The organism is Bradyrhizobium sp. CCGB01 (assembly GCF_024199795.1).
Taxonomy (GTDB): Bacteria; Pseudomonadota; Alphaproteobacteria; order Rhizobiales; family Xanthobacteraceae; genus Bradyrhizobium.
Genome location: NZ_JANADK010000001.1, coordinates 3,304,429 through 3,361,055, shown reverse-complemented (window position 1 = coordinate 3,361,055; position 56,627 = coordinate 3,304,429). Strand labels below are relative to the sequence as shown.

Annotated in this window: 52 protein-coding genes, 2 pseudogenes and 1 riboswitch (2 of these 55 only partly in view); of the genes and pseudogenes, 21 read left to right on the top strand and 33 right to left on the bottom strand. The window is 65.0% G+C overall.

Going from position 1 to position 56,627, the window contains the following annotated elements; genetic code table 11:
- The 14 genes from NLM25_RS15360 to NLM25_RS15295 form a co-directional block, all read right to left on the bottom strand.
- Nucleotides 1-1,195, bottom strand: partial view of a bifunctional [glutamine synthetase] adenylyltransferase/[glutamine synthetase]-adenylyl-L-tyrosine phosphorylase gene (locus NLM25_RS15360; RefSeq protein ID WP_254137489.1) — the 5' end (the start) only. 1,793 nt of this gene lie to the left of the window's left edge; the window shows 1,195 of its 2,988 coding nt (coding positions 1-1,195); the start codon lies at nt 1,193-1,195; its stop codon lies beyond the left edge, outside the window.
- Entirely contained in the window at nt 1,192-2,646 is a 1,455-nt protein-coding gene (locus NLM25_RS15355; protein ID WP_254117750.1) for an ATP-binding protein, read from the bottom strand. Before NLM25_RS15355 ends, NLM25_RS15360 begins: the two co-directional genes overlap by 4 nt.
- The gene (locus NLM25_RS15350; RefSeq protein WP_045006564.1) at nt 2,630-3,310 is read right to left on the bottom strand and encodes a response regulator transcription factor; all 681 of its coding nucleotides are present in this window, start codon (nt 3,308-3,310) and stop codon (nt 2,630-2,632) included. Before NLM25_RS15350 ends, NLM25_RS15355 begins: the two co-directional genes overlap by 17 nt.
- A 275-nt stretch (nt 3,311-3,585) precedes the next feature.
- Nucleotides 3,586-5,166 carry a Do family serine endopeptidase gene (locus NLM25_RS15345; protein WP_254117749.1) on the bottom strand — a complete coding sequence of 527 codons (1,581 nt, stop codon included), beginning with the start codon at nt 5,164-5,166 and terminating at the stop codon, nt 3,586-3,588.
- Nucleotides 5,167-5,386: 220 nt separating this feature from the next.
- On the bottom strand, nt 5,387-6,730 hold the full coding sequence (locus NLM25_RS15340) for a methyl-accepting chemotaxis protein (protein ID WP_254137488.1): 1,344 nt from the start codon (nt 6,728-6,730) through the stop codon (nt 5,387-5,389).
- A 108-nt stretch (nt 6,731-6,838) separates the two neighbouring features.
- Nucleotides 6,839-7,321 carry a cytochrome c-type biogenesis protein gene (locus tag NLM25_RS15335; RefSeq protein ID WP_254137487.1) on the bottom strand — a complete coding sequence of 161 codons (483 nt, stop codon included), beginning with the start codon at nt 7,319-7,321 and terminating at the stop codon, nt 6,839-6,841.
- Between the two features lie 4 nt (nt 7,322-7,325).
- The gene (locus tag NLM25_RS15330; protein ID WP_254137486.1) at nt 7,326-9,305 is read right to left on the bottom strand and encodes a heme lyase CcmF/NrfE family subunit; all 1,980 of its coding nucleotides are present in this window, start codon (nt 9,303-9,305) and stop codon (nt 7,326-7,328) included.
- A complete protein-coding gene (gene ccmE, locus NLM25_RS15325) occupies nt 9,302-9,811 on the bottom strand; it encodes a cytochrome c maturation protein CcmE (protein WP_254117745.1) in 510 nt (169 codons plus the stop codon). Before ccmE ends, NLM25_RS15330 begins: the two co-directional genes overlap by 4 nt.
- Nucleotides 9,812-9,847: 36 nt before the next feature.
- The gene (gene ccmI, locus NLM25_RS15320; protein WP_254137485.1) at nt 9,848-10,978 is read right to left on the bottom strand and encodes a c-type cytochrome biogenesis protein CcmI; all 1,131 of its coding nucleotides are present in this window, start codon (nt 10,976-10,978) and stop codon (nt 9,848-9,850) included.
- Nucleotides 10,979-11,109: 131 nt separating this feature from the next.
- Entirely contained in the window at nt 11,110-11,379 is a 270-nt protein-coding gene (locus NLM25_RS15315; protein ID WP_254137484.1) for a hypothetical protein, read from the bottom strand.
- Nucleotides 11,380-11,478: 99 nt separating this feature from the next.
- Entirely contained in the window at nt 11,479-12,882 is a 1,404-nt protein-coding gene (locus NLM25_RS15310; RefSeq protein ID WP_254117743.1) for a hypothetical protein, read from the bottom strand.
- A 161-nt stretch (nt 12,883-13,043) separates the two neighbouring features.
- Nucleotides 13,044-14,420, bottom strand: coding sequence for a sensor histidine kinase (locus tag NLM25_RS15305; protein ID WP_254137483.1), 1,377 nt, complete (start codon nt 14,418-14,420; stop codon nt 13,044-13,046).
- A 92-nt stretch (nt 14,421-14,512) separates the two neighbouring features.
- Complete coding sequence (locus NLM25_RS15300) at nt 14,513-15,187, bottom strand: response regulator transcription factor (RefSeq protein WP_254117741.1); 675 nt, start codon at nt 15,185-15,187, stop codon at nt 14,513-14,515.
- 229 nt (nt 15,188-15,416) lie between these two features.
- On the bottom strand, nt 15,417-15,572 hold the full coding sequence (locus NLM25_RS15295; protein ID WP_254117740.1) for a hypothetical protein: 156 nt from the start codon (nt 15,570-15,572) through the stop codon (nt 15,417-15,419).
- 234 nt (nt 15,573-15,806) lie between these two features.
- On the opposite strand from NLM25_RS15295, the gene NLM25_RS15290 reads away from it, so the two are divergent.
- From NLM25_RS15290 to NLM25_RS15275, 4 genes are all read left to right on the top strand, one after another.
- The gene (locus NLM25_RS15290; protein ID WP_254117739.1) at nt 15,807-16,805 is read left to right on the top strand and encodes a Ku protein; all 999 of its coding nucleotides are present in this window, start codon (nt 15,807-15,809) and stop codon (nt 16,803-16,805) included.
- Nucleotides 16,806-16,863: 58 nt separating this feature from the next.
- Nucleotides 16,864-17,100 (top strand): hypothetical protein, encoded by a 237-nt coding sequence (locus NLM25_RS15285; protein WP_254117738.1) that lies wholly within the window; start codon nt 16,864-16,866, stop codon nt 17,098-17,100.
- A 184-nt stretch (nt 17,101-17,284) separates the two neighbouring features.
- Nucleotides 17,285-17,458, top strand: coding sequence for a hypothetical protein (locus NLM25_RS15280; protein ID WP_254117737.1), 174 nt, complete (start codon nt 17,285-17,287; stop codon nt 17,456-17,458).
- Between the two features lie 200 nt (nt 17,459-17,658).
- Nucleotides 17,659-17,823, top strand: coding sequence for a Flp family type IVb pilin (locus NLM25_RS15275; protein WP_254117736.1), 165 nt, complete (start codon nt 17,659-17,661; stop codon nt 17,821-17,823).
- A 442-nt stretch (nt 17,824-18,265) separates the two neighbouring features.
- On the opposite strand, the gene NLM25_RS15270 is transcribed toward NLM25_RS15275, so the two are convergent.
- On the bottom strand, nt 18,266-18,508 hold the full coding sequence (locus tag NLM25_RS15270) for a hypothetical protein (protein ID WP_254141371.1): 243 nt from the start codon (nt 18,506-18,508) through the stop codon (nt 18,266-18,268).
- Between NLM25_RS15270 and NLM25_RS15265 the strand changes: the two genes are divergently transcribed.
- Entirely contained in the window at nt 18,402-18,788 is a 387-nt protein-coding gene (locus NLM25_RS15265) for a hypothetical protein (protein ID WP_254141187.1), read from the top strand. The two genes, NLM25_RS15270 and NLM25_RS15265, sit on opposite strands and share 107 nt — an antisense overlap.
- A gap of 9 nt (nt 18,789-18,797) precedes the next feature.
- Here the strand turns inward: NLM25_RS15265 and NLM25_RS15260 are convergent, their stop codons facing one another.
- Nucleotides 18,798-21,305: a cation-translocating P-type ATPase gene (locus NLM25_RS15260; protein ID WP_254137482.1), complete on the bottom strand. Its 2,508-nt coding sequence runs from the start codon at nt 21,303-21,305 to the stop codon at nt 18,798-18,800.
- A 9-nt stretch (nt 21,306-21,314) separates the two neighbouring features.
- Nucleotides 21,315-22,139 (bottom strand): universal stress protein, encoded by an 825-nt coding sequence (locus NLM25_RS15255; protein WP_309143598.1) that lies wholly within the window; start codon nt 22,137-22,139, stop codon nt 21,315-21,317.
- 302 nt (nt 22,140-22,441) lie between these two features.
- Between NLM25_RS15255 and NLM25_RS15250 the strand changes: the two are divergent.
- The 3 genes and pseudogenes from NLM25_RS15250 to NLM25_RS15240 all read left to right on the top strand — a co-directional run.
- Nucleotides 22,442-24,085: pseudogene (locus NLM25_RS15250) on the top strand (thiamine pyrophosphate-requiring protein); the annotation flags it as partial.
- Between the two features lie 86 nt (nt 24,086-24,171).
- On the top strand, nt 24,172-26,679 hold the full coding sequence (locus NLM25_RS15245) for a GAF domain-containing protein (protein WP_254137479.1): 2,508 nt from the start codon (nt 24,172-24,174) through the stop codon (nt 26,677-26,679).
- A gap of 21 nt (nt 26,680-26,700) precedes the next feature.
- Nucleotides 26,701-28,398, top strand: coding sequence for an alpha/beta-hydrolase family protein (locus tag NLM25_RS15240; RefSeq protein WP_254137478.1), 1,698 nt, complete (start codon nt 26,701-26,703; stop codon nt 28,396-28,398).
- Here the strand turns inward: NLM25_RS15240 and NLM25_RS15235 are convergent, their stop codons facing one another.
- Together NLM25_RS15235 and NLM25_RS15230 are read right to left on the bottom strand one after the other, a co-directional pair.
- Nucleotides 28,399-29,982: an MDR family MFS transporter gene (locus NLM25_RS15235; RefSeq protein ID WP_254117729.1), complete on the bottom strand. Its 1,584-nt coding sequence runs from the start codon at nt 29,980-29,982 to the stop codon at nt 28,399-28,401.
- 155 nt (nt 29,983-30,137) lie between these two features.
- On the bottom strand, nt 30,138-30,653 hold the full coding sequence (locus NLM25_RS15230; RefSeq protein ID WP_254117728.1) for a YcgN family cysteine cluster protein: 516 nt from the start codon (nt 30,651-30,653) through the stop codon (nt 30,138-30,140).
- A 293-nt stretch (nt 30,654-30,946) separates the two neighbouring features.
- Here NLM25_RS15230 and NLM25_RS15225 point away from each other — a divergent pair, with 293 nt between their 5' ends.
- The 3 genes from NLM25_RS15225 to NLM25_RS15215 are packed head-to-tail and all read left to right on the top strand — an operon-like array spanning nt 30,947 to nt 34,401.
- The gene (locus NLM25_RS15225) at nt 30,947-33,232 is read left to right on the top strand and encodes a transglycosylase domain-containing protein (protein ID WP_254117727.1); all 2,286 of its coding nucleotides are present in this window, start codon (nt 30,947-30,949) and stop codon (nt 33,230-33,232) included.
- 9 nt (nt 33,233-33,241) lie between these two features.
- The gene (locus tag NLM25_RS15220) at nt 33,242-33,820 is read left to right on the top strand and encodes a DUF1214 domain-containing protein (protein ID WP_254117726.1); all 579 of its coding nucleotides are present in this window, start codon (nt 33,242-33,244) and stop codon (nt 33,818-33,820) included.
- Complete coding sequence (locus NLM25_RS15215; RefSeq protein ID WP_254124237.1) at nt 33,817-34,401, top strand: DUF1254 domain-containing protein; 585 nt, start codon at nt 33,817-33,819, stop codon at nt 34,399-34,401. The genes NLM25_RS15220 and NLM25_RS15215 overlap by 4 nt, the downstream gene beginning before the upstream one ends.
- A gap of 141 nt (nt 34,402-34,542) precedes the next feature.
- Here NLM25_RS15215 and NLM25_RS15210 read toward each other — a convergent pair whose 3' ends face one another.
- From NLM25_RS15210 to purU, 4 genes are all read right to left on the bottom strand, one after another.
- On the bottom strand, nt 34,543-35,898 hold the full coding sequence (locus NLM25_RS15210; protein ID WP_254137477.1) for an MFS transporter: 1,356 nt from the start codon (nt 35,896-35,898) through the stop codon (nt 34,543-34,545).
- Nucleotides 35,899-35,997: 99 nt separating this feature from the next.
- Nucleotides 35,998-36,903 carry a bifunctional methylenetetrahydrofolate dehydrogenase/methenyltetrahydrofolate cyclohydrolase FolD gene (folD, locus tag NLM25_RS15205; protein WP_254137476.1) on the bottom strand — a complete coding sequence of 302 codons (906 nt, stop codon included), beginning with the start codon at nt 36,901-36,903 and terminating at the stop codon, nt 35,998-36,000.
- Nucleotides 36,904-36,912: 9 nt separating this feature from the next.
- Entirely contained in the window at nt 36,913-38,193 is a 1,281-nt protein-coding gene (locus tag NLM25_RS15200; RefSeq protein ID WP_254137475.1) for a glycine cleavage T C-terminal barrel domain-containing protein, read from the bottom strand.
- 19 nt (nt 38,194-38,212) lie between these two features.
- Entirely contained in the window at nt 38,213-39,085 is an 873-nt protein-coding gene (gene purU, locus NLM25_RS15195) for a formyltetrahydrofolate deformylase (protein ID WP_254137474.1), read from the bottom strand.
- 230 nt (nt 39,086-39,315) lie between these two features.
- On the opposite strand from purU, the gene NLM25_RS15190 reads away from it, so the two are divergent.
- Complete coding sequence (locus NLM25_RS15190; RefSeq protein WP_254117721.1) at nt 39,316-40,308, top strand: LysR family transcriptional regulator; 993 nt, start codon at nt 39,316-39,318, stop codon at nt 40,306-40,308.
- 166 nt (nt 40,309-40,474) lie between these two features.
- Here the strand turns inward: NLM25_RS15190 and NLM25_RS15185 are convergent, their stop codons facing one another.
- The 5 genes and pseudogenes from NLM25_RS15185 to NLM25_RS15165 form a co-directional block, all read right to left on the bottom strand.
- Complete coding sequence (locus NLM25_RS15185; RefSeq protein WP_254137473.1) at nt 40,475-41,221, bottom strand: TSUP family transporter; 747 nt, start codon at nt 41,219-41,221, stop codon at nt 40,475-40,477.
- 178 nt (nt 41,222-41,399) lie between these two features.
- Nucleotides 41,400-42,089, bottom strand: coding sequence for a hypothetical protein (locus tag NLM25_RS15180; RefSeq protein WP_254137472.1), 690 nt, complete (start codon nt 42,087-42,089; stop codon nt 41,400-41,402).
- Nucleotides 42,090-42,150: 61 nt separating this feature from the next.
- Nucleotides 42,151-42,748: pseudogene (locus NLM25_RS15175) on the bottom strand (superoxide dismutase).
- A gap of 28 nt (nt 42,749-42,776) precedes the next feature.
- Nucleotides 42,777-43,673, bottom strand: a complete 897-nt coding sequence (locus tag NLM25_RS15170; RefSeq protein WP_254137471.1) for a DUF1259 domain-containing protein — start codon at nt 43,671-43,673, stop codon at nt 42,777-42,779.
- A 106-nt stretch (nt 43,674-43,779) separates the two neighbouring features.
- A complete protein-coding gene (locus NLM25_RS15165; RefSeq protein ID WP_254137470.1) occupies nt 43,780-44,013 on the bottom strand; it encodes a hypothetical protein in 234 nt (77 codons plus the stop codon).
- On the opposite strand from NLM25_RS15165, the gene NLM25_RS15160 reads away from it, so the two are divergent.
- Both NLM25_RS15160 and NLM25_RS15155 read left to right on the top strand, forming a co-directional pair.
- Complete coding sequence (locus tag NLM25_RS15160) at nt 44,012-44,182, top strand: hypothetical protein (RefSeq protein WP_254137469.1); 171 nt, start codon at nt 44,012-44,014, stop codon at nt 44,180-44,182. The genes NLM25_RS15165 and NLM25_RS15160 overlap by 2 nt on opposite strands.
- A 268-nt stretch (nt 44,183-44,450) precedes the next feature.
- Nucleotides 44,451-45,518, top strand: a complete 1,068-nt coding sequence (locus NLM25_RS15155; protein WP_254137468.1) for a Cj0069 family protein — start codon at nt 44,451-44,453, stop codon at nt 45,516-45,518.
- A 153-nt stretch (nt 45,519-45,671) separates the two neighbouring features.
- Here the strand turns inward: NLM25_RS15155 and NLM25_RS15150 are convergent, their stop codons facing one another.
- Complete coding sequence (locus tag NLM25_RS15150) at nt 45,672-46,097, bottom strand: hypothetical protein (RefSeq protein ID WP_254137467.1); 426 nt, start codon at nt 46,095-46,097, stop codon at nt 45,672-45,674.
- Between the two features lie 188 nt (nt 46,098-46,285).
- Here NLM25_RS15150 and NLM25_RS15145 point away from each other — a divergent pair, with 188 nt between their 5' ends.
- The 3 genes from NLM25_RS15145 to NLM25_RS15135 all read left to right on the top strand — a co-directional run bounded on the left by NLM25_RS15145 (nt 46,286) and on the right by NLM25_RS15135 (nt 48,067).
- A complete protein-coding gene (locus NLM25_RS15145; protein ID WP_254137466.1) occupies nt 46,286-46,534 on the top strand; it encodes a hypothetical protein in 249 nt (82 codons plus the stop codon).
- A 215-nt stretch (nt 46,535-46,749) separates the two neighbouring features.
- A complete protein-coding gene (locus NLM25_RS15140) occupies nt 46,750-47,304 on the top strand; it encodes a hypothetical protein (RefSeq protein ID WP_254137465.1) in 555 nt (184 codons plus the stop codon).
- A 76-nt stretch (nt 47,305-47,380) separates the two neighbouring features.
- Nucleotides 47,381-48,067, top strand: a complete 687-nt coding sequence (locus tag NLM25_RS15135; protein ID WP_254137464.1) for an ATP-dependent Clp protease proteolytic subunit — start codon at nt 47,381-47,383, stop codon at nt 48,065-48,067.
- Between the two features lie 2 nt (nt 48,068-48,069).
- Here the strand turns inward: NLM25_RS15135 and NLM25_RS15130 are convergent, their stop codons facing one another.
- On the bottom strand, nt 48,070-49,026 hold the full coding sequence (locus NLM25_RS15130) for a methyltransferase domain-containing protein (RefSeq protein WP_254141186.1): 957 nt from the start codon (nt 49,024-49,026) through the stop codon (nt 48,070-48,072).
- Between the two features lie 346 nt (nt 49,027-49,372).
- Nucleotides 49,373-49,581, top strand: a riboswitch (cobalamin riboswitch).
- 196 nt (nt 49,582-49,777) lie between these two features.
- Between NLM25_RS15130 and NLM25_RS15125 the strand changes: the two genes are divergently transcribed.
- Complete coding sequence (locus tag NLM25_RS15125; protein ID WP_256570936.1) at nt 49,778-52,153, top strand: TonB-dependent receptor domain-containing protein; 2,376 nt, start codon at nt 49,778-49,780, stop codon at nt 52,151-52,153.
- 143 nt (nt 52,154-52,296) lie between these two features.
- Entirely contained in the window at nt 52,297-52,704 is a 408-nt protein-coding gene (locus NLM25_RS15120) for a GFA family protein (protein ID WP_254137462.1), read from the top strand.
- Between the two features lie 134 nt (nt 52,705-52,838).
- Here NLM25_RS15120 and NLM25_RS15115 read toward each other — a convergent pair whose 3' ends face one another.
- The 3 genes from NLM25_RS15115 to NLM25_RS15105 form a co-directional block, all read right to left on the bottom strand.
- On the bottom strand, nt 52,839-54,008 hold the full coding sequence (locus NLM25_RS15115; RefSeq protein ID WP_254137461.1) for an MFS transporter: 1,170 nt from the start codon (nt 54,006-54,008) through the stop codon (nt 52,839-52,841).
- 81 nt (nt 54,009-54,089) lie between these two features.
- A complete protein-coding gene (locus NLM25_RS15110) occupies nt 54,090-55,457 on the bottom strand; it encodes an NAD(P)-binding domain-containing protein (protein ID WP_254137460.1) in 1,368 nt (455 codons plus the stop codon).
- 50 nt (nt 55,458-55,507) lie between these two features.
- On the bottom strand, nt 55,508-55,825 hold the full coding sequence (locus NLM25_RS15105; RefSeq protein WP_254137459.1) for a helix-turn-helix transcriptional regulator: 318 nt from the start codon (nt 55,823-55,825) through the stop codon (nt 55,508-55,510).
- A gap of 133 nt (nt 55,826-55,958) precedes the next feature.
- On the opposite strand from NLM25_RS15105, the gene NLM25_RS15100 reads away from it, so the two are divergent.
- Together NLM25_RS15100 and NLM25_RS15095 are read left to right on the top strand one after the other, a co-directional pair.
- On the top strand, nt 55,959-56,321 hold the full coding sequence (locus NLM25_RS15100) for a helix-turn-helix transcriptional regulator (protein ID WP_254117704.1): 363 nt from the start codon (nt 55,959-55,961) through the stop codon (nt 56,319-56,321).
- A gap of 66 nt (nt 56,322-56,387) precedes the next feature.
- On the top strand, nt 56,388-56,627 hold the start of the coding sequence (locus NLM25_RS15095) for an MIP/aquaporin family protein (RefSeq protein ID WP_254141185.1). Its footprint extends 462 nt past the window's final position; the window shows 240 of its 702 coding nt (coding positions 1-240); it begins with the start codon at nt 56,388-56,390; the stop codon falls past the right edge of the window.

The window sequence follows — 56,627 nt, the reverse complement described above, 5'->3', positions numbered from 1 at the left end:
CAGAGGTGATCCAGTTGCTGGAGGCGAGAATATCGAGCGCGGCGAGCGTCGGCCGCACCCGCAACTCGGGATGGCGGCCGCCGGCGATGAGCTGCTGCGTCTGCGCGAAAAATTCGATCTCGCGAATGCCGCCACGCCCGACCTTGACGTTGTGCCCCTCCACCGCGATCTCGCTCTGGCCGCGATAGGTCTGCATCTGCCGCTTCATGTCGTGGACGTCGGCAAGCGCGGCGAAGTCGAGATGCTTGCGCCAGACGAAGGGCGCGATCTCCGCGAGCAGCGCCTCGCCCGCTTTGGCATCGCCGGCGCAGGCGCGCGCCTTGATCATCGCGGCGCGCTCCCAGGTGCGCCCCTCCCGCTCGTAATAGTTCAGCGCGGCGTCGCGCGAGATCGCCACCTGCGTCGAGGACGGATCGGGACGCAGCCGCAGGTCGACGCGGAAGACGTAGCCGTCATAGGTGCGCTGCTGGAGAATGCGCGCCATGCCCTGCGTCACCCGCACGAAGAACGGCTGCGGCTCGATATCGGGCGCGAGCGTCGTGGCCTCGGGATCGAAGAACACGATGAGGTCGATGTCGCTGGAATAGTTCAGCTCGCCCGCCCCCATCTTGCCCATCGCGAGCACGATCAGGCCGCAGCCCTGTTCCGGAGCTTCGGGATCGGGCGGCAGGATCTTTCCGCGTGCGGCTTCCTGCCGCAGCTGGTACTGCAGCGCCGCCTGCACCGAGGACACCGCGACATCGGTCAGCGCCGCCGTCACCCGCATCACCGGCCAGACGCCGCCGATATCGCACAGCGCGGTAAGAAGTGCCGCTTCCGCCTTCATCCTGCGAAGCCGCCGCATCACCTCGGCTTCATCGGTCGCCACGAGGACCGCGTCCCTCGCCTCGGCGATGAGCGTGGCCAGATGCGCGTCCGGATCGCATTCGAGCAGCCGGATCAGGCGCGGCACATCGGCGCGCACCAGATCGAACAGATAGGGCGAGAACTCCGCGATGCCGGCCAGAATATCCCGCGCGAAGGGATGAACCAGCAGGGCGTCGAGACGGGCCAATTGCGCCGGCTCGAGTTCGGCCAGCCAATCTTCAAAACGTCGTTCTTCAGTTGCGGAAGCGGCAATATGGGGAGCCTCCGCGAAGCGTGCGGCGAGGCTCTCACCAGTCTTGTCCGCGTTTCCCGGCGCGGAGTGGTTCATGCCACCTTCTGTGGCACATCCGGTATTGGCGGAGCAACCCTGTCGCCCGCGCGGGCCGGCAGCACCAGCGTGGCAACGAGCCCCGGATGGGCATCACCCAGCCGCAATTCGCCGCCATGAAGCGTGGCAACCGCGGACGCGAGGCTGAGGCCAAGGCCCGAGCCCGGCAGCGTGCGGCTGGCTTCCAGACGCACGAATCGCTCGATGGCATGCTTGCGATCGGCTTCGGGGATGCCGGGTCCGCGATCGGTGACGCTGAGCAGTACGTGATCGCCGTCGCGCTTCGCCTCGATCGTGATCTGCTTCGTGTCCATGCTGACCACGGTTCCGCCCGTCTGCGTGACAGGCTTGCCGTATTTGATCGCGTTCTCGACGAGATTGGCGAGCGCCTGGCTGATCAGCTCGCGATTGGCGTGAACCGGGGTCGGCTCGGCCTTGACCTTGAGCGTCATTCCGTCATCCTCGGCCAGCGGCTCGTAGAGCTCGTGGATGCCGCCCGCGACGTCGGCGGCATCGAAATCGTCCATGTTACCGCGCGCCTGCCCGGACTCGGCGCGCGCGATCATCAGCAGCGCGTTGAAGGTGCGGATCAGCCCGTCGGATTCCTCGATGGTCCGCTCCAGGGCAGCGCGATAATCGGCCTCGCAGCCCGATCTCGCCAGCGCCTCCTCGGCGCGGTTGCGCAAGCGCGTCAGCGGCGTCTTGAGGTCGTGGGCGATGTTGTCGGAGACCTCCTTCAGCCCCGCCATCAGCGCCTCGATCCGCTCCAGCATGGCGTTGAGGTTTTCGGCGAGACGATCGAGCTCATCGCCGCTGCGCCCGACCGGCAGACGCTCGCTGAGATCGCCGGTCATGATGCGATGCGCCGTGCCGCTCATCGCATCGATGCGCGTGAGCACGCGCCGCGCCACGAAGATGCCGCCGCCGAGACCCAGCACGAAGACGATCAGGATCGACCATTGCGCGGCCTTGGCGACGATGCCGAACAGCCGCCGCCGCTCGTCGAGGTCGCGGCCGATCAGGAGACGGAAACCGTTTTCGAGTTCGGTGACGCGCACCAGCGCGCGATGGTTGCGTTCGTCCGTGTCCTCGATCCGCCTGTAGGCCGTCTCCGACCAGCCGCGCGTCGCCATCACGCCGGGCGCCAGCGAGCCGACATTGCCAGCAATCGCCTGCCCGGTCGGCGTGGTCACGAGATAGAGGTTGGCGCCCGGACGCAGCGCGCGATACTCGATCGTCCGCACGAGGCCGACCAGGCCACGACGGTCGTAGATCTCGCTGATCTCCGAGGTCTCGGCATTCACCGTCTGCGTGATTTCCTCGGTGATCAGCCGCCGCGTATTCCAGGCGAAATAGCCGAGCAGCGAGGCCGCGAAAATCGCAAACAAAAACAGGTAGACCAGCGTCAGCCGGAACGCCGTGGTGCGGACGAGTTTACCGAATGCCGTCACGGATCATGTACCCGGCGCCGCGGATCGTATGCAGCAGCGGCCGCTCGAAACCCTTGTCGATCTTGGAGCGCAGCCGCGAAATGTGCACGTCGATCACGTTGGTCTGCGGATCGAAATGATAGTCCCAGACGTTCTCCAGCAGCATGGTGCGCGTCACCACCTGGCCGGCATGCTTCATGAGGTATTCGAGCAGGCGGAATTCGCGCGGCTGCAGCGTCAGCTCGTCCTTGCCGCGGGCGACGCGATGGGACAGCCGGTCGAGCTCGAGATCGCCGACGCGGTAGAGCGTGTCCTCGGCAGGTCCCCCGCGGCGGCGCGACAGCACCTCGACCCGGGCCAGCAGCTCGGCGAAGGAATAGGGTTTCGGCAGATAGTCGTCGCCGCCGGCGCGCAGGCCCTTGATGCGGTCGTCGACCTGTCCGAGCGCGGAGAGAATCAGCACCGGCGTCGATTCGCCCTTGTCGCGCAGCGCGCCGATCAGCGACAGGCCGTCGCGCTTGGGCAGCATGCGGTCGACCACCAGCACGTCGTAATCACCGTTCTCGGCCATGGCGAGGCCTTCCTCGCCGTCGGCGGCGTGGTCGGCGATGTGTCCGACTTCGCGAAATGCCTTCACGAGGTAGTCGGCGGATTCGCGGTCGTCTTCGATGATGAGGAGGCGCATCGTGCGTTCGGCGGCGGTCAAGGGGGTCAACCTTCTCTGAACATGGCGCGAGCGGCAATCGCATGCAAGCCAAGCGAACGGGACTTGGGTAGGCAAAAAGGCGGGCGGTGAAGCTGGGGGGACCTCACCGCCCTAGGCCTTCCGACGGAGGGGGGCGTATTTCCACCGGAAGGTAGACTGGGGAAGCGAGCCTTGCGCTGCTTCCCCGAGGGACGTCGGCGGCGGGGGCGACTGATGCCGGCGACATCCCTCATCTCGTAGGCCTCCTGAAGGCGTCAGCCTTTGGCGATGGGCACGGCGACGAAGCGCGACTGGCCGCCGCTCTTCACGCGCATCAGGACGCTGTTCTTGTTGTCGGTCCGCGCCGTGCTGATGGCGTCGCGGACTTCGCCGGCGGTGCTCACGCTCTTGCCGCCGACTTCGAGGATCACGTCGCCCTCCTTGAAGCCGCGTTCGGCCGCGGCGCTCTTCGGATCGACCTGGGTGACGACGACGCCTTCCTTGCCGGCGCCGGCCACGGAGTCGGCGGGCGCGACGGTCATGCCGAGCTTGGGCACGTCGGTACCGCGGCTCGCACCCTTGCCGCTATCCTTGTCGGTGTCGGCCTTGGCCTCGACCGTGTTCGGGAGCTGGCCGAGGGTGAGGTTCACGACCTTGTCCTGGCCCTTGTGCAGCACGTTGAGCTTCACGGTCGCGCCGGGCGCCATGCCGCCGATGGTGCGCGCGAGCTCGCGGGCATCCTTGACGGATTCACCGTTGACCGACGTGATGACGTCACCGGACTCGATGCCGGCCTTCGCCGCCGGACCGTTCGCCTGCGGCTCCGCCACCAGCGCGCCTTCGGCCTTCTTCATGCCGAGGCTGTCGGCGATGTCGGACGTGACGGGCTGGATCTGCACGCCGATCCAGCCGCGGCTGACCGAGCCCTTGTCCTTGAGCTGGGCCACCACGCTCTTCACGGTGCTGGCAGGGATCGAGAACGCGATGCCGACGCTGCCGCCGGAAGGCGAATAGATCGCCGTGTTGACGCCCATCACCTCCCCGTTGGTGTCGAAGGCGGGACCGCCCGAATTGCCCTTGTTCACGGGCGCATCGATCTGGATGAAATCGTCATACGGACCGTTGCCGATGTCGCGGCCGCTGGCCGAGACGATGCCCGCGGTGACGGTGCCGCCGAGGCCGAAGGGATTACCGACCGCGAGCACCCAGTCGCCGATCCGCGGCTTGCTGTCGGCGAGCTTGGCGAACGGGAAGTTCGAGCCACCCTCGACCTTGATGAGGGCAAGGTCGGTGCGCTGGTCGGTGCCGATCACCTTGGCGGTATAGGTCTTGCCGTCGTCGGTCGTGACCTCGACCTTGTCGGCACCGTCGACCACGTGATTGTTGGTCACGGCAAAACCGTCGGCCGAGATGAAGAAGCCGGAGCCCTGGCCCTGCACGACGCGGCCGCGGCCACCGCCCTTCAGACCCGGAACTCCGTCCGGACCGCCGAAGCGGCGGAAGAAGCGCTCCATCGGCGAGCCCGGCTGGAACGGCGACTGCGCGTCGTCGCCGTCATCGTTGCTCGCGGTCTTCTCCTTGATGTTGACCTTGACCGAGATCACCGACGGCTTCACGCGCTCGACGATGTCGGCAAAGCCGACCGGACGCTCAACCTTCCGGACCTCGTTGTTGACCTGCGCATGCGCCGGGCTCGAGAACAGGTCGCTCGGCGAGGTCGACGGGCTGAAGCCGTGGACGGCAATGCCGAGGCCGGCGACGACCGAGGCCATCAGCGCGATCCTGCGCGCGGAGAAAACCGACCGGCGGGGCTGCCGGTAGGACGGAAGGTTCGTGAGGTCGGGACGGTCAGTCATGCATGAATCTCCAGGGCCGCTGAATTCTTTTGGTGCCGGGGCGGCACCTTACGAACCTGAAGATGGGGGCTCCCGCCTTACCGTGCGCTGGCGGCGGGGTTAAACTTTTGTAATGAAGGCCGGCGCGAATGCGGCAGTTTAGCGCAGGCGGAAAATCGTGATCTGGCAGGAACTTAGTCGAGTTCCTCGGACCGGCGCCCAACCCCGTTTTTTGGTTCCCTCAGCCCGCGCGGACACTGACGATGAATTCGTCGACTTCCCGCTTCAGGGTTGCGGCCTGCTGCGACAGATCGACGGCGGAATCGCGCGCCTCGGCCGCCATGCGTCCGGTCTCGGCCGAGGTCGAGGTGATCTGGACGATGTGATTGGAAACGTCGAGTGTTCCGTGTGCGGCGTCCTGCGCGCTGCGGGTGATGTCCTGCGTCGCGTTGCGTTGCTGGGCGGTGTCGACCTCGATGCCGGACATGATCGACGAGATTTCCGACAGCGTCCGGGAGATGCCATCGATCGCGCCGCGGGTCTCCGCGGTGATGCCCTGGATGCTGGCGACGTGCGACGTGATCTCTTCGGTGGCTTTGCTGGTCTGATGGGCGAGGCTCTTCACTTCGGAGGCGACCACGGCAAATCCCTTGCCGGCGTCGCCAGCCCGCGCCGCCTCGATGGTGGCGTTGAGCGCCAACAGGTTGGTCTGCGATGCGATCGCCTGCACGAGCTGCACAACCTCGCCGATCTTGTCGGCGGCATCCGACAGCGTGTGGATGGTATCGCGGCTCTTCTCGGCTTGCGTCGCTGCGCCCTCGGCGCGCTGGGTGGCATCCGTGACGCGGCGGCTGATCGTGCCGATCGAATTCGTCATCGCCTCGGCGGAACCCGCGACCGTCTGGACGCTGGCGCTGGCCTGGCTCGCCGCGCTCGCGACCGCATTGGCCTTGGTGCTGGTGTCGTTGGCCGTCCGCGACAAGGTTTCCGCGTTGCTCTTCAGATGCACGGCCGAGGACGCCACGCTGTCGACGACGCTGGCGACGAGATCGTTGAAACGCTTGATGCGTGTGTCCAGGAATTTCGACCGCTCGGCCTGATACTGCGCCTCGTGGAGCTGCTGCTCGGTCAGGCGCCGCCGCTCCAATCCGTTGGTCTTGAACACCTCCAGCGCGCCGGCGAGCAGGCCGATCTCGTTGGTGCCGCCGAGGCCCGGAACTGATGTCTCGAACTTCTGATCGGCGACCTCGCGCATGGCATGCACGATCGCGGCCAGCGGACTGAGGATGCCGTTACGCACGGCGAACCAGGTGGTGAGGCAGATCGCGACGGCGACCACCGCGATCACACCGCAGGCGATCAGGAACCAGGAGAATGCCGTCTGCGCCTGCTGGTAGATCAGCATCGCGTGGTCGCGCGCCGGGCCGCTCAGCGCGGCGAAGTCCGACGACAGGCTGGTGATCTCGTTGTTGAGATAGAGCACCGCGACGAATCCGGTACCGCCGCCGATGCCCAGCAGGAACAATAATGCAGCGACGACGGCGCCGACCAGGAAGCGGATCGTGAGATTGCTGTTCGTGAACATCGCTGAGGACTCAAAAGTCTGGAATCGAATTGCGCGACAAGCTTCCAGACAAAAGTCAACAGAGCATGAAATACGCTGCGCCCGGCAGCCTACGTATCATTACGTAGGCTAGGACGATTTGGCTTCGTCCGACATCAGCGCTGCGAGCCGCGCCTCTTCCTCGGGCGTGAGCGGCGGAGCGGGTACGTCTGCACCACTTCGCGCGCGCCGGCGGATTTGCAGCCACAGCGCCAGGCCGCCGCCGATCAACAGCAGCGGCGCGAGCAGCCACAACAGCATGGTCTGCCGCTCGAAGCGCGGCTTGAGCAGCACGAACTCGCCATAGCGCGCGACCAGGAAGTCGAGCACCTGCGAATTGCTGTCTCCGGCCGCGATCCGTTCGCGCACCAGCAGCCGCAAATCGCGCGCCAGCGGCGCATCGGAATCGTCGATCGACTGGTTCTGGCAGACCATGCAGCGCAGCTCGCGCGACAGCTCGCGCGCGCGCGACTCCTTCACCGGATCCGACATGATCTCGTCGGGCTGCACGGCGTGCACCGCGGGCAAAGCCAGCAGCATCAGCGCGACAATCGTGGCCATCATCCGCCGCATCGGATCATTCCGCCGGCTGGAGGCGTTGCTTGGCCCGCGCGGGCTTCGGCGCGCCGACGCGCAGACGCCGGTCGGACAGCGACAGCATGCCGCCGAACGCCATGAGCACCGGTCCCCACCAGATCAACAGCACCAGCGGCTTGTGATAGATGCGCACCGCAATGCCGCCCTCGGCGGTGGCGTCGCCGAGCGAAACGTAGAGCTGGCTTGCGCCGCGCGTCAGCAGCGCGGCCTCGGTGGTCGAGGACCCCCGCGTGGTGAAGCTGCGCTTGGACGGCGTCATGACGCTGACCTTCTCGCCGTCGCGGCTGACGTTGAACTCGGCGATCATCTCGCGGAAGTTCGGGCCCTGGCGCGAAAACAGCCCGTCGAGCTTGAGGTCGTAGCCGGCGACATGGGCGACGTCGTTCTGCTTCATGGTCGCGATGTATTCGCTGTTCCAGGTGGTCTCGCAGACGATCCCGATCAGGGCGACGCCGAGCCCGGCATGCGCGAACGCCGCGCCCCAGGCCGAGCGCGGCAGGCCGCGGGCCCGGTGCAGCGTCGTTGCGAACCGCAGGCGGAACAACCCGGTCCGTTCGGCCAGATCCGTCACCGCACCCGCGATGACGAAGACTCCAAGCCCAATTGCCAATGGCGCGAGCGTGCTGCCCCCGCTCGCCCAGCCCCAGACAATGGCGACCGCGACGAGCCCGGCAACGCCGGCCGCGAGCAAGCGCTGGGTCACGCCGAGCAGATCGCCGCGCTTCCACGCCAGCATCGGCCCCAACGGCACCGCGAGCAGCAGTAGCGCGAATAGCGGGGCGAAGGTGAGATTGTAGAACGGCGCGCCGACCGAAATCTTGAGGTCGAGCGCTTCCATCGCCAGCGGATAGAGCGTGCCGAACAGCACGACTGCGCAGGCCACGCTGAGCAGCAGGTTGTTCAAGACCAGCGCCCCCTCGCGCGAGATCGGCGCGAACAGGCCGCCCTGCTTCAGCGAGGTCGCGCGCCCTGCGAACAGCGACAGGCTGCCGCCGATGAACAGGCAGAGGATCAGCAGGATGAACACGCCGCGCGTCGGATCGGTGGCGAAGGCGTGCACCGAGGTGATGACGCCCGAGCGCACCAGGAAGGTGCCGAGCAGCGACAGCGAGAAGGTCAGGATCGACAGAAGGATGGTCCAGACCTTCAGCGCGTTGCGCTTCTCCATCACCAGCGCCGAGTGCAACAGCGCCGTTCCGGCAAGCCACGGCATCAGCGAAGCGTTCTCGACCGGATCCCAGAACCACCAGCCGCCCCAGCCGAGCTCGTAATAGGCCCAGTAAGAGCCCATGGCGATGCCGAGCGTCAGGAAGATCCAGGCCACCAGCGTCCACGGCCGCACCCAGCGCGCCCAGGCCGCGTCGATCCGCCCCTCCAGCAGCGCCGCGATCGCGAAGGAGAACGAGATCGAGAAGCCGACATAGCCGAGATAGAGCATCGGCGGATGCACGGCGAGGCCGATGTCCTGGAGCACCGGATTGAGATCGCGCCCCTCGATCGGCGGATTGGCAATGCGCAGGAACGGATTCGAGGTCACCAGGATGAAGAGATAGAACGCACTGGCGATCCAGGCCTGCACGGCCAGCACATGCGCGCGCAGCGACAGCGGCAGATTGTTGCCGAAAGCGGCGACCAATCCGCCGAACAGCGCCAGGATCGACACCCACAACAGCATCGAGCCTTCATGGTTTCCCCAGACGCCGGTGATCTTGTAGAGCAGCGGCTTCATCGAATGGGAATTCTCGTAGACGTTGGCGACCGAGAAATCCGAGTCCACGTGCAGCATCACGAGCGCGATGAACGACGCACCGACGAACAGCAGCTGCGCCAGCGCGGTGGAGCGCGACACGTTCATCAGCGCGTCATCGCGCAAGCGCGCGCCGATCAGCGGCACGATGGACTGGATCAGCGCCAGCGCGAGCGCCAGCACCAGCGCGTAATGTCCTGACTCCGCGATCACCGCACAGCTCCCTGCGGATTGCCCTGCGCGGTCGTGGCCGCAGGCTTGACGCCACCGGAAGCCTGGGCGCCGTAATCATCCTTCCAGTGGCCCTGCTTCTTCAGGGCATCGGCGACGTCCTTGGGCATGTAGGTCTCGTCGTGCTTGGCAAGCACCGTGTCGGCCTTGAACACGCCGTTGGCATCGAGCGCGCCTTCGGCAACAACGCCCTGCCCTTCACGGAACAGGTCGGGCAGGATCCCCTTGTAGGCGACCGGGAGCTTTGCACCGCCGTCGGCGACTTCGAAGGTCACAGCGAGATTATCTCCGCGCTGGAGCGAGCCGGGCTGCACCAGGCCGCCGAGGCGAAACCGCTTGCCGGGCTCGACGTGCTTTTCGGCGACCATCGTTGGCGTCGAGAAGAACACGATGGAGTCGCGCAGCGCGTTGAGCACGAGCGCGGCCGCAAGCGCGAGCACTGCGAGGGAGCCGCCGATGATGGTCATACGTCGCTGCTTACGCGTCATGGCGTATCCGTTCTCCGCCGTCTCGCCCCAGGATCGTCATCCGTCGACCCCGAGCGTCTTGAGGCCTTCGTTGAGCTGTCGCAGCCGCGCGGCATCGTTGGCGACCGCCTGGCGGGCATCGCTCGATGCGCCCACCGCCTTGTCGCGATCGCCCATCACGAGATAGGCGCGCACCAGACGCAACCAACCCTCGACGTCGTCGCCGTTCTGCTTGAGGCGTGTGGCCAGGCGCTCGACCATGCCGCGAACCATCGCGTTGCGATCGCCCTCGTTCATGTCCTTGGACGCTGCGATCGTCTCGTCCGACAGCGCCGGCATCGTCGCGCCACCGCCGCCGACCCGCGCGAGCGAGGTCTGCACGAGCGCACGCCACGGCGCATCCGCCGGCGCTTTCGCCAGCAGCGTGCGCCAGATATTGGCGGCATCGTCCTTGCGGCCGTCCTGCTCGGCGGCAAGACCGAGGAAATAGTTCGCCTTGGGATCGTCGGCGTTCAGTGCGTGCGCGCGCTCGAATTCGGTCTTGGCCTCGGCAGTCACCACGCCGCTGGCGGCGGCCGCGATCGCCTCGCCGAGATCGGACCGGCGCTCCGCGCTCTCGCCATTGTAGGTGAGCGAGTTCCGATAGGCGCGCACCGCATCGTCGAAGCGGCCGAGCCGCTCCAGCACCGGCGCGAGCACGTTCCAGCCGCGTCCATCGGTGGGATTCTTTTCCAGATGTTGCTCGACCTGCACGACGAGGGTCTCGAGCGACCGCGCCATGCCGGACCCGGAGCCCTGCTCCCGCTGCGCCAGCGGAAAGTCGCGCAGCATCGGCGAGCCGAGCGGCATGTAGACGCCGACCGCAACCAGCGGCAGGCCGACGAGCGCCAGCACGGCCGCCGCGCGGCGCCATTTGAGGCTCGATTGCGGCTCCGATGCCGCCTCGCTCCCGGCTGCGGCAAGCAGCCTGCGGCTGATCTCGACACGTGCGGCCTCGGCCTCGGGTGCGGCGATCAGTCCTGCGGCGAGATCACGCTCGATCTCGGCCAGCTGGTCCTTGTAGACCGCGACCTCGCTGCCCTGATTTTGGCGGCCCTGGTCTTGCGCGCGTCCGCTGCGGCCGAGCGGCAGAAGCACGGCGAAAATCGCCGCGACCGTCATCAGCGCGAACACGAACCATAGCGTCATCTGGCAAGCTTCCGGCAGCGCGCGAACCGCGCCCATAGGTGGCTTTACACCACGGCCGGACGATGCGGCAATTGACAATTGTCAATTCGGCGCGACCGCACACAGTCCCGAAACGGTGAAAATCCAACGACTTAGCGGATCTCGAAGTCGGCGCTTTGCGCCGCGTCCTCGCCGTGCCCGTTGAAGGCCCTCAGGAAGTATGTTCCCGGCTCGATTGCGTCAGGCAATCTGATGCGCAACGCCCCGACGGGAACGGGCGATGCAACCCTGGTGACGGTCTCGGGCAGCTGCCGGCCGCTTGACTTCTCGATCAGCACCACCTTCGCGCCAACCATCAGCCTTTGATACTTGGCAACAATGACGCGGTTTTCAATTTCGATGGAGCTGATAAGGGGTTTCATGCGCCCACAGATAGAAATTCCAAAAACTTGCACGGCGACCGTAGGGCCGGCCACCGGCACCGTCAACCTCAAATTGTGATCACAAAATAATGCGCTTGATCAGCTCGCGCGCGACGATTTGCGCTCGCCCGTGGCCGCGTTCTCCGCGGCGCGGCTCATCAGCGACGCGTAATCATCGCCGAACAGCACCTGGCAGAAGCGGATCGCGGCCTGTACCTGCTGCTGCCGATACGTGCGGACCTTGTGATCGGCGGCGCGCAGCGACTGCACCAACTGCTCGGTCGACCGTTCGACATATTGCTGGAGATCGGAATAGGTGCGCAGCGTCACTTCGTTGATCGCAAGCTCGCTCGCGTAGTTGCGGCAGGTCGCGACGAAATCGATCAGCGCCACGGTTTCCTCGACCTCGGTGCTGTCGATCCGCGCGCCCGGGGGAATGTCCTTCTCGGGACGCTGGCGCAGGATGCGGCGAACGCGGCCGGGAACGCTGTCGATCTCCGATTGCAGCGCGTTGGAGATGTCGGCCCGGATCGAGGTCAGCTGCTTGCCCCAGGCGGAATCGTTGCGCAGATCGAGCTCCGTGCGAAGTCCGCGCACGCCGTCATGCAGCGCCTTGAGATTGTCGGCGACGTTCTCGAAATGGCCGCGCTTGATGTCCATGCGCAGCGCCGCGGCGACGCAGGACAAATCGTGCAGGGCAATCGTGACGGCCACACCGTAGGGCGTCGCCGCAACGCGGATCTCGTCGTCGGAGGCGGCAATCTTGATGGCGAGGCGGATGATCTGCCACCGCGCGGTCATCCGCTGCACGACGATCGACAGCGCGAAGGGCAGCATCTGCGGCGTCTGGAGCACGGGAATGTTGAGCGTGGCCGTCACCGATGCGATCTGGGCATCGCCGAAGGTACGCAGGAAGCGCGGCAGCTTCTCGTTCACCGTAGCGATGGCTTCCCGGACCTGGAGCACCGCTCCGATCGAATACAGGTCCTCGATCACGTTAGGCGGGCCGACGCGGGCGAGCGCGCGCGACTTGTCGCCGCCGCCGGGACCGGTCAGCTCGAAGATGGCGTCCGCGGCCACCGCCTGAAGCTTCGAGGCGAGGGCTTCGACCTGCCCCGCACTGTCCGAAGTCGGCATGCGCGCCAGTGCCGCCTCGAACTCGTTCACCTTGTCCGGGGCGCCGTCGCGGCCGAGCCATTGCCAGATCGGATGCAGCGAGGAGCGGCGGATCTGGCCGACCCGGACCGGGGCGCCCGCCTCGACCAGGAACGGTTCCAGCACCTGGAACAGCAGCCGCGACAGATCGTCCGTGCGCGGCGGCGGAGCCTCGTCGACTTCGGTCTTGCGGACGATCTTGCGCAGCTGCTCGAGCACGAGGGTCGCCACCGCCGTGTCCTGGCCGCGCTCGAGCGCGCGCTCGAACTCCCGCATCAGCAGTGCCTGCGACTGCGGCGGGAGCTGCGCGAGATATTCCCTCAGCCGCTCGATCGATGTCTGGCTCATGCGCCCGGGTAATGCACGGTAAGATGGCGGACGTGGGATTCGTCCTGCGCGATCATAGGTGGGCCCCACTTAAGAAGCCGTTTAGGAAGTTGCTCCGAAATAGCTCCGGTTTCGTCCGGATCGGTGCCCGGCCAGCCAAATAATCTTGCCGGAACAAAGGATTATATTCCGGGAAGGACCAGCACTGCCCGCAAGCCACCGGTCGGGGCGCCACCCAGTGAAAGGCTGCCGCCATAGAGCGCGGCGAGATCGGTGACGATCGACAGGCCGAGCCCCGAGCCGGGCTTGGACTCGTCGAGCCGCTGGCCGCGCCGGGAGACCTGGGCGCGTTCGGCCTCCGACAGGCCCCGGCCGTCGTCATCGACGACGATCCGCAGGCGGGGGCCGGCGCCCGCCTGGTGCGGCGCTTCCACCAGGACCTCAATGAAGACCCGCGAGGCCGCCCATTTGCAGGCATTGTCGACGAGATTGCCGACCATCTCCTCCAGATCCTGCCGCTCGCCGCGAAATTTTGCCGACGGATCGGCCTTGGCCTCGACCATGATGTCGCGATCGCGATGGATCTTCTCCATGGTCCGCCGCAGCGCCTCGATAACGGGCGCAACCTCGGTCACGGTCGCAACGATCGAGACCCGCGCCGCGATGCGTGCGCGCTCCAGATGATGGGCGAGCTGGTCACGCATCACGTCGGCCTGCTCCATCACCTTGGCGGCGAACGGCTCGGTGGCGTGCGAACCGGCCTCGTTCACGATCACCGAGAGCGGCGTCTTGATCGCATGGGCGAGATTGCCGACATGGGTGCGCGCGCGCTCGACGATCTCGCGATTGGCGTCGATCAGCGCGTTGGTCTCGCGCGCCAGCGGCGCGATCTCGACCGGGAATTCACCCTCGAGCCGCTCGGCCCGCCCCGAGCGGATATCGGCGATGGATTCCGAGATGCGCTTGAGCGGCGCCAGACCGAAGCGGACCTGGAATACCGTGGTCAGCAGCAGCACGATGCCAAGCGCAGTGAAGGTGCCGCCGAGATAGTAGTCGAAGCTCCGCGTCTCATCGAAGATCTCGGTGTCGTCGCCGGCGACGCTGACCAGATATTTGCCGTCCGCGCCGAGATCGACGGGGCGTTCGACCATGCGCAGATTCTGCCCCTCGGGCCCGTCGACATAGGCAAGGCGAATGCCGGCAGCCGTGAGCTCGGTGCCCTGCTCCTCCAGCTTCGGCAGCTTCTTGTCCCAGAGCGAGCGCGACGAGCGCACCTCCGGCTTTTCGGTATCGGTCCGCGTGATCTGCCAGTACCAGCCCGACAGCGGCAGCTCGAACAGCGGCTCACCGAGCGACTGGAACTGACGGTCCGGCGGCTCGTCGGGGGTCGCGACCTCGGCGATGAGGGTGCGCAGATAGAGATTGAGGCGGCGGTCGAAGGCGCGCTCGGTGGCGCTCTTGTAGACCGACGACAGCACCACCCCGGTGATGGCCAGGATCACCACGAGCCACGCCGTCGCCGACAGGAACAGGCGGTTGGCAAGCGAGCTAGCGGGCATCGGAAGGGTCCCGGCAGGCGCAGGGTGGCGGGGCGTCGGACGTCATGACCGGACCAAGGCCCCTGTTCGGCCTCCCGTCAAGTCCAGACGCTTCAGGCGCCCGGCGCGGGCGGCGGGGTCAGGAGATAGCCGAGGCCGCGGACGGTCTGGATGATGTCGACGTCGAGCTTCTTGCGGATGCGGCCGACGAAGACCTCGATGGTGTTGGAGTCGCGGTCGAAGTCCTGGTCGTAGAGGTGCTCGACCAGCTCGGTGCGGGACACGACGCGCCCCGAATGGTGCATCAAATAGGCCAGAAGCCGATATTCATGCGAGGTCATCTTCACGGGATTGCCGGAGACGCTGACCCGCCCGGTCCTGGTGTCGAGCGTGACGGGGCCGCAGCTGAGCTCGCTCTGGGCATGGCCGGTCGAACGGCGCAGCAGCGCGCGGATGCGCGCCAGCACCTCCTCCAGATGGAACGGTTTGGGGACGTAATCGTCGGCGCCGGCATCGAACCCCTGGACCTTGTCGCTCCAGCGATCGCGCGCGGTGAGGATGAGGACCGGCATGGTGCGGCCGTTGCGGCGCCAGGCTTCCAGCACCGAGATGCCGTCCTTCTTCGGCAGGCCGATGTCGAGCACGACGGCATCGTAGGGCTCGGTATCGCCGAGATAATGCCCCTCCTCCCCGTCGAAGGCGCGGTCGACGACGTAGCCGGCGTCGGTCAGCGCCTTGGTGAGCTGGCGATTGAGATCGGGGTCGTCCTCAACAACGAGCAGGCGCACGCTTCTCTCCAGAAATAGGCCGCATGAACACTGCTACAGATGAGCAATTCCGGCGTGAACTGAATATGAACGCGGGGAACCGGCCGCGTTACTTTTTGGTCATATACGATTTCTTCGCGGCCGACGCGACTGCGCCCGCCGGGCCACCGGACAACCGGCGGCGTGGCGGGCGCAATGTGCCGCGTTACGCGGCGAGTCGAAAGGTCCGAACCGTCCCGTCGGCTGGCCGTCAGGTCCGGAAGAACACGAACCAGATGACGGCGAGGATCAGGATCGCGAGCCCGGTCGAAATGGCGAGCAGGGCGGCCACCGACGGCCCGGGCTCACCCTGACGCGCCTCGGTTGCGGTTTCGACGATCTGATCATGCTCTCGCGTAGCTGCCATAGTGCCTCAATCTCCGGGTGCTGTCTCCGCTGGTCCGCGCCCCCTCGCGGCCTGATGTCCCGAGCCAACGCCTGATCGGATATGATGTTCCGGCTTTTGCGGTCGGATCGCGCTGCAACCGCGCGTCGAGCGGCCGGTTAACGCAGTTGCAAGATTCCGCAGCCTGCCTTGCTATGATTCGTTGTTCCCCGATGGTATCCTCGTCCTCTGTCCCCGTTGCGTTTGGAGTAGCCCATGGCCCCCCGCGCCAATTGGAAGGGTTTTCTGCGTCTGTCGCTCGTGACCTGCCCGGTCGCGCTCTATCCGGCGACTTCGGATACCGAGAAGGTCTCGTTCAACCAGATCAACCGCAAGACCGGCCACCGGATCAAGTACCTCAAAGTCGACGCCGAGACCGGTGACGAGGTGACCTCCGAGGACATCGTCAAGGGCTACAAGGTCGACACCGACACTTACATCGAAGTCACCAAGGACGAGCTCGACGACATCGCGCTGGACTCCACGCACACGATCGACATCGACGAGTTCGTGCCAAAGGCCGACATCGACAACCGCTATCTGATCCGCCCCTATTATCTCGTGCCTGACGGCAAGGTCGGCCACGACGCCTATGCGGTGATCCGCGAGACCATCCGCAGCATGGACAAGGTCGCGATCGGCCGCGTCGTGCTGACCAACCGCGAGCACATCATCGCGCTGGAGCCGCTCGAGAGCGGCCTGATGGGCACGCTGCTGCGCTATCCCTACGAGGTCCGCGGCGAGCAGGAATATTTTGACGACATCCAGGACGTGAAGCTGACCAAGGACATGCTCGACCTCGCCAAACATATCGTCGAGAAGAAGTCCGGCGCGTTCGAACCCGAGCTGTTCGAGGACCATTACGAGACCGCGCTGATCGACCTCATCAACAAGAAGCGCAGCGGCGCGCCGATCACCGCGAAGGCCGCGCCGAAGACCGGCGGCAACGTCATCAACCTGATGGACGCGCTGAAGAAGAGCATCGCCAACGAGAAGGATGCCGCGCCCGCGGCGAAGGTCGCCAAAGAGACCGTCAAGGGCAAGAAGCCGAAGAAGCGCGCCGAGGGCCAGCGCGAGATGCTGCTGCCGATATCAGGCAAGGGTGGCAAGGACGCCGCGGCGAAGGCCGCACCCAGGGAAACTTCGAAGGAAACTTCGAAGAAGGCCGCGGACAAGCCGGTGCGTGCCCCGGCGCGGGCGAAGAAGGCCGGGTAGACGCATCGCAGCTGCAATCGCACCGTGATGTTTCCCCTCGCCGATCGGGCAGCCTGACATGCCCTGGTCGACGGCGTTCGATGATCCCGTTCGCGTAGGGAGCAGGCGCAAGCTGCTCACGCTTCAAGAGGCGGCCGATTACATCATGCGGCTGCCCGAGGACGCGCAGCACGAAGCGCACTGGCAGACCGCGATCGAGACCTTGATCAACGCAGCCGAGACCGGCGGCGGCTGGGTGATGTTCGCCCGCATCGCGATGTTGCGGGCGCTGAATGCGGACGGCCGGCGCGAATGAGCGCCATGGCCGGCATCCCGGCTAACTTCCCTGCCGACCCCGACGAACAGGCTCAACAAATCGTTAAGCGGCGCTCTCGTTCCGGCACGGCAGGGTATTCCTACGGGAGACAAAATTAACCGTTGGTTCCCCCTGCACGCAGCATGGTGCCGGTCCCGATTGAGCCCAAGGGTTCGCGTGCCCCGTGCAGCAGGACGTCAGAAAGAACTACATCAGCATCGTGAACGACGGCCCTGTGACCGAACAGGCCGCGGGCACGGCGACGCGGCCGGGCACGGTGAAGGATCTGGTCAATCGCCTCGCGGCCGTGCTGAAACGCCGTCGTCCCGGCGTGCAGGGCCCCAGGATCGCGCCCTGAGAAGGCGGCTCCCGCGCAGGTTCGATTTTGAATCCATTTGGATGGATCGATGGAACCTTAATTTAATGGATGCCATCGTATGTGACGGAGGCGCGACGCCCGGGCTTCATTCTTCTGTCGCGCGGAAAAATCTATTCGATCTATTTACGAGTCCGAAAACGACGCGGCCATACATTGGGTCGGATGAACAGGAGTTGGCAATGCGTTTGCTTAGGTATTTCCTTGCCGATGAGTCTGGCGCTACCGCCATCGAATACGGCCTGATCGCCGCCGGTATCGCGCTGGCCATCGTGACCGTCGTGAACAACACCGGCAGCCAGCTCCTCAACAACAAGTTCAACTCGATCAGCTCGTCGCTGAAGTAGCGGCCGCGGCAGCCACGCAATTCGTCATTGCGTGGAGCTCGCGACAAATTGCGAAGCAATTTTGCGCTGATGCGGACGAAGCAATCCAGAGTCCTTCGGTGGAGGGATTCTGGATTGCTTCGTTTGCGTTCGCTATGACTTTCGCCCGAGCCTGGCCCTCTTCTCTCGCCCCTCGAGTGCAGCGAGCCGGGGCCGTCGCAGCCACGGCATCCCAACCCGCGTCGCGTGACGGCCCGAGAACGTCTCTTGTGGCGGGCCGGGGTGTTTCGGGTTGTGCGACAAAACCAGATTTCCATAAATACGAATTTTTTGACCGACGGTAACTGACCCAACTCCGGCAACGCGACGGATCGTAGTCCGGATGGAGCGCAGCGTAATCCGGGGCCGGCTCCCGCGAATACCGTCGCCCTGGATAGCGTTTCGCTCCATCCGGGCTACCCCGCTACGGCGCTTTGACGGCCATGTGAGTCCTGATAGTCTTCAGCGCGGCGTGGCTCGGCGCGCGATGCTGACAATCAATGAACCAAAGCGTTTGAAGGATGCGGATGAGAAGCGTGACGCTGTTGGCTCTCGGCCTCATGTTTGTCGGCGCCTCGTCGCACGACAGCGCGAGAGGCCAGACTTCGGTCGCGCCGCCGGTTTCGCTTGCGCCGCCCAAGGCATCGCCGCCACGCGCGAGCGCCAAAGATTCTAGAACTCCCCCGCCGGCGACCTCTGGCAGAGAGGCTTCGCCACCCGTGATCGGCGGGCTTCCGCCGGCGCCGAATCCGGGCGCCGACTATGATGGCTTCAGCGCTGTCGACGACAATGACACCCCAAGTCAGGTGATGCCGCCCGTGAGGTCACGCGCGGCAAAGGGCTCCAAATCCAGGCCGGATACAAATGGCCCCGCGGAGCAGTCATCAGTCGATCAGGAAGATGAGGCGCTGAAACGAAAGCTGACGATCTGCAAGAACTGTAAATAGCGATCCGGGCTACGGGCTTGGCGCACGCCGACTGCGACGTAGCGGGTATTTCGACAATTCCAGCAACACCAGGGATATCAGCGCCGCCGCCACCGTGACGGCGAGATCGTCGGCATGAAGCGGCCCAAAGCGAAACAGGTCGGCAGCGGCCGGCCACGCAAGGCTCACGGCGAGAACGGTGATCACGAACACGACAATGATGGTCAGTGTCCGGTTCGGCCGGGTGAAGGCTTCGACAAGCGACGTCGAGAACGAGCGGTTGACGAAGATCAGGCTCACGATCACAAGCACCAGCGAGAAGAACGTCAGCGCCCGCACCTCGTTCGCCGGCATGCCGTAGGCATTCGCCGCCACCATCACGCCGCCGCTCAGGATCAGTGCAAGCCCGCCCTGCAGCGCCGACCAGACCAGCAGGGACCGTGGCAACAGAGGATCGTCCGGCGCGCGCGGCGGCCGCTGCATCACGTCGCGCTCTTCGGTCTCGGCCTCGAACACCAGTGAGCAGACGGGATCGATGATCATCTCGAGAAACGCGATGTGGACTGGCCCGAACAGCAACGGCAGCCCGGTCACCAGCGGCAACAGCGCAAGCCCGGCGATCGGAACGTGGACCGCGAGGATGAAGCTCATCGCCTTGCGAAGATTGTCATAGATCCGGCGGCCGAGCCGGATCGCCTTCACGATCGAGCCGAAATCGTCGTCGAGCAGAACGATCGAGGATGCTTCTCGCGCCACGTCGGTGCCGCGCCCGCCCATGGCGATGCCGATATGGGCAGCCTTCAGCGAGGGCGCATCGTTGACGCCGTCGCCCGTCATGGCAACGATCTCGCCGGCGCTCTTGAGCGCGGTGACGATGCGCAGCTTCTGGGCCGGCGCAATTCGCGCGAAGACGGTTCGTCCCCGGGCCGCCTGGGCGAGTTCGGCATCCGCCATGCCTTCGACGTCTGCCCCAGTCAGGACCCGTTCGGGATCGAGGCCTGCTTGCGTAGCGATCGCGAACGCGGTCGCGGGATAGTCGCCGGTGATCATGACCACGCGGATGCCGGCGGAGCGGCATTCGGCGACGGCGCCCTTCACTTCAGGCCGCAGCGGATCGGCGAAGCCGGTCAGGCCGCAGAACCGGAAGGAGAAGCCAGGCTGCGTCTCGGGAAGATCCGTCTCCGCACAAGTCGCCCGCGCCACGCCGAGCACGCGAAGCCCTTCCCGGGCGAGCGCATCGACACGTGCCCGCAATCCCGCCAGCTCTTCGGCACTCATTCCGCAAAGCAGGCCGATTGTCTCGGGCGCGCCCTTTGCCGCGACGACGCATTCAGCGCCGCTTCCACGCCACACGTTCGACATGGCGAGGAGGTCGGGACGCAAACCGTAGCTCTGCACGAGCCGCCAGTCGGCGCCGGTCCCCGGGCCGAGCGAATGCAACGCTTTCTCCATGGGATCGAACGGCTCCGGGGCGCAGGCCAGAACGCCGGTTTCGATCAATCGATCGAACGCAGGTTCGGCGCGCACCGCGACATCAGGCGTGCACTGCGCGCCATCGGGCAGCACCAGGCGTGCGACCGTCATGCGGTTTTCCGTCAGCGTGCCGGTCTTGTCGGTGCAGAGCACGGTCGCCGCGCCCAGCGATTCGATAGCCGAGGCACGCCGCGTCAGCACGCGGGCCTGCGAGATGCGCCAGGCCCCCATCGCGAGGAACACCGTCAGCACGACCGGAAACTCCTCTGGAAGCATCGACATGCCGAGTGCAATGCCGGCAAGCACGCCCTCCAGCCAGCCGCCGCGGTAGAGCCCATACAGGAGCACGGTCAAGGCGATGACGAAGGCGCTGGCGATGGCAAACACGGCTACCAGCCGCGCCGTCTGCTGTTGCAGACGGGGTGCTTCCGTCACTTGCGAATGCAGCGATTGTCCGATCTTGCCGATCTCGCTCCGGACTCCGGTCGAGGTGACTTCGGCCAGGCCGCTGCCGCGCACCACCAGCGTGCCGGAAAACACGAATGGCTGGTCGTCACCGCCGGCGTGCGGCACCGGCTCTTCGAGCGCCGGCCGCGCCTGCTTTCGGACCGGAACGGACTCTCCCGTCAGCAATGATTCATCCAGCAGGAGATCATCACAGCGAAGGACCGTGGCGTCGGCGGCCACGCGGTCTCCCTCGGAGAGCGTGATCAGGTCGCCGCGAACGACCTCGCGGCCGGGAATACGGATACGTTCGCCCGAGCGGATCACGAGCGCGCGCGGGCTGGTCAGGTCGCGCAACGAGTCGAGCACGCGCTCGGTGCGCGCCTCCTGCACGATGGTGATGACGATCGAGATCGATGCAAACACGAGCAGCAGCAGCGCCTCGCCGAGGTCGCCCAGGGCGAAGTAGATCAGCCCGCCCGCCAGCAGCAACAGCAGCATGGGCTCGCGCAACACTTCGATGACGAGGCTGACGATCGTCCGCCGCTCCGTGCGAGGCAGTTCATTGAAGCCCTCGGCTTTCAGCCGGGCCAGCGCTTCGGACGCGGTCAACCCCTGCATGGCCGGCCATCAGTGCGAGAGTAGCACCGGAAGCGGCGGACGCGTGATCATACTGCGCGTCGCGCCGCCCAGCACGAACTCGCGCAGACGCGAGTGCCCGTAGGCGCCCATGACCAGAAGGTCGCTGTCATGGACGCGCGTGGCGGCTTCCAACGCCTCGCCGATGGGGCGGCCCTGAGCATCCACGGTCTCCAGGATCACGTCCACTCCATGCCGGGCGAGATGTTTCGCCAGCTCAGGACCGGAGCGCGTCGTATCAATGCGCTTCTCGTTGGCCACGGTGACGATGTGAACACGCTTTGCCTTTGTCAGCAGCGGCATGGCATCGCCGATCGCGCGTGCAGCCGGACGGCTGAAATCCCACGCCACGGTCACGGTATCGAGTGCGAACGACTTTCCCGGCTCACGCGGCAACATCAGCACAGGACGGCCCGATTCGAAGATCAACGCCTCCGCCGTCGGCTGGTCGGCAAGTTCATTCGCCTCGGCGGGAACGATGGTGAGATCGCGGAGCCTGCCGTATTCGACCAGCAGCCGCGGAAGCTCCGGCGCATGGCAGCGCTCGAGTATCCGCTCGCCAAACACCGCCCTGTCATCCGCCAGCTTCTGGAATGCGGCGAGCGCGGCCTCCGCCTGTGCACGTCCCTTCTTGGCTTCGGCGTCGGCGAGCGCAGGCACATTCAGGAATGCCGGCGACATGAAGCTGCCCGGCACGGCGATCCTGATCTCGCAGGCGATTGCCGACACCCTGGCGCCGATGCTGGCGGCAAGATCGACGGCGACCTGGACAGCCTGTGGCGGCGTGCTGTCAGGATAACTCGCGAGGCTCAGCAACAGGTCCTTGTAGCTCATGCGGGGTTCCCTGGGCGCAATTGCAAGATTGGGGGTGCGTCATCTCACCACCACCATCATGATGCCATGCGGCACCCGGCTGCCGGCTTGACTTGGGTCAAGCCTCCAGCCGACAGAGGGCCTCGCGGGCCTCCATTCGCCGGGAAAGCAGTGATAGCGATTGGTGGGGCCATCCTGCATAGCTGACCTACCTGCATGAGCATCGAGCCGTGCTTTACCGTCTCTGCGATTCCTGATCCTCTCTCGCCCAACCAGCCGGGACCAACCGGCCAAGCCCCGAGGAGAGAGACGCTATGAAGCTCGGCACCGCGATCGCGGAAATCATGAAGCGCGAGGGGATCGAGATCCTCTGCGGCTATCCGGTCAATCATCTGATCGAGCACGCGGCGAAGGCCGAGATCCGGCCCGTAATGGTGCGGCAGGAGCGCGTCGGCGTGCACATGGCGGATGCGATCTCGCGGGTGACGTCGGGGCGGAGCATCGGCGCGTTCTGCATGCAGCATGGGCCCGGCGCGGAGAACGCGATGGGTGGCGTCGCGCAGTGCTACGGCGAATCTGTTCCCGTGCTGGTGCTGCCGATGGGTTATCAGCGCCGGCTCGCGCATATCGAGCCGAACTTCAATTCCAGCGAGGCGATGAAGCCGTTCGCGAAGTCCTCCGAACCCATCATCCTCGCCGCCGAGGTCGCCAACATTTTTCGACGCGCCTTTACCAAATTGAAGAACGGGCGCGGCGGGCCTGTCATCGTCGAGATTCCCGCGGACATGTGGAACGAAGAGGTGCCGGAGCCGCTGAACTACACGCCGGTGCTGCGCACGCGCTACGGCGCCGACCCTGTCCATGTGAAGGAGGCAGCCGCCCTGCTCGTGAATGCAAAACGGCCGGTGCTCTATGCCGGCCAGGGCGTGCATTACGCGCAGGCCTGGCCGCAGCTGAAACGGCTCGCCGAGCGGCTCGCGATCCCCGTCACCACCAGCTTAGGGGGGAAGTCGTCGTTTCCGGAAACGCACCCCCTCGCGCTCGGCTCCGGCGGCCTCGCGGTGCCGCGCGCAGTCCCGAAATTTCTCGCCGAAGCCGACGTCATCTTCGGCATCGGCTGCTCGTTCACGGAAACCAATTTCGGCATCGCGATGCCGAAGGGCAAGACCATCATCCATTCGACGCTCGATCCGAACCATCTCAACAAGGATGTGGAGGCCACGATCGGCCTCGTCGGCGATGCCGGGCTCGTGCTCGATGCGCTGCTCGAGGAGATCGGCAAGACCGTCACGGCGGATCGCGACGCATCGGCGGTCGCGGCCGAGATCGGCGCGTCCCACAAGGAGTGGCTGGCGAAATGGATGCCAAAGCTCACCAGCAATGATGCGCCGCTCAGCCCCTATCGCGTGCTGTGGGACTTGCAGCACACCGTCGATATCAACAACACCATCATCACGCATGACGCCGGCAGCCCGCGCGACCAGCTCTCGCCGTTCTGGAAATCGGTCGAGCCCCTCACCTATCTCGGCTGGGGCAAGACGACGCAGCTCGGCTACGGTCTTGGGCTCGCAATGGGCGCAAAGCTCGCAAAGCCCGACAAGCTCTGCATCAATGTCTGGGGCGACGCCGCGATCGGCTTCACTGGCATGGATTTCGAGACCGCGGTGCGCGAGCGGATCCCGATCATGTCGATCCTGCTCAACAATTTCTCGATGGCGATCGAGTTGAAGGTGATGCCAATCTCGACCGAGAAATATCGTTCGACCGACATTTCCGGCGATTATGCCGCGATGGCGCGCGCGTTCGGCGGCTATGGCGAGCGGGTGACCAAGCCGGAGGATATCATCCCCGCGATCAGGCGCGGCATCCAGAAGACGAAAGAAGGCGTGCCGGTGCTGCTGGAATTCATCACCAGCAAGGAGACCGAGGTGTCGCGGCCGGGCACGTGAGGCGAGCTGGGCGCTGGCTCCGGCCGCGGGAGTTGTGATAATCCGCCCTGGTGCCGCGCACGTCGCGGCATCAAGCCGGATTGCCAATGACCACCCCTTCCAACGACGTCGCCGGGATCGACGAGCTTAAGCGGCAATTGCGGTCGGCCGCGGCCGAGAACGCACAGCTGCGCGGCGAGCTTGCGATTGCAAGGGATCGCCAGAGCGCCAGCGCCGAGATCTTGCGCACCATCGCGGCCTCCCCGTCCGATGCGAGGCCGGTGTTCGCCGCGATCGCGTCCAGCTCCAAGCGCCTGCTCGGCGGCTTCTCGGCGACCGTGCTCCAGTTCATCGGCGACGAGCTGCACCTCGTCGCGTTCACGCCGACCAGCCCGGAAGCGGACGAAGGCCTGAAGGCCTACTTCCCGCGGCGGATCGAGGACTTTCCGACCTTCGCGCTGGTGCGCGACGGGAAGACGATCCAGTTTCCCGATAGCGAAGCGGACGGCGTCCCCGAGCTGAACCGCAATCTGGCCCGGCTGCGCGGCTTTCGCAGCGTGCTGTTCATGCCGCTGATGAACCGTGGCACTCCGGTCGGCATGATCAGCGTCACGCGCGCGGAGCCCGGTGCGTTTGCGCCCGATCTCGTGCAGTTGCTCCAGACTTTTGCCGACCAGGCCGTGATCGCGATCGAGAATGCGCGGCTGTTCAACGAGACACGCGAGACGCTGGAGCGGCAGACCGTCACCGCCGACATTTTGAAGGTGATGGCCGCCTCGCCGTCGGACGTGCAGCCGGTGTTCGACGCCATCGCCGCCAACGCCAACCGGCTGATCGGCGGCTTCTCCACCGCGGTGCTGCGCTATGTCGACGGCGCGGCGCATCTTGCGGCCTTCACGCCGACCGACCCGGCCGGCGATCGTGTGCTGCAGTCTTCGTTCCCGGTGCCCTTCGCGCAGTTCCCGCCCTACCAGCTCGTGGCCAATGGCGCGGCGGCGCAACTGCCCGACACCGAGCGCGAACCGGCGGCGCGCGACATCGCGCGTGCCCGCGGGTACCGCAGCATGCTGTTCACGCCCTTGATGAGCGAGGGCGAAGCCGTCGGAATCATCATCGCCACGCGGCGCGCGACGGGTGCGTTCGCCGAACATCATGTGCGGCTGCTACAGACCTTCGCCGACCAGGCTGTGATCGCGGTCAAGAATGTCAGCCTGTTCAACGCCACCAGGGAGGCGCTGGAACGTCAGACCGCGACCGCTGACATCCTCAAAGTGATCGCAGCCTCGCCGGCAGATGTCACGCCGGTGTTCCAGGCCATCTCCGACAGCGCCAAGGCGCTGGTCGGGGGACATTCCTCCACGGTCACCCGCGTCATCGACGGCATGCTGCATCTCGCCGCCTTCACCACCGACGTTGAGGCCGGCAATGAAGATCTGCTCAGCTCCTTTCCGGCGCCGCTTGCGGCATCAGGCATCCACAGCCGGGTCGCCACCAGCGGAGACTATGCATTCCGCAGCGACATGCAGAACGAGCCCGATCTGACCGAGGCCATGCGGGAACTAGCGCGAATCCGAGGCTATCGCAGCATCCTCGTGATCCCGATGCTGCGCGACGGCGTTGCGATCGGCACGATCGGCGTGACGCGGCCGGAGGCCGGCCCTTTCCCCGACAAGGCGATCAGCCTGCTCAAGACCTTTGCCGACCAGGCCGTGATCGCGGTCGAGAACACGCGCCTGTTCAACGAGGTGCAGGACCGCACGCGGGAGCTCGCCAAATCGCTCGACGATTTGCGCGCGGCGCAAGACCGGCTGATCCAGACCGAGAAGCTGGCCTCGCTCGGCCAGCTCACCGCCGGCATCGCGCACGAGATCAAGAACCCGCTCAACTTCGTCAACAATTTTGCCTCGCTCTCGGCCGAGCTGACCGACGAGCTGAACGAGGTGCTTGTGCCCGCCCCGCTCGCCGACGATCTGCGCGCGGAGGTCGACGAGCTGACGGGACTTCTGAAAGACAATCTTGAAAAGGTCGTGCAGCACGGCAGGCGCGCCGATTCCATCGTCAAGAACATGCTGCTGCATTCGCGCGAGGGCGGCGGCGAGCATCGGGAGAGCGACGTCAACGCGCTGGTCGAAGAGAGCCTCAACCTCGCCTATCACGGCGCGCGTGCCGAGAAGCCGCAGTTCGACGTGACGCTGAAGCGCGAGCTCGATCCGGCGGCAGGCTCGGCCGAATTGTTTCCGCAGGAGATCACGCGGGTGCTGCTGAACCTGATCTCGAACGGGTTTTACGCGGTGAGCAAGCGCAAGGCGGACAGTCGCGCCGGCGATTACGAGCCGGTGGTGATCGCCGCGACCCGCGATCGCGGCGACAGCATCGAGATCCGCATCCGCGACAACGGCACCGGCATTCCGGAAGACGTGAGGGCGAAGATGTTCAATCCATTCTTCACGACCAAGCCGGCCGGCGAAGGCACCGGTCTCGGGCTGTCGATGAGCCACGACATCATCGTGAAGCAGCACGGCGGCACGATCGACGTCGACACACGTCCAGGTGAGTTTACCGAGTTCACGATCCTGCTGCCGCGCAGGAGCAGTTTTTCAGACGGCAGAGGATAACGTCGCTCGGGAGGTGCTTTCATGAATCCAGCGCGGCTCATTCGGCGGCAATTGCTGTCGCTGTCCGGCATCGGCCTCATGCTTGGCGCGCTGTTCTTCGCGGCCGCGCTGACGCCGACGCTGATCCCGCGCAGCTATCTCACGCAAGGCGCCCTCGCCGGCGGCTGCTTTGCGATCGGCTATTCCGCCGGCGTCCTGTGGCGCCGGCTGTGGCACTATCTCGAGCTGCCCGAGCCCTCGTCGCGCGCAAGGTCAATTGCGAACGCGCTGGCGGCAGTCGGCTGCCTGCTCGTCGTCATCGTCTTTCTGTGGCGCACTGCCGAATGGCAGAACTCGATCCGTGCCGTCATGAAGATGGCACCGGTCGAGACCGCGCATCCGTTCAAGGTCTGCGCCATTGCCCTGATCACATTCGTCGTGCTGCTGGTGCTGGGGCGGCTGTTCGCGCTTGTCGCCCGCTTACTCGCCGCGCGCACACGACGCCTAGTTCCGCGGAATGTCGCGAACGTCATCGGCGTGCTCGCTGCTGCCCTGTTGTTCTGGTCGATCGCCAGCAACGTCCTGATCCGCGCGGCGTTCAACGCACTCGACTCCTCCTTCCGCGAGCTCGACGCCTTGCAAGAGCCTGAGCGGCCGCAACCGGCCGCCCCCGATCGAACAGGCAGTTCTGCGTCACTGGTGAAGTGGAAGGAGCTTGGCCGCATGGGGCGCCGATTCGTTGCGTCTGGCCCGACCGCAGCCGAGATCGGCACCCTTACGGGAGGGCCTGCGCAGAATCCCGTGCGCGTCTATGTCGGCCTCGGCAGCCGCGACACCGCGCAAGCGCGCGCCAGGCTTGCGCTCGACGAGCTCAAACGCCAGCACGGCTTCGACCGCAAAATCCTGATCGTCATCACACCGACCGGCACCGGCTGGATCGATCCGGCCGCGATGGACACGGTCGAGTACCTCCACCATGGCGATGTCGCGAGCGTCGCGATGCAGTACTCCTATCTCAACAGCCCGCTGTCGCTGCTGTTTCAGCCCGAATACGGTGCGGAGGCGTCGCGCGCGCTGTTCGCGGAGATCTACGGCTACTGGACGAGCCTGCCGAAGGACAGGCGGCCGAAGCTGTATTTGCACGGACTGAGCCTCGGCGCCATGAACTCGGAGAAATCCGCGGAGCTGTTCGAGACGATCGGCGATCCCATTGCCGGCGCGCTGTGGAGCGGGGCCCCATTCGAGAGCCGCATCTGGCGCTGGATCACCGCGAACCGCAATCCGGGCACGCCGGCCTGGCTGCCGGAATTCCGCGACAGCCGCTTCGTGCGCTTCATGAACCAGAACGGGCCGACGGTGCCGGCCGATGCGCCCTGGGGTCCGATGCGCGTCGTCTATCTGCAGTACGCCAGCGACGCGATCACGTTCTTTGCCTACCGCGACGCCTATCAGGCCCCGGACTGGATGACGGCGCCGCGCGGGCCGGACGTGTCACCGGAGCTGCGATGGTATCCTGTCGTGACGATGCTGCAGCTCGCCCTCGACATGGCGGTCGCGAACGGCACGCCGATGGGCTTCGGCCATGTCTATGCGCCCGAGCATTACGTCGATGCCTGGGTCGCGGTCACCGATGTCCATGACTGGTCCACCGAGGCGCTGGCGCGGCTCAAGGAGCAGCTTGCGGCGAAGGCGCGGAAGACGAATACCGGAGACGACGCCTACGACGATCGCGGCGGCTAGCTACTCCGCCATCTCGACCGGCTGCGTGACGGAGGGGCCGGCCAACGGCCGCTCCTCCATCATGATCAGGCAGAGCGCGGCGGTGGTCATCAGCGCGGTGGCGGCGCCGAAGACGAAGCGGAACGCGTGGCGCATGTCGTCGGCGGGAATGACGATGGCCCCCGCGACGTGATGCTCACCGGCGAGCGGAACGTCGGTGCCGAGCGCGATCAGCAGGATCGCCGCAAAGGCCGCGACCGTGAACGAGGACATCAGCGAGCGGAAGAAGTTCATCGCGCCGGTGATGGTGCCGACTTGCGGGCGCGCGACCGAGTTCTGGAGCGAGACCACGCAGACCGGGAACGTCGTGCCGAGCCCGAGCGCGAACGCGGCCATCAGCGTCAGGAGGCCCCACAGCGGCAAGGTGGTGACCGTCAGGGCGAGGCCGCACAGCGCGGCCCAGGACGTGCCGATGATGGCGACGCGCTTGTAGTGTTTGGCGCGCGCCATGGTCCGGCCGGCGATCGCCGCGCCGCAGGTCGAGACGGCCGCGAGCGGAATGAGTGCGAGGCCCGCCTCGCTGGCGCTGAGATGATAGACCTGCTCGTAATAGAGCGGCAGCTGCACGGTGAGGCCGGTGATGGCACCGAGGCCGCAGCCGCCGGCCGTCAGCGCGAACGGCGCGACCGATCCCGTCAGCAGCTTCAGCGGCAGGAACGGCTCGTCGGCGCGGCGCGCGTGCCAGACGAAGGTAACTGCGAGTGCGACCGCCGCACCAACCATCGACAGCACGGTCGGCGAGAGCCACGGGAAGCGCGTGCCGCCCCAGGTCAGCACCAGCATGAAGACGACCGCGGAGGCCATCAGCAGAACGCCGCCGAGCCAGTCGACCTTGCGCTTGCGGTGGAACACCGGGATCTTCTTCATCTTCGGCAGCAGCATCACGATGGCCGCAGCCGCGAGCGGCAGGTTGATCCAGAAGATCATCGACCAGTGCAGATGCTCGGCGAACACGCCGCCGATCACGGGGCCGAGGATGCCGCCGACCATCCAGACGCTGGAGAAATAGGCCTGGTACTGGCCGCGCTCGCGCGGTGAGACGACGTCGGAGATCACGGTCTGCACGACAGGCATGATGCCGCCGCCGCCAAGGCCCTGAAGGCCGCGCGCCAGAATCAGCATCGGCATGCTCGGCGCGACCGCGCACAGGATCGAGCCCGCGACGAACAGGCTGAGCGAGGTGATGATCATGGCCTTGCGGCCGTAGATGTCGCTGAGCGTGCCGAACACCGGCGCCACCGCGGTCGAGGCGAGCAGGTAGGCGGTGATGACCCAAGAGAGATTGGAGACGTCTTGAAACTGGCGCCCGATGGTCGGCAGCGCGGTCGCGACGATGGTCTGGTCGAGCGCGGCCAGGAACATCGTCAGCATCAGGCTGATGACGATGGTGCGGACCTCGTCCTGCGACAGCGGCGCCGGCGGTGCGAGCGAGGGTGCGTCATCGACGCTCAAGACCTCGCTGGGAAGGCGGGACAGCTCTTCGGCGATATCGTCAGGCAACGCCTGAATGTCGGCAGAACTGCTCTGCCGGTCGAACTTGTTCATCTCGATCGGAAGCCGTAAGGCGGCGCAACGCCGCGAAGGATTCGTTCTATGCAGGCAATGTAGAGAGGAAAGTTCTTCTCAGGCAGGCTCCGCCGCGCATGGGTGCATCCCATCATGGGGTCATCCCGCAGACGTGATCGAAACCGGAAGGCGGATCAGTCCTTCGGGCGTCGCTTCAGGCGTGCCCGTTTCGGCAGCTGTGCCGGCCATTGCACGATGTGATCCTCGAGCTCATCGTCCGGGATCTCCTCCTCGCTGCCCTCGACCCGGCCGCGCACGGAGACGCCGGCTTCATGAACGGTGTTGGGATCGCCCGACACCAGCGGATGCCACCAATAGAGATCGCGCCCTTCGGCGACGAGCTTGTAGCCGCAGCTCGGCGGCAGCCAGTTCAGGGTGCGGACATTGGCCGGGGTCAGGCGGACGCAGTCCGGAACCTTGGCGGAACGATTCGGGTAGTCCTTGCAGGCGCAGGTCGCCCCATCGAGCAGCTTGCAGCCGACATGGGTGAAATAGATGTCGCCGGTATCCTCGTCCTCGAGCTTGTTCAGGCAGCAGCGGCCGCAGCCGTCGCACAGGCTTTCCCATTCGGGCCCCGACATCTCTTCCAACGTCTTGGTTTTCCAGAAGAATCCTTCCTGGCCGGAAGGTCGTTTGGGAGCTGCGGTCATACGCCTCAACAAGGGTTCGAAAGAGCTACGGCACCGCCATCTAGGGCGTGCAGCCATGAGGCTGCAAGCAACGCCTCCGCGAGGCCCGTAATGAACCGGGGTCAATTAGGCCTGTTGTTCAAAATCGTGAGCCTGGCCATTGGTTTATAGACCCTGCTCGGCTAGAAGGAACGGCAAGTCCCCTCGGACGCGAAACGGGCGCCTTGGGTTTGCCGTAACATTCCCTCAAGACGTCCCAGTGCCGCCCCGGCCGGGTGCTTGAACGCTGTCGAACCGAGCCTCAAGGGTTCTAGGTGGTCCAGAACACACCATCCAACTGGAAGAGCCGCGTCCGGAATTTCTTTCTGGACCTCGACGCGCGCATCGATTCCTCGCTGTTCTCCTCGGCCAAGGGCATCCGCGAGCTCTACGAGCGCTATTCGACCTTCATGGACCGGTTCTATGTCGGCCGCTGGAAGCGCTGGGTGTTCATCGAGCCGCTGTCGGAAGCCGCGACGCTGGGCCTCGGCGGCCTCGTCGTGATGCTCACGCTCGCCATCCCAGCCTTCCGCGAGACCGCGGACGAGGACTGGCTGAAGAAGTCCGACCTCGCGGTGAGCTTCCTCGACCGCTACGGCAACCCGATCGGCAGCCGCGGCATCAAGCATAACGACTCGATCCCGCTGGAAGACTTTCCGGACGTGCTGATCAAGGCGACGCTGGCGACCGAAGACCGCCGCTTCTACGAGCATTTCGGCATCGACATCGCCGGCACCGCGCGCGCGCTCGTCACCAACGCCCAGGCCGGCGGCGTCCGCCAGGGCGGCTCCTCGATCACCCAGCAGCTCGCCAAGAACCTGTTCCTGAGCAACGAGCGCACCATCGAGCGCAAGGTCAACGAAGCCTTTCTCGCGGTCTGGCTTGAATGGCGCCTGACCAAGAACGAGATCCTCAAGCTCTATCTCGACCGCGCCTATATGGGCGGCGGCACCTTCGGCGTCGACGGCGCGGCGCATTTCTACTTCAACAAATCCGCCCGCGATGTCACGCTGTCTGAAGCCGCGATGCTCGCCGGCCTGTTCAAGGCGCCGACCAAATACGCCCCGCACATCAACCTGCCCGCGGCGCGTGCCCGCGCCAACGTCGTGCTCGACAACCTCGTCGATGCCGGCTTCATGACCGAGGGCCAGGTGTTCGGCGCCCGCCGCAACCCGGCCTTCGCGGTCGACCGCCGCGACGAGGCCTCGCCGAACTATTATCTCGACTACGCCTTCGACGAGATGCGCAAGCTGGTCGACACTTTCCCGAAATCCTACACCGAGCGCGTGTTCGTGGTGCGCCTTGCGATCGACACCAACGTGCAGAAGGCCGCGGAAGACGCGATCGAGAACCAGCTGCGCCAGTTCGGCCGCGACTATCACGCGACGCAGGCCGCGACCGTTGTTTCCGATCTTGACGGCGGCATCCGCGCCATGGTCGGCGGCCGTGACTATGGCGCCAGCCAGTTCAACCGCGCGACCGACGCCTATCGTCAGCCCGGCTCGTCGTTCAAGCCTTACGTCTACACCACGGCGCTCCTCAACGGCTTCACGCCGAACTCGATCGTGGTCGACGGCCCGGTCTGCATCGGCAATTGGTGCCCGCAGAACTATGGCCATTCCTACTCCGGGTCGGTGACGCTGACGCAGGCGATCACGCGCTCGATCAACGTCGTGCCGGTGAAGCTGTCGATCGCGATCGGCCAGAAGGAACAGCCGAAAGCGCCGAACCCGGCCAAGATCGGCCGCGCCAAGATCGTCGAGGTCGCCCGCCGCTTCGGCCTCAAGGCGCCGCTGCCCGATACGCCGTCACTGCCGATCGGCTCGGACGAAGTCACCGTGCTCGAGCACGCCGTCGCCTACGCGACCTTCCCCAACCGCGGCAAGGCTGTGACGCCGCATTCGGTGCTGGAGGTGCGCACCGGCGCCGGCGATCCGGTCTGGCGCTGGGACCGCGACGGTCCAAAGCCGCGGCAGGCGATCCCGGCCTCCGTTGCCTCCGACATGGCCGGCATGATGAGCCACGTCGTCAGCGAAGGCACCGCGCGCCGCGCCGCGCTCGACGGCATTCCGACCGCCGGCAAGACCGGCACGACCAACGCGTATCGCGACGCCTGGTTCGTCGGCTACACCGGCAATTTCACCTGCGCGGTCTGGTACGGCAACGACGACTACTCGCCGACCAACCGCATGACCGGCGGCTCGCTGCCGGCGCAGACCTGGCACGACATCATGGTCGTCGCGCATCAGGGCGTCGAGGTCCGGGAGATCCCCGGCATCGGCATGGGCCAGAAGCTGCCGCCGCAGCCGATGGCCGCCCAGGCCAACGCGGCGCCGAAGGTGCTGGAGACCAAGCCCGGTCCGCCGCCCGTGCTGACCAAGCGCGGCGCGGACATCCTGGTGCGCGTCGAGAAGCTGCTCGATGACGCCGCCAGGACCGCGACCAAGTCGGCCACCGACGACGGCAAGCTGGCCAAGCCGGCCTCGTCGACGAGCGCACTCGCCTTCCCACAGAACTATGCGGAAGAGAATGCGAACGCATCCGTCCCGCGCAAGAACTGACATAAACCCGTGCGGCTGATCCTGATCACATTGACGGCCCTTCTGCTCGCGAGCGTGGTCGGCGTCGGCGCGACCTGGATGACGACGACGCGCGGCACCGAGATCGGCGCGCTGACCATCGGTTCCTGGACCGCCCGCCCCCGCACCGGCACCGCCGACGTCGATCCGTATTCGCGCGCCACCATCGTGCGCAACGGCGAGCTGCCGATCGGCACCGGCGACGGCGTCGCCTTCACCGCGACCGCCGACGACAAGAAGAAGGCGCTCGACGGCCGCTGCGACGTCGTCGTCTCCGGCGTGACGCCGCCGGCGCGGTTCTGGACGCTGACGCTGTACGACCGCAAGGGCCACCTCGTCGCCAATTCGCTGCAGCGCTACGGCTTCACCAGCCAGGAGATCGTGCGGCAGTCCGACGGCTCGTTCGAGATCCGCATCGCCTCGCGCTCGCGCGCCGGCAACTGGCTGCCGACCGGCGGCATCGAGCGCTACGCGCTGATGCTGCGCTTCTACGACACGCCGGTCGGCGTTGCGACGCGCACCCAACGCGATGCGCCGATGCCCACGATCAAGACGGTGGGCTGCTCATGATCCGCCTGCTGTTCACGATCGTCGCGGGTGTGGTGCTGGGCCTCGTCGTCCACCTCGTCAGCGTGCTGGCGCTGCCGCGGATCGCGACGCAGGACGCCTATTCGCGGCTGACGCCGATGACCAAGCTCAACGGCGTCACGCAGCTTCCCCTCGCCGATCCCAACAATTCGCCGATGCCGTTCATGGACCCGGCCTTCGCGATCGCGATCTGCCGCTACGACCTCACGAACGGGCCGATCAAGCTGACGGTGCCGGTGAGCCAGGCCTACACCTCGGTGTCGTTCTACACCCGCAACGAGATCGCCTATTACGCCATCAACGACCGCTCCGCCGGCAAGAAGGTGATCGAGCTCGACCTGATGACCGAGCCGCAGCACAACGAGCTGCCCGAGGACGAAGAGGTCACCGCGGCCGACCGCCTGATCATCGATTCCCCCAGCACGACCGGCCTGATCGTGATGAAGGCGCTCGCCGCCGAGCCCGGCCTGATGCAGCAGGCGCAGGCAACGCTTCAGGCTGCGAGCTGCGGGCCGCAGACCGAGCAGCCGGCCAAGGCCGAGGCCCCGCGCGGCCGCCGCTGAGCGCGGCTGTTTTCGGCACCCTCAAAACAAAAAATGCGAAAACAACCCCATGCACAGTAGCCGGTGGCTGCCGGGACCATGACCGGCAGTTCCTGCGAAGTCATTGACACGCCGGTCGGAACGGCCGCAGCCGCACCGCCCTCACACGGAAGCCCGCGACGGCTCGGCCGGCTGCGCAGGCTGGTGCATGTCGACGATCGCCACCGCGACGAATGTGATGGCGACGCAGGCGGCGATGACGGCGAAGAACATCGTCGCACCGTAGTTGAGGGCGAACGTGCCGACATAGGCACTGACGATGGCCCCTGCCCGACCGAAGCCGGCCGCCGCACCGACGCCGGTCGACCGGACGTTCGTCGGGTACACGTAGGCGGCCAGCGCATACAACGACCCCTGCGCGCCGAGCAGGCAGAAGCCCTCGACACAGAGAAGCGTCATCAGCAGCGGCCTGGTTTCAATCGAGAGCGGCATCGACGCCAGGATCGCTGCACCGACGATCGCTGCGCCGGCCACGGTCAGGATCGCGACCCGCGAGCCGTATCGGCCGATCGCCCAGCCGGTGACGATACAGCCGGCGACGCCGCCGAAGTTGAACAGCGCCAGACCAAAACTCGCCGACTGAACGTCAAAGCCCTTGCTGGTCAGGAGCGTCGGGGCCCACGCGTACAGGACGTAGACTGGCAGCAGACAGAAGAAGAACGCAATCCAGAGCGCCGTCGTCGTGCGGCGAAGGCTGGCAATGAACAGCGCCGTAACCGACGCGCGCTCCACCGCGGCCTCGCGCCCGTCCACAAACACGCTGGACGAAACGGCGGTCCTGTCGAGGATCTGCACCGACTTCGCCACCCTCTTCGGATCGGCTCCGCGCGCCAACAAATATTGCGGGGATTCCGGCAATGCGATCGCCAGGATCAACGCAACGATCATCGGCAATGCACCGCTGATCACGAACAGCATGCGCCATCCGTATTCCGGCTGCAGCTGGGCCGCGAGCACGCCGCCGATCATGCCTCCGATCGGGATGCAGACGATCCCCAACATCACGGAGAGGCTTCGATTTCGCCTGGGCGTGAATTCGGCGATCAGCGCCGTCGCCGCCGGAAGCGCGCCGCCGAGCCCGAGGCCCGCGAGGAATCGATACAGGCCGACCTCGCCCACACCATGCGCGGCTGCGATTGCCAGAGTTGCCGCGCCGAACAGAAAGACCGACGCGATGAGAGCCACCTTGCGTCCGAGCCAGTCTCCGACGATGCCGCCGATCGGCGTGCCGACCGTCATGCCGACGAAGCCGAGCGCCAGGGCCGGCGCGAAATCACCACGCGTGACGCTCCACTCCTTGATCATCGACGGGATGGCGAATCCGAGAATCTGATTGTCCAGGCCGTCGAGAATGATGGCCAGCGCACATAGCAGCAGAACCTGCTTGCGCGGGGTCGTCCACGCCCCGTCTTCAGCCAGCGATCCGATGTCGATGACAGGATTTTGCGTCGTCTCCAATGTCTGTGTCGTCACGTTCTTCTCCCCCTTTGTGCTGGTCCTTCGAATTCCTGGTCGTGGAAGCCACGCGGCTTCGGATGCTCTCGCCCGAGCCGCACGTCAGGCCGCCGTCACGTCGACCTCCGCCGCCTTCGACCGGGCGGCTTCCATTTGGGCCGCACTCAAGGTGTTGGCGAGCAGGCAGGCGATGGTCATCGGCCCGACGCCGCCGGGCACCGGCGTGATCGCGCCGGCGACTTCGATCGCCTCGTCGAAGGCCACGTCGCCGACGAGCTTGTCGGCACCTGCTCCGGACTTGATGCGGGTGATCCCCACGTCGATGATCGTCGCGCCCGGCTTGATGAAATGGCCCCGGATCAAACCAGGGACACCGGTCGCGACGACGAGGATGTCCGCTTCCCGGCATCTCCGTTCGAGATCGGTGGTACGGACATGCGCGATGGAAACCGTGCACAACTCGTGCAGCAGCAGCCGCGCCATCGGACGACCGACGACGTTCGACGCCCCGACGACGAGGGCTCCGAGCCCGGCGATGTCGTCATGCACCGACTTGATCAGACGCATCACGCCAAGCGGCGTGCACGGGACCAGCGCGCCCTGCATGCCGGCCGCGATCCGTCCGACGTTCAACGGATTGAATCCGTCGACGTCCTTGTCCGGATGGATGGTGGTCACGACGCGCGCGGTGTCGATGTGCGGCGGCAGCGGAAACTGGACGAGAATGCCGCTCACCGCCGCGTCACGGTTCAACCCCTCGATCAGATCCAGAAGCGCTGCTTCCGTCGTACCCGCATCGAGCTGAAAGCGACGTGAGCGCATGCCGACGGCCTCGGTCTGCTTCACCTTGTTCGCGACGTAGACGTGACTCGCTGGATCGTCGCCGATCAGCACGACCGCCAATTCCGGCGCCGCCACGCCGCCGGCGACGAGGGCGGCGACGCCCTCGGCCACGTCCTTTCGAACGTCGGCAGCAAGCGACTTGCCATCGATGATGCGCGCGGTCATGGCTGCGCCTCAGACCTTGGACAGGTCAGTGCGGCGATTGTCTTTCTTGTACGGCGCCGGAGCGACCTTCGCACGGATATGCTTCTGTCGACGTCCCGGTTCGCCCCAGACCACGACAACCTCGGTACCGATCTCGGCATGATCGACGTCGATGGTGCACAGCGACATCATCTCTCGGAAGAAATAGCTGTAGCCCCGAGACGTCGTCACGCCGACGTCCTTTCCGCCACTCAACACGCGATCGGCGTACATGAAGCCGCGCTGGTCGCGGGGCATTTCCATGTACTGGTAAGGCTCCTGCTCCTTCTGGAACAGCGAGGCGTGGACGTCGGCCACGTCGCTTCCGTTCCAGACCAGCGTGCGGATCACGCGCCGCGGGCTGGCGAGCTCCTGCTCGAGCGCGGCGCGCCCGATGAACTCGTGGTCGAACTTGATGCTCTTGCCCCAGCCGAGCTCGACCGGGCTTCGATACCAGTCGGTTATATCGTCGGACTGGAAGCTGCCGGCGATGTTGAACGTCGACGCGAAGCCCGGCATCGCGGCACGAAATTCGTCCTGATACTCCTTCATCTCATGGTCGAAGATCGCGGGCATGTAGTCGGTGACGATCGTCGGGAAGCAGGCTTCGAGATGGTTGATGAAGATCGCGCGGCCGCCGATGCGGCGGAGGCCGAACTCCTGGCCAGCGGCGACGATGGCGTCATAGACGGCCGCCGCCCGCGTCATCGGTCCTTGCAGCTCGAAGCCGATCTCGCCCGACATGCCCTGCCGCAACGCGAGCATGTTGCAGCCGGCGATCTCGATCTCACCCGAATGCATGAACTTCACGTCCCGCAGCGACTGCTTCGAGACCTTCTCGAGCAACGCCAGCGAGGTCGGGCCCTGGACCTGGAAATTGAACCAGTCGTCGGCCGCCGATGTCACGTCGTAGTCGCCGTGACGCCTGACATAGTCGACCCAGAACGTGCCGCGTCCGAACAGCATGAATTCGTCGTCGGACAGGCGCGTGAGGATGCCTTCCGCGATGACCTTGCCCTGCTTGTTGGTATGGACAACGTGCTTCGACTGCCGGACGTCGAACTTCTGGAAGCTGTTGACTGAAGTGTCCGAGAACAGCTTCAGGGCATCGGGACCCTTGAAGCGCCGCTCCCAGAGGAACGACCAGTCGCCGAGCGCGCAGGTTTCCTTCCAGGACATGCTCTCGTCGATCCAGTCGGTATATTCGGGAAGACCCCAACGCGAGGTGAAGTAGCCTTCGGGCGTCCTGCGCATGCCCTTGGGTGTCAGCATGATGTCGTCTCCGTTCTGCTCAGTCGGCGAATACGATGGTGCGTTCGCCATTGATGATGACGCGGTCCTCGAGGAAGAGATGGACCGCGCGGGAAAGAACCCGGCGCTCGATGTCGCGGCCCTTGCGGACCAGGTCTTCCGGCGTGTCGCGGTGGCTGACGCGTTCGACGTCCTGTTCGATGATCGGACCTTCGTCGAGATCGCCCGTCGCGAAATGCGCGGTCGCGCCGATCAGCTTCACGCCGCGCGCATGTGCCTGGTGATAGGGTTTGGCGCCCTTGAATCCCGGGAGGAAGCTGTGGTGGATGTTGATGCAGCGCCCCGCCAGGTGGCGGGAGAGATCGTCCGAGAGGATCTGCATGTAGCGCGCGAGGACGACGAGATCGGCCCGCGTCTGCGCGACAATCGCCTTGATCTGCGCCTCCTGCTCGATCTTCGTATCCCTGGTGACAGGGAGGTGATGGAAGGGAATGTCGCCGACGAGGCTGACCGTGAGCGCCGAGCGCGGATGGTTCGAGACGATCCCGACGACGTCCATGTGGAGTTCGCCGAGACGATGGCGGTAGAGAAGATCGCCGAGGCAGTGATCGAATTTGGAGACGAACAGCAGGACGCGCTTGCGCTCAGCCTGGGCGCGGAGCTTCCACTCCATCCCGAACTTCCGGGCGATGGTCTCGATCCCGGCCCGCGCTCCCCGGGCACCGTCTTCCGAGAGGGCCACGCCGACCCTCATGAAGAAGCGCTCGCTCATGATCTCGTCGACTTGCGCGGCCTCGACGATGTTGCCGCCGTTCTCGAACAGGCAGCGCGAGACGTCGGCCACGATCCCGGGCACATCACGGCACGATAGCGTGAGGATGTAGTTCGACCTCGATGCAGTTTCAGCGAGCATAAATCGACAGTTCCTCGCGGCCACGGACGACCGGCTTCCGGCCGCATCAAGCGATGAGCGGATGTTGAGAGGGTGAGAGGCGGACTGAGGGTGCTGAGAGGCCGCGTGTCCGTGGGGCTACGCCTCTGATTTCACTCCCAAAGCCGCCTCTGCGGGGCGTTGCGGGGGCACCATCACGCAGAACGCCGTCATTGAAAATCCGGTATTATTCAATACAAGCTATCAGGATTATGGATATCAGACGGCTCGACCTGAACCTGCTGCTCCTGCTCGACGGGCTGTTTCGCGCGCAGAACCTGTCGGCGGTGTCGCGCCAGCTCGGCATGAGCCAGCCGATGGCCAGTGCCGGCTTGCGAAAGCTGCGGGATTTCTTTGGCGATCCGCTGTTTCTGTCGACGGGACGCGGCATGAGGCCTACGCCGTTCGCGGAATCCATCGCCGAGGCGGTGCGGGTCGTGCTTGCGACGGTCGATCAGCAGATCCTGCGCAAACCGCGCTTCGTGCCGGAGGAAAGCGACCGCGTGTTCACCGTTACGACGTCGGACATCGGCGTTCTGATCTTCATCCCGCCTATCCTGCAACGCATCCGCACGATGGCTCCCCGCGCGAGCCTGCGATGCGTACCGACATCCCATGAGCAGCTCGAGGACGCGCTCGAACGCGGCGAGATCGATCTCGCGATAGGGTATTTTCCCGACCTCGTTGGTCCGAACATCGTGACCGAAGATCTGTTCGATCACCCCTTCACCTGCATCGTCCGCAAGGACCATCCGACGATCGGTGACACCCTCTCGCTCGAGCAGTTTCTCGCGGCGGACCATATCGCCGTCAACCAGCAGGGGCGAAGTCAGGAGATCTTCGAAAGGCGGGTCCGGGAGCTCAAGTTGCAGCGCCGCGTCGTCCTGCACCTGCCGCATTTCATGAGCGTGCCGCAACTGGTCGCGACCAGCGACATGATCTCCACGGTGCCGTTCTCGCTCGGGGCCTGGTACGCGGACGCGGGCTTGAAGCTCCTGCCGCCGCCGGTCTCCATACCTCTGATCGAATTGAGGCAGCACTGGCACCGCCGGATGGACAACGAACCCGCGGTCCGCTGGCTGCAATCGATCGTGGCCGAGGAACTTCGCGATCGTGACCCCGCGCTGGCGATGTCGGCCGATTACGCCAAGTCCCGCGCCAAGGCTGCGAGGCCCGCGCCGGAAGGCAAGTTGCGGCGCCGGTGATGCGCGGTGCTCCGCTAATTGACCGGTCGGGTCAAGCCGGCGGCCTTCTTCAACAAAATCTCAAGTCAAATCCGAAGTAAAATCTACAGTATGAGGATGGCAGCATCGAACGTTTCGTCAAACCCGCGCGGAGCAATCCGCTGCGGGTTTTTTCATGTTGAGGCGATTATCGGAGGGCGAGCTGCAGCACCGACGCCACCAACGACAAGCCCGCGAGCAGCAAGAGCGCCAACACGGTCTTGCGGAAGGTCTCGTCGTTGATTTTGCCGAAAAGTTTGAAGCCGGACCAAAGGCCGGCGACCATGAAGGGAACGCCTAATGCATAGAGCGTCAGCGTCTCCTTCGTAATAGTACCGGCGACGGCCTGGGAGCTCGAAATGACGACGAACGCCACGAACAGCACTGGCTGAAACACAGCGCGCTGCACGTCCTTTGGCCAACCACGCCATTGGCAGGAAATCGTCGAGATGACGCCGCCGAGCCCCGTCAGGCCGCCCAGCGAACCGTTGGAGACACCAATGGCGATATCGGCTCCGATTCCAATTTTCATTGGAGCGAATACGGGCTTCGTCAGGCCATAGATTGCATAGAGCACCAGCAGCACGCCCACACCGAACCGGAGATAACCGGGGTTGAGGTAAGCGAGAATGCCGACCCCGATCGGTATGCCGATGATGGTCCCAAGCGCGAGCGGCCAGGCCTTTCGCAGGTCGAGGACGTGCCGCAGCTTGAAGATGCCGTAACCTTGGGTGAGCAGTCCGTAGCCGGCGATCAAGGTCGCCGTCTGCATCGGCGTGATGATGTGCAGCCATACGCCGGATACCACAAGGCCCATGGCGAAGCCGGAAAAGCCGCTGACGAAGCCGCCGGCCAGCGCGGCAAGCGCAAAGAGAGCAAAAACAAATCCATCCATGACGTCGCTCCCCCGAACGAGGTGGCGCGCGCTTGGATGGACATCCATCTAAGGGGGAGGTCGCGGATCCCCACTGCCCGAACTAGAAACCCGGACGGCCAAGCTGTCAACCTGCGCGCACTCCTGAGTATTCCGCGACGTCGCCGGGTCGGCGCCACGAAGAGCTGCGGACAGATGCCTATTTGATTCCGTCATATGCCAGATCGTCGAACATCGTCACGCTATCCGCCTTGGTCCATAGACCGATCATACCGGCGTTTGTGAGGGTGGCATCCTCCACCTCGAACAACGGCTGTCCGTCATAGGTCACCTTGAACCGGCTTCCCGCGAAATCGCAACGCAGCGCGTGCCATTGCCCGGACGACACCGGCGTGCTGATACCATAACCACCCTTGCGACCGACGATGTCCAGCGGCGTTCGAACGCCGTCGATCGTCTTGTAGAGCACGACGTTGTCCTCGAGCGCGTTGGCCCGGACGACGTAGTAATTAGTGGCATCGCTCGCGCGCCAGATGATTCCTGCGGCGCGGTCCGCGGACCCGGCAACGGCCTTGAATTTCACCTCGACGAAGCCATCGCGGATGGCGGTATCGCTCTTGATGGCCAGCGGAAAAGTCGCCTGTCCGGATTGCTTGAGGACGTTCGGCTTGCTTGGCGCCGAGGGCTCGGCCTCGACGGTCCATTTCGGCTCTCCCCGACCCGTCATGGTGAGAGTCCATCCTACGGGTGGCATTCTGGCAGGCGCGTCGTCGAAATTCGAAATCTGGGTCATGGTGTTCCCTCCCACTAACAAAGCAAGGACGGACGCCAGAACAAGCCTCGCCCATGCAGACGGTCGAAACGGAAACGCCCAGGCGGTGCAGATCATCGGCTGTCCTGATCCCCGAACCGGTCAGCTGTCATGTCGGACGCTTTTCCATGGCCACTCCTCAGGTTTCACCGGCGTATCGTTTGTACAGTTCGGCAGCGTTGTTCCAGCGAATGGCCTCCATGTAGACGTCCACGTAGCGCGCGGCCGCAGCGCCGAAGTCCATGTGATAGGCGTGCTCGTACATGTCGAGCACCAGGACCGGACGGCCGCCGGCGAGCGTCGTCGTATGATCGGCAGCCCATTGGTTGACGAGCTTCCTGTCGCGAGGGGAATAGGACAGGATCACCCACCCCGAGCCGCCGCCTTCCGCTTTGCCCATCGCCGAAAATTCCGTCCTCCAGCGCTCAATGCTGCCGAAGTCGCGCGCGATCGCATCGGCGAGAGCGCCGCTTGGCCTGTCGGCGCCGCCAAAGACCATCGAAGTAGATCTCGTGCAGGATCATCGAATTCGCCGCGATCAGCTCCTCGCGCTTCAGTCCGTTGATGACGAAGTTCGGCGCCTTGGCGAAGTCGAGCTCCGCGAGTTGAGCGGTGATCGCATTGAGGCGCTTCACCGCGCCGCCGTAGTTGTTCTCGTAGTGGCTCACCAGCACCTTTTCAGAGATGCCGCTGATCGACTTCGGATCGAACGGCATCGGCTTGATTTCGTAAGGCATCGGACGTCTCCCTCCTTCATTCCCTGGTTCAACTCTTTGTGCTGGCGGTCTTGTCCAGGGCAGCTCGCAAGCCTTCGGCGAGCTTGACGGCGTCGTCGTTGGCCCAGAAGTGCATGAAGAACAGGCGCGGCTGCTCGTTCAGCATGTGGCTATGCAGCGCGGTCACTTCGATACCGTGCGTCCGGAGCGCGAGAATCACCGGATTCACCTCGTCGCTGGTCAGCACGAAGTCGCCCGTGATGGCCGCCTTTCCTCCGCCCGTCGGTTGGAAGTTGATGCCGATCGCAACGCCCATCGGACCGACGGGGGTCAGCAGCACGTCCTCTTGCGTGATCGGGTCGCGTCGCTTCACGTTGAATTGGTAGACGCCGCCATTGGCTTGTCCCCTCACGCCGACGATCTGGTCAAGTTTTGCAGTGTCGAGATCCACGACAGGCGGCGGGCTCGACGGCGCTGCGACGGTCAACGGGGTCTTGCTTTCGGCAAGTGCGTCGTGGATTGCCGAGGCCAGCTTGACAGGGTCCCCGTGTCCGGCGACGTGCATGTAGAACGTCGCCGGGCTCGCGCGTAGAAGGTGATTGTGGATGGCAGTGATCTCGAGGCCGCTCGCGATCATTTTCGCCATCACCGGATTGATCTCGGTTTCGAGCAGCACAAGATCACCCATGACCATGGCACCGCCATGCCCCGGCTTGAACGCGACCCAGCCGCCGAGCGCCAGCGCCGGCTTGATCGTCACTCCGTCGAGAGTCACGGAGAGGTCGCTACGGGGAAAGCCGTACCTGTGCACATCGTCTGAAACGGCGGGCTTGCGGCCCAGCGTCTCATCGACCTTCTGCCAGTCGACGTTCTGCGCTTGAACCGTCGGGACGAGGCCGAGGAGGCAGGCGCCGAGACCGGCGAGCGCGAAGAGCGTGCTTCTCATGATTTCACTCCTGAGTCTTGAGACAATCACTCGAGCCTGCGGCGTACGTCGCGATACCGGGCGACAAGACCATCGCAGGCGAAAGCCATCATCTTCATGTCGTGTCTCAGTTTCGTTCCTTGATCTGTCCGCTGCTGTCGATCACGAGCCGCTCTTTCTTGCCGTTCTTCATCGCCCTGGCGGTCGTGCCTTCGGCCGTCGACTTGATGTCGCCGACTTGCGAGTAACCGGCGGCTTGGATCCTGGCGATCAGCTCGTCTTGAGTCAGTGCGCGTGCCGTCGGCACGCCCCCCGTGACCGCCAGAAGTAGAAGGGTGTGAAGGATTGTCCGTGTTCGCATGATCATTCTCCTGGTGGTGTCCCTGCCCCAGGTGAAGTGCCCCGCGAATCGATCGCAGGTCCGTGCCCGCAACGACGCGCGCGCCGCCACGCAGCGGCGCGCCGTGCTGGACCGATACGAAGAGTGGAATGAGATCGAGATGGCGGATGACATGCTGCGTCCCTGGTGAAAGGCAGGACGCGATTCTTCGGCATGTCGCCTCGCGGGGAGATCGCAAGTCCCCCGTCGCGCTCAATAGAAACCTGGGGAGCCCGGCTGTCAACCGGTGCCCGCGCGAGCTCACGTCACGAACAGTTCACACTCGGGATGGAACTGCGACAACGACGGCTTGAAATCTGAACGCCATCTCACGTAGATTGTCCGCATGGGGACGACGCAGACTCCCCGTGAGACTTCGGTCCAAGATCTGCGCAGCACGCCATTTATGGAGCTTGCGCATGGACATCTCCCCTCCGAAAACAATCGCTATCCTCTCGCGCGGAGATGCCGCCGCAAGGGCGGACGCAACGGCGCAGAACAGCCGCTTCGTCCGCGTCTTCGAGGCCCTCGCCGCCATCGGCATCGAAGCCCGGCCGGTCATCTACGACGAGACCTTCGCCGACGTCGTCCGCGATCAATTGCGCGCGGTCGATGGCGTGCTCGTCTGGGTCGATCCGATCCATCAGGGCAAGACGCGCGCCGAGCTCGATCCCCTGCTTCGCGATGTTGCGGCACAGGGACCATGGGTGAGCGCGCATCCCGACGTCATCCTGAAGATGGGCGTCAAGGAGGTGCTGTACCGAACGAGGCATCTCGGCTGGGGCGCAGATACCCATCGCTATGACAACGCCGCCGCGTTCCGCGCCGAATTTCCGTCGCGCCTTCGGACAAACGGTCCGCGCGTGCTGAAGCAAAATCGCGGCAACGGCGGCCAGGGCGTCTGGAAGGTCGAGGCGCTGCCAAACACGGAGGCCGTCGTCCGGGTGCTCCATGCGCAACGCGGCAGCATGCCCGAGGACGTGCCGCTCGAAACGTTCATCGCGCGATGCGAGCCGTATTTCGGCTGGGGCGGCTGTATCATCGACCAGATTTTTCAACCCCGCCTGCCCGACGGAATGATCCGCTGTTACATGAGCGGCTCCAAGGTCGCAGGCTTCGGGCACCAGCGGATCAAGGCCCTGATCCCACCGCCGCCCGAAGGCCCGGACTCCGTCGAAGCGCAACCGGGCCCGCGGATCATGCACGGACCCGATGCGCCGCAATTTCAGGCGCTCCGGAGGTCGATGGAGGACGAATGGACGCCAGGCATGACGCAGCTACTGAGCATCGGCGAACCGTCGCTCCCTGTCATCTGGGACGCGGACTTCCTCTACGGCCCGAAAGACGCGGCCGGTGCCGACACGTACGTCTTGTGCGAGATCAACGCCAGCTCCTGCTTCGCGATCCCTGACGAAGCCCCGGCGGCGATCGCACGGACCGTGAAACATCGCCTTGTGCAAGCGAAGGACACCGCTTTCAGCAGCTAGGAACTCAGGGAACACCCTGCGGCATCCCCGGCCGCGGCAATCTGCCCGGCCGGGGGACTAGCCGAACCCAGCGCGATCATCACGGTCAAAGCCGTCGGCTCGAAGGTCTTTGCCTTCGACGCCGGTGGAGGCGAGCGAGAGGGTGTAGTGAGGCTATCTCTCCTCGGTCGGATGCACCCATTTGTACGGCGTGATGCTTCGCGTCGCGGTCAGCTTGATCATGTGAACAGGCGGTGCGGAACGTCCCTTGCGGCATGACCGGCACTTGAGCGACGCTTCGAGCTTCCAGATCGGCGTATCGCGCGGACGGCGGATCGCATCGAGCGGCAGGCTCGCACGCGACTTGCACCTGTTGCACTCGACCTCGAGCCAGCCCATGCCGCCGTTGAGGCATTGCGCGATGGTCGGAGACGGCTGCGAGGGGCCGCCGTACCCTTCCATGCGGACCGACCAGGCTTCGGCTTCGGCCCGATCGGCCTCACGGACGGCCTTCTTCGCCTCCTCGCGGGCATGCCTGGCGGAGATCTCCGCCCCCATGATCCGGCCGCTCCAGATGACCTCGCGTGATTTCGTCCCCATGGCCGGCATGAAAGCGACGCGCGACGGCGTTGGCAAATTATCGATCGCTAGTAGGTCGGATCTGAAATTCGATACTGCGTGTCGTGGGTGTGGACAACCGACGTTGCAGATTCTGTCGGGAAGCGACCTCGCCAAGCGCTTGGAACAGTCGCTCGTCTCCGCAGTTTCTTCAACTGGAGGAAACGGAGATGAAAACATCAACCCTTGCTTTAGCGCTTCTGCTGGCCTGCTCGACCGGCTATGCGTCGGCGCACAGCGTCAAACGCCATCACCATCACGGCTGGTCCAACTCGATGAACATGATGCATGGCCCCGGCCGAACGGCGGCCCGCTCCGACCCGAACGGGACGGCGGGCGGTCCGACCAGCGTCAGTGGAACCGGCTCGTCAAAGTTCGGCGGACAAATCCCGGGAGCCAGCGGAGCGGCCCGACAGTAGGTCTGCTCCGCCAGGCGACGTCCTAGTTCGTCACACCCGCGCGGAGCAATCCGCCGCGGGTTTTTTCTTGTCGCCGGCATATCCGCGCGTCGAGACCGGGCTCGCGCCGCCTCGTGCTTAACGATGCCTGAATCACGAGAATTCGCCGATGCGTCTTAGCCAAATCTTACAGGGATCGCCCTTAGGTTGCCGGCGACTTGTCAGGAGTGATCCCAATGTCGTTCGGCAAGCGTCAATCCGGATTTGCTGCCGCTGCACCGGCTTTCAATACCAACATCGCCGTCGCACATGGCCAGGTCGCCACCGAGACGACGGAGGCGACCGGCCACCCGTTTCGCTGGCTCATCATGCTCGTTGCCTGCGGCGCCATGCTCTACGGACTTGTCGCGAGCTATGGTCCGGACATCCTGCGCGACCATCGCCTGGCCGGAACGTGGCAACCGGCGTATGATTTGCGCGCCACGGAGGGGAAGTGCGAGCGAACGAACTTCGTGGTCACGTTCTGCAGCGCCAAGATCAAATCGGTCGCAAGGCCCGATGATCCGCCCAGCACCCATCGTTTCCTGATGTTTTTTGCGAGCGGCGGCGGAGAGGCTCTCGCGCCGGTGCGCTCGACGATCGACCGCAACGCGGTCTCGATCTTCTACGCGGCGGAAACGAAGCTCCGGAACCGTACGCTGTCGTTCATCCTCTCGGCGGGAATACTGGCCCTGTTCACCATGCTCGGGATGTTCCTGTTCTGGAGAGCGGCGAATTCGTTCAGTCCGTGATGTCCGCCAAGAGCATCCCGGGATTTATTCGCGGCACTCCGCAGGTCACGCCATGTCAGGATTGAGCAGGTAGGCCGTGTCGCGGTTCATCATTCTCGGTGGCGCCTGCTGCGCCTTGCTCTATTGGATCTTTTTCCAGCCGTCCTCCGGCTCCGGAGACGTGGCCTCGCGGCAGACCTTGTCCATCAGCGAAGAGCAGGACCGCATCGTGTTCGGCTGGAGCGGGCCCGTGCAGGAGCCGATGAGCGAACGTATCGCCGCTGCCCTCGATCGTTACAAGGACGATCGGCGCCGGCTCGTCCTCATCCTGAACTCGCCGGGCGGCTCGATCCAGCATGGGCGCAAGGTCGTCGCCGCGATCCGTGCGCGTGATCGCGCGATCGATACGCTCGTCCAGAAAGCCGGTGTCTGCGCTTCGATGTGCGTTCCGATTTTTCTCGCCGGCACGACGCGCATGGCCGATCCCGACTCCTACTTCATGTTTCACCAGGCCAGCTTGACCAGCAGCGCAGAGGAAAACATGAAGCGAAAGGAGCTCGGCGATGCCGAGAAAGCCCTCCTCTCGCAGACCGTCAAGATCATCGAGACCCAAGCCACCGACGATTTCTTCCGTAACGATATCGGCATTCGCGGCGTCAACGCCGTCTGGCTTGCCAGCATGCGCAGGAAAATCTCGGGCCGCGATATCTGGATGAGCGGTCAGGACCTCGTCGCCGAGGGCTCCGGCATCGTCGACAGTCTCGTTCGCACGCCAGCGCGCTAGCGTCACAGGCCTTTGTCGATCATCACCCAGAGCGCGCTCCCCAGCGTCGATGAGTGCCTGAGCGCGTAGGCCCATGCCGGCCAACGTGTTGGTGAAAGCGCAAGTGCAAGCACAGCTTGCCCGATCCGCTGCGCCCTGCCCCGCGGCAGGCCGCGCACGAACTCGCAGACGCTGCCCGGCTTCTCGGCCCTTCGCAAAAAGCTGTCTACGATGTCCTCCTTGAGGAACTTCAGGAGGTTGAATGGCTCCCGCTCGCAGATGGTCAATCGCAGGCCATGTCGCCGGCATACGGCATCAAACGCCTCCTTCGTCCAGCGGCCAATGTGGTTCGGCGGCATGTCTATGAGCGACCCATGGCACTCCATGTAGTTCGTTCGGATTTCGTTTGGCACGGCGATGAAGACAGAGCCCTGCGCCTTGAGGAGGTACTTCAATCGGGCGAAGACGTCATCTACCCGGTCCATGTGCTCGAACACCTGAAACATGAAGATGATGTCGAAGCCCTCCTTCATGGGGGCGAAGCCCTCCTCTCGAAAGTCGACCGAAAAGGTCTTGTAGCCTTTCGATCGCAATGCCTGTTGCGCCGTTTCGTTGTAGTCGACCGCGTAAATATCGGACGCGTGAAAGAATTTGTCCCTGATGCGATCGAGAAAATACCCGAACCCCGCCCCCACATCGATCGCAGTTTTTCCGGCGGTGCCGAGGCCGTTCAGTTCCTCGATTGTCCTTGCATACTCCCATTTCATGGCTGGATAGGAAGGGTGCGGCGCGGCCAGGTTATAAAACTCCGCGCCCCCCGCGACGAAGGGATCTGCAAAACCGAATCCGCAATCTGCGCATTTGCGGATATCGCAGGTGTCGCGCCCCCAGAGAACCGACAGGTGGCGTGTTAATTTTCGAAAGCGATCCGGATACTGGCGCGGATTGACGAAGGATCGAGAGGCCTGATCTGCGGTCACTTCGAACAATTTGGCAGTTGATGCATTGCCGCATGCTGGACAAGTGCTCATCTCTCCCGACCTCATTCAGACCTTTTGACGAAGAGTGGTCGCGTTCAACTATCTCGTCATCATTCAAATGAAGGCTGTCGAAGGCGAGTCCGGGGCCGCGGACAAGCGGAGGTAGACCGGTTGCGGCGCACAGGCGCCTTCCTGACAGCGACGGCTCACCCGCGTAGACCGGAAGTGGCCGGGCGCTGGAGCTGCGACCAGGCGACAGCTCGGGCAAAACAGCAACACAAGGCCACCATCGAAGCACCAGCCAGCCGAAGAGGCCCGGCGGATGTTGACGGGGTCATCGCCGGATGCCAGTTTCGTGATCGGTAGTGTCCGCAAGGACTACTTAAGGGAATGCGGTGCGTCCACGTCGGTGGGCAATTCCGCGGCTGCCCCCGCAACTGTAGGCGGATAGCCGACGACCAAACGAACCACTGGAGCCCCGCTTGGGCCTCTGGGAAGGCGGTCGAAGGCGATGACCCGCGAGCCAGGAAACCTGCTGCCAGCCATGAGTCACGCGCGAACGCATTGGGCGGGGTGCCCCGATGTCTTGAAGTAGCCGGTGCATCTGCCGCCTGGGGCGAAGGCAGATGACTAAGGCAACCGCGGTGACGGTCTGTTTGCGTCGCCGCAGAGCGTTGTTGTGCAAAATCTTCATTTCGATTCCGGCATTGCGCCGGCGTATTGGCGTGTCCGGATCGGCGTCTCGCAGGCCATGCCTGCCGTGCTCGCCCTGCTGCTCTCGACATCGCTGTCCTCCGTCGCGGTGGCGCAGGCCGCGGCCCGCGATAACGCCTCCCGCGAGATCGACCCGGTGACCGTCTCTCCGGCCACACCCAGGCCGGCTCCTGCTGTCAGCCCCGGCAATCAGAGGTCGCGGACCGCGCGCCGGGCCACGGGGCGCAATCGCGCCGCCTCAGCCGTCGCCGTTCCGGCACCCCAGTCTCCGAGCGATCAGGTGCAGACGCCGCTCAACACGGCTGTCGTCACCGAGGTCGGCTCCCGGCTAGGGATCACGGCACGGGAAACGCCGGCGACCGTCGAGGTCATCGACCAGCAGACCATGCGGCTCCTCGGCATCAGGACCACCACTGACGCGGCCAAGGCGGCGGTCGGCGTGACCGGCGGCGATGCGCCCGGCGCACCCGCCATCTTCTCGATGCGCGGCTTTTCCGGCGACCAGATTTCCACCCTCTACAACGGCATTTCGATCGGGCCGTCGACCATGACCGGCCGCCCCATGGACACCGCCAATCTGCAGCAGGTGGAGATCATCAAGGGGCCTGACTCGCTGATCGCCGGCCTTGGCGCGACCGGCGGCGCCGTCAACTACGTGACCAAGGCGCCGCACACCGGGAATGTCGTCAACGACGCGTTCGCGTCCTACGACTCCTTCAACGGCTATCGCGCCGGATACGGATCGGGCGGCAGCACGCTCGTCAACGGCCTCGACTACCGCTTCGACATCAGCCATTCCAACGACAAGAGCTTTATCGACGACACCTATGCGAAGCTCAGCAACGTCTCGGGACAGCTGAACTACCGCGTCAACGAGAGCCTGAAGATCTGGGGCGCGGCCGAATACAGACAGGACAAGGACCGTTTCTACTGGGGCACGCCGCTGGTGCCCGCGAATGCGCCGGGCATCGTGCCGACATCGGGCATCGTCTCGGGCCGGTGGACCAACTACTATCTCAACGGCCACACCGGGACGCTCAACCCCGTCACCGTGGACGCGCGCACGCTGACCACCACCTACAACGTGCTCGACAATCACAGCGGCGCCAGCGAGCTCTGGCTGCGCAGCGGCTTCCAGTGGGACATCACCAACAACATCTCGCTGCGGAGCCAGGTCTACGGCTACGACGCGCACCGGCACTGGTTCAACAACGAGATCAATTCGTTCGACGATTCCGGGCCGAACAACGTCTATCGCGAGCGGCTGGCGCTGGACCACGCGCAGCGGCTCTACGGCAACATCACCGACCTCACCGTCAATTCCAACTTCAGTGGGATGGACAACCGTTTCGTCGCCACCGTCATGGCGAGCAGCTCGCAGTTCAACGTCTCGCAGGACACGCTGTTCTTCTCGGACACGGTCGACCTGATCAATCCGGACCGCGGGCTTTACGGGCCACGCAGCGACGAGAAGATCTACACGCACCTCAACTCCGCCTCGCTCGCGTTCGAGGACCGGCTCAAGCTGACCTCGACCTTCGCACTGATCGGCGGCATCCGCTTCGAGGACATCGAGCTGTCGCGCACGCGCTTCTCGCCGGACGGCGTGTTGCGCACCGACCGCGGCTATCCGTTCTCGAAGACGTTCAACCCGGTCACCGGCCGGGTCGGCTATACCTGGGAGGTCACCCCGGGCGTCATGCTGTACAGCCAGTATGCAACGGCGGCGGACCCGACGGTCGCCAACATCTTCATCCTCGCGCCGCAGGTGCCGCTGCTGCTGACGACGTCGCGCACCTACGAGACCGGCGTGAAGCTGCAATCGGCCGACAAGCGCGCGGAGGCCACGTTCTCGGCCTTCGACATCGAGCGCAAGAACGTCTACGTCCCCGAAAGCGGCATCGTCTTCAACGTCGCGGGCAAGATCGCCTCCAAGGGGGTCGAGATCGCCGCGGCGGTCAACCCGGTCGGCGGCCTGAAGCTCTGGGGCAACGTCGCCTTCGTGCAGTCGCGCTTCATCGACTTCAACTATGTCGACGGCAATGGCGACTTCCAATCCTATTCGGGCAAGACGCCGCCCAACGTTCCGAACTTCGTCGCCAATGCGGGGGCGTCCTACCGCTTCGACACGAAACTGCCGGTGGAGATCGGCGGCCTCGTCCGTCACGTCGGCGACCGCTTCAACTTCCAGGACAATCTGGTCACGATGAACGCCTACACGATCTTTGACGCGTTCGCGTTCGTCGATATCCCAAAAGCTTATTTCCCGGGCGTCGATCGGACCCGGATCAGCTTTCGCGTGAAGAACCTCACGAACAAGCTCTACGCGGCATGGGGCGATCCCGGCTATACCGATCAGATCATCCTGGGCGCACCGCGCAGCTACGAGGTCGCGGCTTCATTCAGGTGGTGATGGACCGAATGCAATCACCACGACTGCGATGGCAGCAGTTGTCACGCGACAGTAGGACGCAATCGCACATCGATTACGCCGTTGAAGCAGCAAGTCTCGAGAGCTATCGATCCCCGAAACCGGCCTTCAATCGGGAGGAACGCATGAGCACCATCACCGGCGGTTGTCACTGTGGCGCAATCCGTTATCAGGTCGAGGGCGAGGCGATCGTGCATGCGCTGTGTCACTGCCGCGACTGTCGACTTCACGCCGGCGCGCCGGTCGTCGGCTGGACGATGTACGCGGATGATGCCGTCAAGGTGACGACGGGCGAGCCCAGGGTCTACAGCTCCTCCGAACACGGCCGGCGGCACTTTTGCGGCGATTGCGGAACCGGCCTGTTCTACGTCAATGCCAACATGCTCCCCGGGGTCATCGACGTCCAGAGCGCGACCTACGACGATCCCGATGCCGTACCGGCGACGATGCACATCCAGGTCGCCGAGCGTCTTCGCTGGATGGAACATGCGCACGAGCTGCCGGCGTTTGACCGCTATCCTCCGCAGCCGTAGCGGGGAGAGGTGACGCCGGCACGGCTTCGCGCCAGCTTTTCGCGTTGCCGTCGTCGCTCGAGCGGCACGCATGCCTCGGCATCGTGACCAAGGCTGCCTCGCCTGGCCACCCGACAAGCCATCTCTTGAGTTCCTCAGCTCCGTCGCCCGCTCCCGCGTGCCCAGAGCAGCGCCAAGGGCCCCAGCGCAATCCCGGCCGCAAGGACGATGAACGCCAGCAGCCAGCCGTTCGCGTGCTGCGGGCCGCCTGCCATGTCGAGCGCGGCGCCCGTGCCCCAGGCACCAACGGCCGACAGGCCAAAGCCGACGGTGGAGTGCAAGGCCAGAGTTGCGCCACGATGCTCGGGCACGGCCGCTGCGGACATGCCGGCAGTCAACGCGCCGGAATCGGCCGGCACGGTCAGGCCATAAAGGAGCAGAAGCAGTGCGAGCAGCCATGCCGGAGCCGTCGCATTGAGCCCGATGACCAGTGCAACGCAAGCCGATGCAATCATCACAACCGTGATCGCCCGATGTCGCCCGAATTTCAGCGCGGCTTCGTTGCCGAGGATACTGGCGGGCATCGAGATGACTGCGAAGCAGAAGCTCATCAGGACCGGCGTCATCCAGGACGGCGCCCCTTGATGCGCAACAACGAAGGTCCAGAACCCGACCAGCCAGGTGCGGATGCCATAGAGTTCGAAGCAATGGGCGCCGTAACCGAAGATGTAACCGAGCGCCTCGCGGTTGGCGAAAACGGGCGCGAAGTTGAGCAGACGCCCAGTCTTCGGCGCGGGCCGCCGCTCATGCATCAGAAGGCACGCGATGACCATTGCGATCGGCCCGAACCCCGTGACGAGGAATGCGCTTCGCCATCCCCATTTGTCGGCGATGATCTGTGCCACCAGGAACGAGAGGCCGACGCCGACCGAGAAGCTCGACGTGTACAGCGTGACGGCCCGCGAGGTGTCGCCTGAGGGAAGCCGGTCGGTCAGCGCCTTCAGGCCGGGCATGTAGGCGCCGGCAAATCCGAGGCCCGCCAGCGACCAGATCGCAGTCCCCGACCAGAACCCTTGCGCGAAGATGCCGAAAGCTGCGGTGGCGAGGCCACTGACGATCGAGCCCCAGAGCAGGACGAGGCGGGCATCGATCCGGTCGGTCAATGTCGTCAACACCGGCACCGCGAGCATGTAGCCGAACGCGTAACCGCTCGCCATCAAGCCGCCTTCGGCGGCGGAGAGGCCCCACGCCGGCATGAGATGCTGCGCCAGATTTGCGGACAACGTCACATGCGGCAGCAGATTGCCGACCTGGCCGATGCACATCACCGCAATCAGAGACCTGCCGCTCAGCTTATGAATTTTGTTCTCCCACCTGGAGGAGCGTCGATGTTGGCTGCACTTGCGTCATGAGCAACCGCATCCCGCAGCACCGGCCTTCTTCGCCGATTCATCGGCGGCGCAGCAAGCCGAGGCCTCCTCCTTTGCCGGACCGCCGCAGCATCCCGCTGCGGCCCCTGACTCGACGCCGCCGCGCGTGCAGACGCCGGTCTCCGGCAGATCGAGCTCGACCCGTGCCGCAGCCTCCCTGTCGCCCGCGATATCGGCGACGATGGAGCGGACCTGCTCGTATCCGGTCATCATCAGGAAGGTCGGCGCGCGGCCGTAGGATTTCATGCCGGCGAGATAGAAGCCCGGCTCGTCGTGCGCGAGCTCGCGCGCGCCGTGAGGGCGGACCGTCCCGCAGCTGTGCTCGTTGGGATCGATGAGCGGCGCAAGCGCGACCGGCGCCTCGATCGCCGGATCGAGCCGAAGCCGCAGCTCGGACAGGAACGAAAGATCGGGACGAAAGCCGGTCGAGACGACAAGCTCGTCGGCAACCACGCTCCGCGCACCGCAACAGGCGCCCGCCGAAATCCTGAGGCGGCCTTCGGTGTCCGAGACGTGAGTGACGCCGAAACCGGTCTCCACCTTGATCTTGCCGGCGGCCACGAGCGCGGCGAAGGCGGAGCCCAACTCGCCGCGGGCGGCAAGCTTGTCATTGCTGCCGCCGCCGAAGGCCTTCGCGGGATCGGCGCCGCGCAACAGCCAGATGGCTCGCGTGCCGGGCACCTCGCCGGCGAGCTGCACGAGATCGATCAGCGTGCCCACCGCGGAGTGACCGGCCCCGAGCACGGCGACGGTCTTGCCGGCATATCTGGCACGCTCGGCACCTCGCACATCGGGCATGCCATAGGCGATGCGGTCCGTGTGCTCGCGCTCGCCGATTGCGGGCAAGCCGTTGCCGCCGGCGGGGTTGGGAGAGAACCACGTGCCTGATGCGTCGATGACGGCATCGGCGCGCAGCACCTCGGGACCCCTGCCGTTCTGATAGCGGATTTCGAACGGCGCCCGCTCCCTGCCCTTCGTCTTTGCCTTGTCGAAGCCAGCGCGGCTGATGGCGGTGACGCGGCTGGACGTCCGGATCGTCTCGCGCAGCGGCGTGCGCGTGGCCAGCGGATCGAGGTAGCGCTCGAGCAGCTCACCGCCGGTCGGATAGGACTGTGGGTCAGGCGAATTCCAACCGGTCGGTGCGAGCAGACGCGTGGCAGCCTTGTCGACGTTGTACTGCCACGGCGAGAAGAGCTGGACGTGCTGCCATTGACGCATCGCGTGCCCGGCTTCGGGTCCGGCCTCGATCACGATGGGCGACATGCCGCGCTCGAGCACATGGGCGGCCGCTGCGAGACCGACAGGCCCCGCCCCGATAATGGCTACCGTCCTGTTGTCGCTCATTCGGCTTCTCCCGTCTTTCTAGAATCATCGAACAATTGAGGCCGAAGAGATCAGGCCGCGGTTTGAGCATCCTTGCATCCGACTTCGTCCGAACAACACTCTGCCGCCAGGAAGTCGACCAGGCCCCGCATCGCATCGAAGTTCGCATGACAAACCAGCGTGGTGGATTCCCGGACCTGACTGACGAGCCCGACCGAGACCAGGGTCTTGATGTGATGCGACAGCGTCGATGCCGGGATCTTCAGCTTGTCCTGCAGGCGGCCGACGGGCATGCCCGAGCGCCCTGCCCGGACCAAGGCGCGATAAATCTGGAGCCGGGTTTGATTACCCAGGGCTTCCAGACGTGCTGCTGCGTCGGCGATCTTCATGGGGGCATGGTGCAGCCTCTTCAACCCGAATGTCAAACCGTATTTCTAGTATATTCGAAATATGGGTGCAGCCGGCCGCACTTCTTCGGATTCCGGATTGACGCCCCCTCCATAATTCCATAAATCTGGATATATGGAAACCGAAGAGGCCGTCCTTGCGCTCGCCGCGCTGTCGCAGCCGACCCGTCTGGAGGCATTCCGGACGCTGGTGAGACACGAGCCTGATGGACTTGCAGCGGGCGATCTCGCGCGCCTGCTGGAAGTCCCCCAGAACACGCTCTCGGCGCATTTGTCGATTCTGAGCCGGGCGCGCCTCGTGTCCTCCGAGCGGCAGAGCCGCTCGATCATCTACCGCGCCAATCTCGGCGCATTCCGGGACGTTGCCGTTTTCCTGCTGCGCGATTGCTGCGGCGGACGGCCGGAAGTTTGCGAACCCGTCGTCGCGACGCTCCAATCCTGCTGCGCGCCAAAACGAAAGGAGCGAAGCCGTGCCTGACCAGATGCACGACCTGCCGTTCCCGTGTTCCGAGCGCGCGGCACCTCCGACGCCGAAGGCCGGCTGATGGACAATTTCGATCTTCCGCGCCGCCTCGCGGCCGAAGCGCTCGGCACGGGCATTCTCGTCGCCACGGTGGTCGGCTCCGGCATCATGGCGGAAACGCTGACCAGGGATGTCGCTCTTGCTCTGCTCTGCAACACCTTGCCGACAGGGGCCATTCTGGTCGTCCTGATCACGGTGCTCGGTCCGATCTCCGGCGCACATTTCAATCCGGCGGTCACCCTCGTCTTCACCGGCAAGCGC

Excerpts from the sequence above, each read along its gene's own strand:
- NLM25_RS15350 (WP_045006564.1), bottom strand. The coding sequence starts at position 3,310 with ATGCGCCTCCTCATCATCGAAGACGACCGCGAATCCGCCGACTACCTC.
- NLM25_RS15345 (WP_254117749.1), bottom strand. The coding sequence starts at position 5,166 with ATGACTGACCGTCCCGACCTCACGAACCTTCCGTCCTACCGGCAGCCC.
- NLM25_RS15340 (WP_254137488.1), bottom strand. The coding sequence starts at position 6,730 with ATGTTCACGAACAGCAATCTCACGATCCGCTTCCTGGTCGGCGCCGTC.
- NLM25_RS15335 (WP_254137487.1), bottom strand. The coding sequence starts at position 7,321 with ATGCGGCGGATGATGGCCACGATTGTCGCGCTGATGCTGCTGGCTTTG.
- ccmE (WP_254117745.1), bottom strand. The coding sequence starts at position 9,811 with ATGACGCGTAAGCAGCGACGTATGACCATCATCGGCGGCTCCCTCGCA.
- ccmI (WP_254137485.1), bottom strand. The coding sequence starts at position 10,978 with ATGACGCTATGGTTCGTGTTCGCGCTGATGACGGTCGCGGCGATTTTC.
- NLM25_RS15315 (WP_254137484.1), bottom strand. The coding sequence starts at position 11,379 with ATGAAACCCCTTATCAGCTCCATCGAAATTGAAAACCGCGTCATTGTT.
- NLM25_RS15310 (WP_254117743.1), bottom strand. The coding sequence starts at position 12,882 with ATGAGCCAGACATCGATCGAGCGGCTGAGGGAATATCTCGCGCAGCTC.
- NLM25_RS15305 (WP_254137483.1), bottom strand. The coding sequence starts at position 14,420 with ATGCCCGCTAGCTCGCTTGCCAACCGCCTGTTCCTGTCGGCGACGGCG.
- NLM25_RS15295 (WP_254117740.1), bottom strand. The coding sequence starts at position 15,572 with ATGGCAGCTACGCGAGAGCATGATCAGATCGTCGAAACCGCAACCGAG.
- NLM25_RS15290 (WP_254117739.1), top strand. The coding sequence starts at position 15,807 with ATGGCCCCCCGCGCCAATTGGAAGGGTTTTCTGCGTCTGTCGCTCGTG.
- NLM25_RS15285 (WP_254117738.1), top strand. The coding sequence starts at position 16,864 with ATGCCCTGGTCGACGGCGTTCGATGATCCCGTTCGCGTAGGGAGCAGG.
- NLM25_RS15275 (WP_254117736.1), top strand. The coding sequence starts at position 17,659 with ATGCGTTTGCTTAGGTATTTCCTTGCCGATGAGTCTGGCGCTACCGCC.
- NLM25_RS15265 (WP_254141187.1), top strand. The coding sequence starts at position 18,402 with ATGTTTGTCGGCGCCTCGTCGCACGACAGCGCGAGAGGCCAGACTTCG.
- NLM25_RS15260 (WP_254137482.1), bottom strand. The coding sequence starts at position 21,305 with ATGCAGGGGTTGACCGCGTCCGAAGCGCTGGCCCGGCTGAAAGCCGAG.
- NLM25_RS15245 (WP_254137479.1), top strand. The coding sequence starts at position 24,172 with ATGACCACCCCTTCCAACGACGTCGCCGGGATCGACGAGCTTAAGCGG.
- NLM25_RS15240 (WP_254137478.1), top strand. The coding sequence starts at position 26,701 with ATGAATCCAGCGCGGCTCATTCGGCGGCAATTGCTGTCGCTGTCCGGC.
- NLM25_RS15235 (WP_254117729.1), bottom strand. The coding sequence starts at position 29,982 with ATGAACAAGTTCGACCGGCAGAGCAGTTCTGCCGACATTCAGGCGTTG.
- NLM25_RS15230 (WP_254117728.1), bottom strand. The coding sequence starts at position 30,653 with ATGACCGCAGCTCCCAAACGACCTTCCGGCCAGGAAGGATTCTTCTGG.
- NLM25_RS15215 (WP_254124237.1), top strand. The coding sequence starts at position 33,817 with ATGATCCGCCTGCTGTTCACGATCGTCGCGGGTGTGGTGCTGGGCCTC.
- folD (WP_254137476.1), bottom strand. The coding sequence starts at position 36,903 with ATGACCGCGCGCATCATCGATGGCAAGTCGCTTGCTGCCGACGTTCGA.
- NLM25_RS15200 (WP_254137475.1), bottom strand. The coding sequence starts at position 38,193 with ATGCTGACACCCAAGGGCATGCGCAGGACGCCCGAAGGCTACTTCACC.
- purU (WP_254137474.1), bottom strand. The coding sequence starts at position 39,085 with ATGCTCGCTGAAACTGCATCGAGGTCGAACTACATCCTCACGCTATCG.
- NLM25_RS15190 (WP_254117721.1), top strand. The coding sequence starts at position 39,316 with ATGGATATCAGACGGCTCGACCTGAACCTGCTGCTCCTGCTCGACGGG.
- NLM25_RS15185 (WP_254137473.1), bottom strand. The coding sequence starts at position 41,221 with ATGGATGGATTTGTTTTTGCTCTCTTTGCGCTTGCCGCGCTGGCCGGC.
- NLM25_RS15180 (WP_254137472.1), bottom strand. The coding sequence starts at position 42,089 with ATGATCTGCACCGCCTGGGCGTTTCCGTTTCGACCGTCTGCATGGGCG.
- NLM25_RS15170 (WP_254137471.1), bottom strand. The coding sequence starts at position 43,673 with ATGAGAAGCACGCTCTTCGCGCTCGCCGGTCTCGGCGCCTGCCTCCTC.
- NLM25_RS15160 (WP_254137469.1), top strand. The coding sequence starts at position 44,012 with ATGATCATTCTCCTGGTGGTGTCCCTGCCCCAGGTGAAGTGCCCCGCG.
- NLM25_RS15165 (WP_254137470.1), bottom strand. The coding sequence starts at position 44,013 with ATGCGAACACGGACAATCCTTCACACCCTTCTACTTCTGGCGGTCACG.
- NLM25_RS15155 (WP_254137468.1), top strand. The coding sequence starts at position 44,451 with ATGGACATCTCCCCTCCGAAAACAATCGCTATCCTCTCGCGCGGAGAT.
- NLM25_RS15150 (WP_254137467.1), bottom strand. The coding sequence starts at position 46,097 with ATGGGGACGAAATCACGCGAGGTCATCTGGAGCGGCCGGATCATGGGG.
- NLM25_RS15145 (WP_254137466.1), top strand. The coding sequence starts at position 46,286 with ATGAAAACATCAACCCTTGCTTTAGCGCTTCTGCTGGCCTGCTCGACC.
- NLM25_RS15140 (WP_254137465.1), top strand. The coding sequence starts at position 46,750 with ATGTCGTTCGGCAAGCGTCAATCCGGATTTGCTGCCGCTGCACCGGCT.
- NLM25_RS15125 (WP_256570936.1), top strand. The coding sequence starts at position 49,778 with ATGCCTGCCGTGCTCGCCCTGCTGCTCTCGACATCGCTGTCCTCCGTC.
- NLM25_RS15120 (WP_254137462.1), top strand. The coding sequence starts at position 52,297 with ATGAGCACCATCACCGGCGGTTGTCACTGTGGCGCAATCCGTTATCAG.
- NLM25_RS15115 (WP_254137461.1), bottom strand. The coding sequence starts at position 54,008 with ATGTGCATCGGCCAGGTCGGCAATCTGCTGCCGCATGTGACGTTGTCC.
- NLM25_RS15110 (WP_254137460.1), bottom strand. The coding sequence starts at position 55,457 with ATGAGCGACAACAGGACGGTAGCCATTATCGGGGCGGGGCCTGTCGGT.
- NLM25_RS15105 (WP_254137459.1), bottom strand. The coding sequence starts at position 55,825 with ATGAAGATCGCCGACGCAGCAGCACGTCTGGAAGCCCTGGGTAATCAA.
- NLM25_RS15100 (WP_254117704.1), top strand. The coding sequence starts at position 55,959 with ATGGAAACCGAAGAGGCCGTCCTTGCGCTCGCCGCGCTGTCGCAGCCG.